We start from the raw sequence: 56,357 nt of genomic DNA, 5'->3' as shown, positions 1-56,357 counted from the left end.
CTGCACCACCGGCTCGGGCACGTCCTCCACCCGCATGTCGTAGGGGGCGTGGATGGTGGTGGCGCGCATGGCGAGGATCTTTCTCGTGCGATCATTCCAGATGGCGCTCAGGGGTGTCGAGCACACTTCACGGTACGCCGTCGGCCTCCGGTGGCGCGCCGAGGGTGCCTCGGCCGGGGGGCGCGCGGCGGCCGGCGGACGCGGTGCGGCGCGGGACCGTCCCTCACACCCCTGCCGCCCCCAGCAGCTTCCCCGCCGCGTATGTGATCCCCATCGCCAGCGCCCCGCCCGCCACGTTCCGCGCCACCGCGCGGCCCGGCTTCGCCGCGCCCAGGCCTGCGCTGGTCCAGCCGGTGACGACCAGGGCGGCCAGGACGGACACCACCGTCACGGGGAGCCGCCAGGCCGCGGGCGGCAGCACGATGGCCAGCAGCGGCAGCAGGGCGCCCACCGTGAAGGCGAGGAAGCTGGCCCCTGCCGCGTGCCACGGGTTGGCCAGTTGGTCGGGGTCGATGCCGAGCTCCACGCGCGCGTGGGCGCGCAGCGCGTCCCGGGCCGTCAGCTGGGTGGCCGCCTCGCGGGCCACCTCCCGTGACAGGCCCCGCCGCTCCAGCAGTTCCGTCAGCTCGTCGAGCTCCTCCTCCGGCTGCTCCTTCAGCTCCCGCCGCTCCAGGGCCAGCGCTGCCTTCTCCGAGTCCCGCTGCGTCGACACGGACACGTACTCGCCCACCGCCATCGACATGGACCCGGCCAGCAGACCCGCCAGTCCCGCCGTCAGCAGCGCGGTGCGGTCGGTCGTGGCGCCCGCGACGCCGACGACGAGACCCGCGGTGGAGACGATGCCGTCGTTCGCGCCCAGCACCGCGGCCCGCAGCCAGTTCAGCCGCGAGCCGAGCGCGCCGTCATGCGCCTCTTCGTGGGCCGGGCCGCCCGCGGGCGCTCCGCCGGGTACTGCATCGTTCACGCCGGGAGGGTCTCATTCCGAGCGGGGAAGGACGGCGGGCCACGCCGACGGAGGGCGACGGAGGGCTCCGCTCTCCTTGTCCCGGTCGTGCCGTTCCAGGGCGGAGCGCCGCTGACTCGGCGCCCCGCAGGCGGGCACTCCGAGCGCCGATGCGCGCACTTCCGCTCGTCTCTCGGCCAACTTGGCCACTCAGGACCGGAGTTGTGTCCGGCGCCGTGCCGCACCCCCGCGGTCCTGCGGACGGCCGAGGGCGCGCGTTCGCCCGGCCGGAGTGAACTCCGCTGGGGCGATGAGGGGTTGCGCGCGCCCCGCGATCGGGGTCCCGCGACGGGCTTCGACGGCCCGGGCGGGGACGGCGCTGTCAGTCGTGGCCCGTATCCTCGTTGACCATGCTCGAAGACCGGACGACCGCAGCGTCCTCCCCCACAGCGTGGCCGACCGCGTATCCGAAGGGATACGCGGTCGTTGACGTGGAGACCACCGGCCTGGCCCGGGACGACCGGGTCATCTCCGCGGCCGTCTACCGGCTGGACGCGCGCGGCGAGGTCGAGGACCGCTGGTACACGATGGTCAACCCGGAGCGCGATCCGGGCCCGGTGTGGATCCACGGCCTGACGAGCGAGATGCTGGAAGGCGCCCCGCTCTTCGGGGACATCGCCGAGGAGTTCGCCTCCCGGCTGGCGGACCGGGTGCTCGTCGCGCACAACGCGGTCTTCGACTGGCAGATGATCGCGCGGGAGTACGCGCGTGCGCGGCGCGAGGCGCCGGTGCGCCAGCGGCTGTGCACCATCGTGCTCTCCAAGGAACTGGGCCTCCCGCTGCCCAACCACAAGCTGGAGTCGCTGGCGGCGCACTTCGGCGTCGTCCAGCAGCGCGCACACCACGCGCTCGACGACGCGCGCGTGCTGGCGGAGGCCTTCCGACCCAGTCTGCGGGCCGCGGCGGCGGGAGGTCTGCGGCTGCCCCTGCACGAGTGCCGGCCGCTGACCGAATGGGCGGACCGGCCCGCACCGCGCATCGGACAGCAGGCGGGCGGTTACGGGGGCTATCGGCCCGGCAGCTGGCGCCCCTCCCGCAAAAGGCCTGCGTGCCCCTATCCCAACCCGGGACGGTATGAAGCGGGCAAACGACTCAAGCAGGGCATGCGGGTCGCCTTCTCCGGGGACACGTCGGTCGACCGGGAGCTGCTGGAGGACCGCGCGACGGAGGCCGGTCTGCATGTCGCGACGAGCCTGTCCCGGCTGACGAGCCTGCTCGTCACCAACGATCCGGACTCGGGCACCTCCAAGGTGGTCAAGGCCCGGCAGTACGGCACGCCGGTGGTGGACGAGGCCGCGTTCGGCCAGCTGCTGCGAGACGTCGAACCGGCGGTGGACAAGCCCGCCCCCGCGGCGGGCAAGGAGGCGCTCGCCGCGGAGCACGCGCTCGGCGGCCCCTGACTCTGATCTTCAAGACCCTCTCGGGACAGAACTTCGACCTCACCACATCGGACGGCCGGTTCTCGGCCCGCCTCTTCGTCAACACCGGCAACAAGAGCAGCGAGGACACCAGACGCCGCGTGATCCGGGCGAACGTGACCAAGGCCAAGAAGGGCCAGTCTCACGCGCGGGGTCTGATCTTCGGGTGGTTGGAGGATGATCCCAGCAAGCTGAACCCTGAGACTGCCCCGATACGTAAGAAGTAGAGAAGTACCTCGCCGGTGATCGTGTAGCCACGATCATGAAGTGGCTCGCCGAAGAAAACGTGGTCAACATTGCCACCGGCAAGCACTTCACTTGGGGTGGCACTAAGGCCCTGATCCTTGCTCCGCGGAACTGGGCTATCCGCACCTATAACGAGGAGATCATCTATGACGACGACAACGAGCTCGTCATGGGCGACCGGGAACCGATCTTCTCCACGCTCGACACCTGGTATTTGCTGCAAAAGCTGAAGGGCCGGGATGCCAAGAACCCCGATCAAACGTCAGCTACCTGCTGAGCGCCATTGCACGGTGCGGCCGGTGCGGCGCCACCCTCAAGGGGCACCCCAAGTGGAAAAAGGGTGAGCGTACGCCGGGCTACAACTACAACTGCAACAAGCAGCGTCCCGAGCACTGCGGCGGCCTGTCCATCGACGGCCCACAGCTTGACGAGCTGATCCAGGATCTCGTTTGGCATCAGGTGCTCAGGGCCAGCAGAAGCAGGTCCCGGAGGCCGCCGAGCCGTGGTCTGGTGGAGTGGTGCTTGCAGGGGTCGAGGGCGAGATCACCGAGCTTCAGGCGCTCTGGAAGGCCAAGAAGGTCCGGGCCGCCTCGTACGTCATGGCCTTGGACGACCTGAACGCTCGCAAGAACGAGCTGCTGGCAGACCGCGCGTACCACGCCGTCCCGGGTGGCACTCGTTCGGTGCTCCGGGCGGTGCTCATTCACCCGGCCAAGAGCCGGGGAGGCAGGTTCGATCCCGCGCGGGTCGAGCCGGTGTTCCACACCGCCTGAAACGAGAAAGCGACCCCTCCCGCGGGGGGAGGGCCACTTCCTATGCTGGCGATCCAACCTTGTCGACGATTCCCACCTTCCCCTCCGCACGGGAGCAGTGGGCTCCGCAGTAGAAGTGTCCGTCGACCTCGACGCCCTGACCGATGATCTGCACACGACAGTGCTCGCAGATGGGTGCCATGCGATGGATGGCGCAGGCGAACGAATCGAAGACGTGACGAGCACCGTCCTGGGTCTCCACGGTGAATGCTAGCTCGTAGTCATTCCCGCACACTTCGCAACGTGTCATAAGCGGCATGGTCAGCCACCCGGAAGGTGCTCGCAAGCTGACAGCGCCGCGCTAGCCAGGTATGACGCCTGGTCGGCGTAGGGGTCATTTCAAGTCCATCAGTTCAAGGATCTCGTCCGCCTGGTCCTCACCGAGGACCGGAGCATCAGACACCATCTGTCAAGCACTCTTCTTTTGCCACACACTCCCTACAGTGACTTACTATCCATTAATTATTTGAGACGGTATTTCGAATACATTTGGACGTACTGACGCACCAAACGCGTACGATGAATCCGCATCTGAAGCTGCACCCTTCAGGTGTGTAGCGCCCGGTTGCCCCCGGGCGCGTGCCCCCAGGGTTGCCCCCTGGGGGTTCTGCGCCCGCGCCGAAGGGAAGGCGGGGATCGTCGACCGGGTCTGAGACACCCCCGTGACGGCGCACCACGTCCCGAGATGTACCGTCGTGGGGTGTACCGCTTCCTGTTGTCCCGGCAATGGGTGATCCTCACCCTTGTCGCCGTCGCGCTCATCCCGACGATGATCGAGCTGGGCTTCTGGCAGCTGCACCGCCACGAGCACAAGGTCGCGCTGAACAAGGTGATCACCGACTCGCTGGCGGCGGCGCCGGTCCCGGCGGAGTCGCTGACCGCGCCCGGGTCGAAGGTCCAGCACGAGGACCTGTACCGCCGGGTGACGGCGAAGGGTGCCTTCGACCCGGCCCAGGAGGTCGTGGTGCGCCGCCGCACCAACTCCGACGGCGAGGTCGGTTACCACGTCCTGACCCCCTTCGTCCTCGACGACGGGAAGGTCCTCATGGTCAACCGGGGCTGGATCCCGGCGAACGGCGCGCAGACCGACTTCCCCAGGATCCCGGCACCCGCGCGGGGTGAGGTCACCGTCACGGGCCGTCTGATGCCGGACGAGACCACCGCGGAAAGCGGCATCAAGAACGTGCGGGGCCTGCCGGCCCGCCAGGTCATGCTGATCGGCAGCGAGCAGCAGGCGCAGCGCCTCGGCAAGCAGGTCCTCGGCGGCTACATCGAGCTGACCTCACCCGCCCCGAAGGGCGGCAGCCCCGAACTGCTGCCCGACCCGGAGCACAGTGACATCGGCCCGCACATGGCCTACGCCGTCCAGTGGTGGCTGTTCTCGGCGGGCGTTCCCTTCGGCTGGTTCGTCCTGGCCCGCCGGGAGGCCCGCGAACGCGCCGCGGCGGCGCGGCAGCCGGCGCAGGAACCGGCACCGGCCGCCGCCTGACCGCGGCAGAGTCCCACCCAGCCGGTCGCACCGTTCGACATGTGGGCCTTGTGGGACCACCCTCGCGCTCCAGGGGGACCGGACGGCAGGATAGGGACCATGGATCTTGGACTGAAGGACCGGGTGTACGTCGTCACGGGCGGCACCCGCGGGCTGGGCAACGCGGCCGCGCGGGAACTCGTCGCCGACGGGGCGAAGGTGGTCGTCACGGGTCGTGACGAGAAGGGGGCCGCCGAGGCCGCGGCCGGGCTGGGCCCGAACGCGGTGGGTCTGGCCGTCGACAACGCCGATCCGGAAGCGCCGGCCCGGCTGATCGCCGCGGCACGTGAGCACTTCGGCGGCTTCGACGGCATCCTCGTCAGCGTCGGCGGGCCGCCGCCCGGCTATCTCGCCGACAACACGGACGAGCAGTGGACGGCCGCCTTCGAGTCGGTGTTCCTGGGCGCGGTACGGCTGGCCCGCGCGGCCGCCGCGGAGCTGACCGAGGGCGGTGTCATCGGTTTCGTCCTGTCCGGTTCCGTGCACGAGCCGATCCCGGGCCTGACGATCTCCAACGGTCTGCGCCCCGGCCTCGCCGGCTTCGCCAAGTCACTCGCGGACGAGCTGGGCCCCCGCGGCATCCGTGTCGTCGCGCTGCTCCCGGCCCGTATCGACACCGACCGGGTGCGCGAACTGGACGCGCTCTCGGCGGACCCGGAGGCGACGCGCGCGGCCAACGAGTCCCGGATCCCGCTGCGCCGCTACGGCACCCCGGAGGAGTTCGGCCGCGCCGCCGCGTTCCTGCTGTCCCCGGCGGCCTCGTACCTGACGGGCATCATGCTCCCGGTCGACGGCGGCTTCCGGCACGGCTTCTAGCTAGACTAGCGACCCACCGCCCCTTCGCCGCCGGCCCGGGCACGTCCGCCCGGCCGACCCGCTCGGCGGTGCCCGGCCAGGCGGCGCCGTTCGGACAGCCGGGCCGGTTCACCGGGGCGGCCGGGCGGGTGAGGGGGCCCGCGTACCTCAGTCGCCGGTGCCGGCCAGGTCCCGCAGGCGTCGGGCCTGCGCGGCCCGTTCCGCGGCGCGCTGCTCCTCGTAGGACCTCTCCTGAGCCCCGCGCAGCAGTGTCTTGGTCTCGATGACCGCGTTCCGGTCCGCCGCGAGCAGCGCGGACGCCAGGTCGCCCACCGTGCCGTCGAGTTCCTCGCGCGGCACGGAGATGTTCGCGAGTCCGCTGGACACGGCCTCCTCGGCCAGGACGAAGCGGCCCGTCACACAGATCTCCAGCGCGCGAGCGTACCCGACCAGACTCACCAGCGGATGCGTGCCGGTGAGGTCCGGTACGAGGCCCAGGCCCGTCTCACGCATGGCGAACTGCACATCGTCCGCGACGACACGCAGGTCGCAGGCGAGGGCGAGCTGGAAGCCCGCCCCGATGGCGTGCCCCTGCACGGCGGCGATGGAGACGAGGTCATTGCGCCGCCACCAGGTGAACGCCTCCTGGTATCCGGCGATGGTCGCGTCCAGCTCGGCGTCGTCGCTGCGCGCGAGGTCGATGAACGTCGGTTCCCCGGCGATCCCCTCGGGCGTGAACATCTGACGGTCCAGCCCCGCCGAGAACGACTTGCCCTCGGCTCGCAGCACGACCACCCGGACGGAACCGGGCAGCGCGCGTCCGGCCTCCGCCAGCGCCCGCCACAGAGCGGGGCTCTGCACATTGCGCTTGTCGGGGTTGGTCAGCGTCACCGTGGCGATCGCGTCGTCGACGGTGAGCCGTACGCCGTCCTTGTCGAGGACCGGGCCGTCCTTGTCGAGTACCGGGTCGAGCGAAGCCATGCGGCGCCTCCGATGGGTGCGGTCAGACGAGGATGCCGTACGAGGACATCCACAAGTGACTGCACAGTAACCACCCGGCCGATCAACCGACCGACCGGGTGGCCACCACCGAAGCCGATGGGCCGCCCGGCGTCAGGCCGTCGTGGCCTTCTTGCCCCGCGTCGCCCCGCCACGCCCTCGTAGCGTGACACCCGACTCGCTGAGCATCCGGTGAACGAAGCCATACGAGCGGCCGGTCTCCTCGGCCAGTGCCCGGATGCTCGCACCGGAGTCGTACTTCTTCTTCAGGTCTGCCGCGAGCTTGTCGCGCGCGGCGCCGGTCACCCGGCTGCCCTTCTTCAGAGTCTCGGCCACCCGTGCCTCCTCATGGGAAGTGCGCTCTGGTCTCCTCATGATCACCCCTCGGGGGCGGGATGGCCACCCATTCGGCAAGGTCCGTGCCACAAGGTTGTGACGACAGGAGCGGATCCCCACGAGTGGAATCCGATATTCCGCCCGGTCGTGTCCATACACCCGAACGGGTTCATCCGGGAACCACCAGGTCAGCGACGCGCGACGGCCGAGCCCTTGGGAGAGAAGGGCTCGGCCGTCAATTGCGTGTAGGACACACCCCGGTACGAGGAGATCTCACACAGATGATGGATCACGGATCGGCCGAATGATCCATACGCAGTGGATCATCCGTGCGGTCAACCGGGGCTGACCGCACGGATGCGGGCGTCAGGCGAGGGTGACGAGGTCGGCGTAGCCGGCGCCCCACAGGTCCTCGACACCGTCGGGCAGCAGGATGATCCGCTCCGGCTGGAGCGCCTCGACCGCGCCCTCGTCGTGGGTGACCAGGACGACGGCGCCCTTGTAGGTGCGCAGCGCGCCGAGGATCTCCTCGCGGCTGGCCGGATCCAGGTTGTTGGTCGGCTCGTCGAGCAGCAGCACGTTCGCGGACGACACCACGAGGGTGGCGAGGGCGAGACGGGTCTTCTCGCCGCCGGAGAGCACACCGGCCGGCTTGTCGACGTCATCGCCCGAGAACAGGAAGGAACCGAGCACCTTGCGGACCTCGACCAGGTCCATGTCGGGCGCGGCCGAGCGCATGTTCTCCAGGACCGTGCGGTCCGCGTCGAGGGTCTCGTGCTCCTGGGCGTAGTAGCCGAGCTTGAGACCGTGACCGGGGACGACGGCTCCGGTGTCCGGCTGCTCGACACCCGCGAGCAGCCGCAGCAGGGTGGTCTTGCCGGCGCCGTTGAGTCCGAGGATGACGACCCGGGAGCCCTTGTCGATGGCGAGGTCGACGTCGGTGAAGATCTCCAGCGAGCCGTACGACTTCGACAGGCCCTCGGCCATCAGCGGGGTCTTGCCGCAGGGCGCGGGCTCCGGGAAGCGGAGCTTGGCCACCTTGTCGGACTGGCGGGCGGCCTCCAGGCCGGCCAGCAGCTTGTCCGCACGGCGGGCCATGTTCTGCGCGGCGACCGTCTTGGTGGCCTTGGCGCGCATCTTGTCCGCCTGCGCGTTCAGCGCGGCGGCCTTCTTCTCGGCGTTCTGCCGCTCGCGCTTGCGGCGCTTCTCGTCGGCCTCGCGCTGCTGCTGGTAGAGCTTCCAGCCCATGTTGTAGATGTCGATCGCGGCGCGGTTGGCGTCCAGGTAGAACACCTTGTTGACGACCGTGTCGACCAGGTCCACGTCGTGCGAGATCACGATGAAGCCGCCGCGGTAGCTCTTCAGGTAGTCGCGCAGCCAGACGATCGAGTCGGCGTCGAGGTGGTTGGTCGGCTCGTCGAGCAGCAGGGTGTCCGCGTCGGAGAACAGGATGCGGGCCAGCTCGATACGGCGGCGCTGACCTCCGGAGAGCGTGTGCAGGGGCTGGCTCAGCACGCGGTCGGGCAGGTTGAGCGCGGCGGCGATGGTGGCGGCCTCGGCCTCGGCGGCGTACCCGCCCTTGGTGAGGAACTCGGTCTCCTGGCGCTCGTACTGCTTCAGGGCCTTCTCGCGGGTGGAGCCCTTGCCGCTGGCGATGCGCTGTTCGTTCTCGCGCATCCTGCGGATCAGCACGTCGAGACCGCGCGCGGAGAGGATGCGGTCGCGGGCGAGCACGTCCAGGTCGCCGGTGCGGGGGTCCTGCGGCAGATAGCCGACCTCGCCGGAGCGGGTGACGGTGCCCGCGGCGGGGATGCCCTCGCCGGCGAGGACCTTGGTGAGGGTGGTCTTGCCGGCGCCGTTGCGGCCGACGAGGCCGATGCGGTCACCCTTGGCGACACGGAAGCTGGCGTTCTCGATGAGGATGCGGGCACCGGCGCGCAGCTCGATACCGGAGGCGGAGATCACGGACAGACTCCAGGGCTGGTGTTCCCTGCTCGATCGGGGTCGAGAGCTTGGGGGAGGGCGGCGGGATGGACGGCTGAGGACGTTCCCGCCGTCTAATGCGCGAGGAGAATGGCCATGGGCCCCAGTCTAACGGGGGCGTGCAAGCGCTTTTCCCGTACGCGGTCGTCCGGCACTGTGATGCTCATTGCTGTCCGGCGCCGGAGGGCGGGCGCGGGGCGGGCGCGCGGAGGCGCTGTCGGTACCCGGTGCGAGACTGGGAGAAGGCCGGGTTTCCGGCCGGGACTGCGGGAGCCGGGGTTCCGCCCGGGACCGCGGGAGGGGTGAGTCGGGATGGCGGGCATGGACGGCAGGCGGCCGAGCATCTACCCGACGCTGCTGTACGCGGACGCGAGGGCGGCCATCAGAGAGCTCACGGAGGCGTTCGGCTTCATGGAGCTGTCGGTGTACGAGGGCGAGGACGGGTCGGTGCTGCACGCCGAGCTGGTGCAGGGCAACGGCGCGGTGATGCTCGGCTCGAAGGGCCACGGCGGCCCCTTCGACGAGGCCATGAAGGGGGCGGGCCCGAGCGCGGTGTACGTCGTCGTGGACGACGTGGACGCCCACCACCAGCGGGCCGCGGAGCACGGCGCGGACATCCTGATGCCCCCGACGGACCAGGACTACGGCTCGCGGGAGTACATGGCCCGTGACGCCGAGGGCAACATCTGGAGCTTCGGGACCTACGCCCCCGAGACGGCCCTCTGAGCGGCGCTCAGCTGCCTCCGGTGTGCACCTGGAACGCGGCACGGCGCACGGCCTTGGCGAGCGCCGGGTCCGGGTGGGCGGCGGCGAGCGCCACCAGGACCTGCACGGTGCGGGGGTGCCCCACCGCACGGACCTCGTCGAGAAGCGCGGGCACGGTGGCCTGCACGGCGGATTCCAGGTGGCGCACCAGCAGCGGGGCCTCGCCGTGGTCGGCGACGGCCGCGGCCGTGTCGACCCACAGCCAGGTGGCCTCCTCCCTGGTGAGCACCTCGTGCGCGTCCTCCGGGTCGGCGCCCTCCTGCTCGGCGAGCCAGATCAGCGCGTAGGGGCGCAGCGTGGTCTCCTCGGCGGCGGCCCGCACATCGGGTTCGGCGGGCGCCCCGACCACGCGCAGCGCCTCGAAGGCCAGGCCCCGCAGGAGGGCGTCCTCGCCGCGCGCGGCGTCCAGGAGTTCGGTGACGGCACTGCCGACGGGGCGGGCGGCGAGCCAGGCGCGGTACTCGGCGCGGGCCGCGTTCGGGCGGAGCCCGGCGCAGCCGCGCAGCATGTCCTCCGCGTTCTGCTCGATGTTGCCGGCGGGGCTCTGCGCGGCGACGCAGATCTGCTCCAGCTTGACCCAGACCGCCCAGCTGCCGAGCGGTGTCAGGGTGGCATGCCCGTCGGCGCGGGTGAGGGCTCCGACGTTGGCGAGCGCGTCGAGGGCCCAGTCGAGCAGGGGGGCGAGCTCGGTGTCCTCGGCGGGGTCCTGGACCGGTGCCGGTGCCGTCCCGGGGCCGGCGGGGGTGGCGCGGAGCTTCTCGCCGTAGGGGTGCGGGGCGGCGGGCGGTACGTAGGCGATCTCGCACCGTTCGGTGCGCAGTTCGGTGACCCGCTGCTCGAGGAGGTCGAGGAGCTGCTCGACGGGGACGGGCCCGGCGGACAGCTGGAGGAAGGAGAGCACCTGGGGCATGGCCGAGACGACCTCGGCGACGGCGGCGTGCTCACGGTCGGCGGGCTCGGGGTAGGCGAGCGACCAGGCGTCGAAGAGGGCGACCCAGCCGCGCAGGACCGCGGAGTCGTCACGGTTCCAGGCGCGCAGCCGCCAGCCGGGGCGGGCGATGTCGCCGTGCACCTCGACGAGGCCGGCGAGGCGGGCGGTGTCCCAGTCGGCGCGCACCTGAGCGGCGGTCAGGCCCAGGTCGGCGGCGGCTCGTTCGGCGGTCGCGTCGTGGAGGGTGCCCGTGCCGTCGGAGGTCGCGCCGTCACGACGCGGTCCGAGCGAGGTGTCGGCCCAGCGGGCGACACGGGCCGCGTCGGCCAGGCGGGCACGGGCCATCCCGGCCAGCTCCGCGGGCGGGGGTGTGCCCTCGGGGGGCCGGGGTGCGGGGCGGCGCGAGCGTCCCTGGGCCACCGCTCGGGGAGCGGCGGCCAGGGGACGCGGGCGGACGAGTCGGAGCCTGAAGTCGCGCGGGGTACGGGACGTCACAGGTGCAGTCTTCCGGTTGACGGTCCGAAAACCCAAACGGAATGTCACCGCGGGCGACAGGGCTGGCCAAGGCACTGCTTCCGGAAACGGGGTGCGAAGGCGGTGGTGCCCCCTTGGCAGGAGCTAAGCGGAAGGGGTTGCGGCGGGCGGGGCGGGCCGTGGGTTCGCGTCGGTGAGGACCGTGGGGCGCGTCCGGGCCCCGTGCCCCGTGGGGCGCGTCCGGGCCCCGTGGGCCGCGTCCGCGGGGGCCTGTGGGTCACATGAGGGGGGTCAGGAAGCGGCGCAGGGCCTCTTCGTAGGCCTCGGGGTCGGCGTTCCACATCGCGCCGTGCGGGGCGTCCCGCACCGTGTGCAGGGTGACGAGGTCGCTGCGGCGTTCCGCGAGGCGGCGCGAGGGTGCCCAGGGCGCGACGGCGTCGTCGGGACCGTGGAAGATGAGGGCCGGCACCGTGAGCTGGTGCGGGTCGGCGGGCCCGTGGACGTGGTCGCCGTACAGACCGGTGCGGCCCTGGGCGGCGCGGACGGCCAGCGGCAGCAGCGCGCCGGGGGTGCGGCGGGCCGCTGCGAGGGAACGCAGCGTGGCCTCCCAGTTGAGCACGGGCGAATCGAGGACCAGTCCGGAGATCCGTGCGCGCAGCGTGGAGCGCGTGGCGGTGCGCAGGGCCATGGTGGCTCCGGTGGACCAGCCGTACAGGACGACGCGCTCGGCGCCGTGGCGCATGGCGTGACGGATGGCGGCCTCGACGTCGCGCCACTCGCTCTCGCCGAGGTGGTTCAGGCCGTCCAGGGGGCGCGGTGCCCCGGGGTCGCCGCGGTAGGCGAGGTCGAGCACCGGGAACTGGTGGCGGTGGAGGAACTCCATCACGTTCATCGGCTGTTCCCGGGTGGTGCCGAGCCCGTGCACGGTGATCACCCAGGTGTCGCGGACGCTGGGTACGAACCAGGCGGGCAGTGCTCCGAGTTCACCCGGCACGTCGACGTCGGTGTGGTCGAGGCCGAGGGCGGTGCCTGGGTCGCCGATGTACAGGTTCGGGGTGAGCCACGCCCTGTCGCCGGGTTCCAAGGTGCCGTGGCTGACGCGCTCCAGGCGGCGTACGACGGTGTCGGCGGAGTGGGGGGCGGAGTTCAGAACCGGGCCGACCACCGCGTGGGAGCCGTCCCCGGACAGGCCGTAGAAGCCGGGGCGCCGGGAGGCCAGGTCGCGGGTGAGCGCGATCCGACCGGCCGCCGTGGAGTGCACGGTGAGGCGGGGTTCGGTGGGCAGCGGGCGGCCCGGCGGGGCCTTGAGCGCGGCGTTGCTGGCGAAGCGGCCCACGGCGATCCCGGCCGCGCCCGCGGCGATGGCTACGGTGGCGGCTGCGGCCGCCGCTTTCACAGTGCGCACTTGTCCAGTCTCCCGTTGGAGGTCGCCCCCGGCCAGCGGGAGGACGGCACGGGCGCTGTGCGGGGGCGCACCGTGCGTTCCCGGTCGCCGTCCCCTTCCACTGCTGCTACTGCTGCCCGTACCCCCGCAGACGCTCCTCAGCCTTCGCCAGCTGTTCCCGGGTGAGGAGCGCCGGGGTGAGGCCCGGCACCGACGACGCCGTCAGCCACAGCCGGCACATCCACTCCAGCTGTGCCGTGCGGTCGTACGCCTGGGTGAGCGACGATCCGTAGGCGATCGTGCCGTGGTTCCCCAGGAGGCACGCGGTGCGGTCCCTCAGGGCGCCGAGCATGTTCTCGGCCAACTCCTCGGTGCCGTAGGTCGCGTAGGGGGCCACCCGGACCGCGCCACCGAGCGCTCCCGCCATGTAGTGGATCAGCGGCAGCTCCGGTACCAGGGTGGAGACGGCCGTCGCGTGCACGGCGTGCGTGTGGACGACCGCCCGCGCTCCGGTGGCGCGGTAGACGGCGAGGTGCATCGGCAGCTCGCTCGTCGGCCGCAGGGAGCCGAGCACCTGCCGGCCGTCGAGGTCGACCGCGACGACGTCGCCGGGCGCCAGCCGTTCGTACGGCACTCCGGTGGGAGTGACCAGCACGGTGTCGCCGACGCGTACGGAGACGTTGCCGGATGTGCCGACGACCAGTCCGTCGGCCACGGTCCGGCGTGCGGTCGCGACGAGCTCGACCCAGGCCCGTGTGACCTCGTCCTGCGGGCCGGGCGTCCCCGGCCCGGCTTGCTCACGCACGTCGTCCCGTGTGTCCCGTTTGTCCGTGTCCCGTGCGTCACGCCGCTGCTCAGCCATGCCGCGATCCTCCCAGGCGGGCGCCGGGTCCACCGCCGGCCGGGCGGACTGTGGGCCCGGCGCCGCAGCGGCGGCGGTCGCGGCGGCGGTCGCCCTGACGGGCCCCCACACGGCCGGGGGTCCGGCGTCGGGGACCGGCGCCCGGCGCGGGCGTCATCCGGCAGCCCGCCGGGTGACCGAAATCTCTTCAACGGTCGCCTGACCGGCTGAAGAGGTTCGCCAAGGCCGGCCGAGGGCCTCACCCGGGCCTCCGGAGGCCGAAGTTCCGCCTTCGTTCGAGAGCAAGGGTGTCGCTGCCCGCCGTAACCCGAGGGACGATAGCCCGTTTGATACACCCCCAGGTATACATCAGTTCATCTTCTGTTCATCCAGGTTGCCTACGGTCCACTTGCCACTGACCTCCCACAGAAGCCTGGGTAAATGGAACACATCACGCTCCTCCTCGGAATCGTGATCGTCACCGCTCTCGCGTTCGATTTCACGAACGGTTTCCACGACACTGCCAACGCGATGGCGACGACCATCTCGACCGGCGCCCTGAGGCCCAAGGCGGCGGTGGCGATGTCCGCCGTGCTGAACCTCGTCGGCGCCTTCCTCTCCGTCGAGGTCGCCAAGACCATCTCCGGCGGCATCATCAACGAACAGGGCATCCGCGTCGAAGTGATCTTCGCGGCCCTGGTGGGCGCCATTCTCTGGAATCTGCTGACCTGGCTTCTGGGCCTGCCCTCCAGCTCCTCCCACGCTCTCTTCGGAGGTCTGATCGGCGCCGCCGTCTCCTCGGCCGGCTGGTCCGCCGTCAACGGCTCGACGATCGTCACCAAGGTCCTGATCCCCGCGGTCGCCGCACCGATCGTGGCGGGACTCGCCGCCATGCTGGCGACGCGCCTGTCCTACGCCGTCGGCAGCCGCGCCGACGAGAAGGCGACCGCGAAGGGCTACCGCGCCGGGTCGATCGCGTCGGCAGGTCTGGTCTCCCTGGCGCACGGCACCAACGACGCCCAGAAGACGATGGGCATCATCACCCTCGCGCTCGTGACCGGCGGCGTCATCGCCCCCGGCTCGAACCCTCCCACCTGGGTCATCATCTCCGCCGGCCTGGCCATCGCGCTCGGCACCTACCTGGGCGGCTGGCGCATCATCCGCACCCTGGGCAAGGGTCTGACCGACCTGGCTCCGCAGCAGGGCTTCGCCGCCCAGACCAGCGCGGCGACCGCGATCCTCGCCTCCTCGCACATCGGCTTCTCGCTCTCCACCACCCAGGTGTGCTCCGGTGCCGTCATGGGCGCCGGCCTCGGCCGCAAGGGCGGTGTGGTCCGCTGGTCCACCGCGACCCGGATGTTCGCCGCCTGGGGCCTGACCCTCCCGGCCGCCGGCCTGGTCGGCGCGGGCGCCGAACTCCTCACCAAGCAGGGCACATGGGGCACCGCCGCCACCGGTGTGCTGCTGATCGCGGGTGCCGCCGTCATCTGGAGCCTGTCCCGCCGCAAGCCGGTCACGGTCGAGAACGTCAACGACGTCGAGGCGGAGCCCGCGGGCGTCGTCACGACGGCCATCGCCGCGGTGAGCCCGCCCCCGGCGGGTCCGCTCGCCACGGCCGACACCGCCACGGACCCGGCCACCGACCCGACCGGACCGAAGGCCACGATCCCGGCCCAGAGCACCGGTCCGAAGGCCACCATCCCGGCCCGGACCCCCGACTCCTCCGCGGAGCCGACCAGCCCCGCGACGGTTTAAGGAAGCACACCCCTCATGAAGATCGACTGGGCAGCACTCGGCTCCGTCTTCGGCGTCAGCCTCGTGGTCACCGTGGCCCTGGTGGGCCTGTTCACCCTGGGCGTCGTGGGCCTCGCGAAGAAGGGGTCGCCCCGGGGCGGCGCCGCCCTCGCGGTCACCGGCGCGTACGCCTGCTTCGCGGCGTGCGCGGCGGCGGTGGCGTACGGGATCTATCTGATCGTGTCCTGACCCCGCACGACGCGCGTCCGTCCGCCCGGACTCTCCACGTCAAGCTCCCGCAGTGATCCTCACTGCGGGAGCTTGGCTTTTTGGTTGGGCATATACCGGTTTGCTACGTTCTACACCGCATCGCGACCACGTCGAAAAGACAGGTGTCAGAACGCAGGTGTCTGGCCGCCCACGCCCAACTCACCTAGTCTAGTGGGTGAGTTGCTGCTCGACGTCGGCCGCCCGACCAGTCCAGGACGACGTGTGGCAAGGAGCGACATGGCCAGGGACATCGATCCGAGCCTGAACCGACGCAGGCTCCGCATCGAACTGCGCAAGGCACGCGAGGACGCCGGTCTGACCCAGCGGGAGGCCACCGACGCGCTGGAGTGGTCCCTGTCCAAGCTGATCCGCCTGGAGGCCGGGACGGTCAGCCTGAGCGTCACCGACCTGCGCGCACTGCTCCAGCTGTACCACGTCACCGACCCGCAGCTGGTGGCCGAGCTCGAAGAGGCCGCCCGCGGGTCGAAGGGACCGTCCTGGTGGGCGCCGTACAACGACATGGTGCGGCCGCAGTTCGCCCAGTACCTGGGCTACGAGAGCGCCGCGACCTCGATCCGCTTCTACCACCCGTCCGTCGTCTCCTCGCTGTTGCAGATCGAGGACTACACACTGGCCCAGCTCGCGCCGCGCGAGAACGGGGACCTGGCCCGCCGCTCGGCGGAACTGCGCGCGACCCGACAGGAACGGATCTTCGACGGGAACAACGGGCCGGACGTGCACATCGTCCTGGACGAGGCGGTCGTCCGACGGGTCATCGGCGGGCCCGGGGTGATGCGCCGTCAGCTGGAGCACCTCAAGACGATCTCCCGGCATCCCCGGGTCACCCTGCGCCTACTGCCGTTCACGGCCGGCGCGCACTACAGCATGGGCGCGTCCTTCACCCTGCTCGGCTTCACGGACGGCGACGACCTGCTCTACCTGGAAGGCGCCACCGGCAGCGTGGCCAACCGCGACGACCTCGGTCTCACGGCCCGCTATCAGGAGTGCTTCGAGGACATCAGCACCAAGGCGTACGAGGGCGACCGGATGATCGAACTGATCGACGCGGTCAAGGAGAGTCTCGGCAACAGCTGAAGCCCGGGAAGGACGGCCCGGGCGGACAACGGGGAGGAAGACCCATGGCGGTGCTCGGGTTCCTTGAATGGTGCAGGCAGCTGCGCGTGTTCCGCTTCCCGGCGGCGGGTGAACCGCCCGGCTCCCCCGCGGCAGCCGCCGCCCCGGACGAGGCGAGGCCCCTCCCCGACGAGGCGGGGCCCCTACCCCAGGAACGGGACTTCCGCGGCGAGGGCGGAATGCACCTGTCCCCCACCCGTCTGCTGCTGGGCACCACATGCGGCAGCGTGCTGCTGCTCGGCATCGCCGTGTCGGCCCGGGTGGCGCCCCACCTCGGGCCGGACGCCCTGACCCCCCTGACCGAGACGGTACTGGGAGCGCTCGGCGCGGCCGTCGTCACCGCCCTCGCCGCACAGGTCGGCCGGGCCCTGCGCGGCCGACCGGGAGCGGCGCGACTCCCGGAGGTCAGCGGGTCCCCGAGCCCCGTGGACGAACCGTCGCCGCAGCCCGGTCGAGAACACGGAGACGTTCCGTGACCGGGGTGAGGCCCCACCACAGGCCGGCGCAGGCCGCCGCGACGATCGTCACCACCAACCACACCAGGGCCCGTGCCGTGGATCCCGGCACGAGCAGGGCGGCGAGCGCTCCGATGCCCACGGCGAACACCCCCGTGGTCAAGGAGAAGAGCGCCAGCGGGGCCGCGGCCGACAGCGCGGTTCGCGGGCTGTAGGGACCTCCCGCCCGCGCCGGCACTTCCTTGGCACTGTCCCCCATGCGAGCCCCTCCCGCCCTCTGGACGGACCTTCAGAAACCGTCCACCGCCGGGTCCTCGAGTCCAGCCAGCAAACCACACCACGCGGTACGGCGAAAGACGAGCACCGGGCCGGTGCGCCGTTTCGAGTCACGCACCAGTATGTGCGCCCCCTCCACGGCCACTTCGACACAGTCGGTGTTGTCACCTCCCGAATGACTGCTCTTCCGCCACACACGCACCGACCCCACCCTGCCGACCACACCGACCTCCGCTCATCAGTCAGCGCCCCGACCCGGCGTCCTCACCGCGACGCTCCCGAGCGCCGTGTTCCCCCGCTGCCCGGGGCAGCGAAGGCCGGCCACACCAGGGTCGTCTCCCCGCAACGAAACACCCAATGCCGCTCGTCGGCGCTCTCCGCGTTCGTCCCGCCGCTCCCCTAAGTGTTCCCAGGTTGCCCGTCAGGAATGAGCACGAAAGGCGCCGATTCGGGTGGCTGACGATATTTCGGCGGTGTGGGGCTCAGCACACCGCTGCATCGCAGGTCAAGAGCAAGTTGACGGGTGTTCGGGGCGCGTGGTGGACTGCCGGGGCCAATACGGCGGCAGGAGAGGAAGCCGGTGCGAGTCCGGCGCGGTCCCGCCACTGTCACCGGGGCACCACACGCCCCGGGAGCCAGGAACTCTCACCGCCGGTCTCGTCGAGCCAGGGCGTGGACACCCTGAGTGAGGACATATCGCCATGCGCGGCTGCCGATTGAGGTCCCGTACCCGGATCCTGCCCGACCCCACGCTCGGCTGAGCCGATGGGTGCCGATCGCGTCTTCGCGTACGGCGCCGCCGCCGGCCTCCTCGGCGACCTCCTGCTCGGCGATCCGCGCCGCGGGCATCCGGTCGCCGCGTTCGGACGGGCGGCGGGCGCCGTGGAGCGGGTGCTGTGGCGGGACCACCGCGGGTGGGGCGCGCTGCACACCGCCGTGTGCGTGGGGGGTGCTGTGTCGTCCGCGGCACTCGCCGCGTCGGCCGCACGCCCGTCCCGTACCGCCTCCGTGGCCCTGACCGCCACCGCCACCTGGGCCGTCGTCGGGGGGACGTCACTGGTGCGCGAGGCCCGGCTGATCGGGCGCGCCCTCGCGGCGGGTGACGTCGAGGGTGCCCGTGCCCGGCTGCCGCACCTGTGCGGGCGGGATCCGCAGGCGCTCGACGCCGACGGGATCGCTCGGGCCGTGGTCGAGTCCGTCGCCGAGAACACCTCGGACGCCGTGGTGGGCGCGCTGGTGTGGGGAGCCGTGGGCGGGGTGCCCGGGTTCGTCGGCTTCCGGGCCGTCAACACCCTCGACGCCATGGTCGGGCACAAGTCGCCCCGTTACCGCCGCTACGGCTGGGCCTCGGCGCGCCTCGACGACCTCGTGGGCTGGCCGGGGGCCCGGCTCACCGCGCTCCTCGCGGTGGCGACGGGCCCGGACCGGCGCGGAGCCGTGCGCGCCTGGCGCGCGGACGCCGGAGGGCACCCGAGCCCCAACGCCGGCCCCGTCGAGGCCTCGTTCGCGGGGGCGCTCGGGGTGCGGCTGGGCGGGACGCTGTCGTACGCGGGGCGGGTGGAGCACCGCCCCCTGCTCAACACCCGGGGACGCGCCGTCCGGGTCGACGACATCGAACGGGCGGTGCGGCTCTCGCGTCGGGTGACCGCGCTCGCGCTCGGCGTCACCGTCGCCGGGCGCCTCCTGGCCCGAAGGTTTCTCGCGAAGGGACGTACGTCATGAGCGGCGGTCTCCTCGTCGCCGGCACCACCTCCGACGCGGGCAAGAGCGTCGTGACCGCCGGGATCTGCCGGTGGCTGGTGCGGCAGGGAGTCAAGGTCGCGCCTTTCAAGGCGCAGAACATGTCCCTCAACTCGTTCGTCACCCGCGGGGGCGCCGAGATCGGGCGGGCCCAGGCGATGCAGGCGCAGGCCTGCCGGATCGAGCCGACCGCGCTGATGAACCCCGTCCTGCTCAAGCCGGGTGGCGAGCAGAGCAGCCAGGTCGTGCTGCTCGGCAAGCCGGTCGGTGAGCTGAGCGCGCGGGGCTATCACGGCGGGCGGCAGCAGCGGCTCCTCGGTACCGTCCTCGACTGCCTCGCCGAGTTGCGGGGCACCTATGACGCGGTGATCTGTGAGGGGGCCGGCAGTCCCGCCGAGATCAATCTGCGGCGGACGGACATCGTGAACATGGGCATCGCGCGGGGCGCGCGGCTGCCCGTGCTGATCGTCGGCGACATCGACCGCGGCGGCGTGTTCGCCTCGTTCTTCGGGACCGTCGCCCTGCTCTCACGAGAGGACCAGGAGCTGATCGCCGGGTTCCTGGTGAACAAGTTCCGCGGGGACGTCTCCCTGCTGGAGCCGGGCCTCGACATGCTGCGGGGACTCACCGGGCGGCGGACGTACGGGGTCCTGCCCTTCCGGCACGGCCTCGGGATCGACGAGGAGGACGGGCTGCGGGTGTCGTTGCGGGGCACCGTGCGGGAGTCGGCCGTCGCCCCGCCCGTCGGCGAGGACGTCCTGCGCGTCGCCGTCTGCGCGATCCCGCTCATGTCCAACTTCACGGACGTGGACGCACTGGCCGCCGAACAGGGTGTCGTGGTGCGGTTCGTGGACCGGCCGGAGGAGTTGGCGGACGCCGACCTCGTGGTGGTCCCCGGAACCCGGGGGACGGTCCGGGCCCTGGACTGGCTGCGGGAGCGCGGGCTCGCGGAGGCGATCGTCAGGAGGGCCGCCGAGGGACGGCCCGTGCTCGGCGTGTGCGGCGGTTTCCAGATCCTCGGCGAACGCATCGAGGACGACGTCGAGAGCCGCCGGGGCCGGGTGGACGCGCTCGGGGTACTCCCCGTACGGGTGCGGTTCGCCCGCGAGAAGACCCTCGCCCGGCCGGTCGGTGAGGCGCTCGGCGAGCGGGTCGAGGGATACGAGATCCACCACGGCGTCGCCGAAGTGACGGGCGGTGAGCCGTTCTTGGACGGCTGCCGGGTCGGCCACAGCTGGGGCACGCACTGGCACGGGGCCCTGGAGTCGGACGGTTTCCGGCGGGCGTTCCTGCGGGAGGTGGCGGCCGCCGCGGGCCGCCGCTTCGTGCCGGCCGCCGGCACGTCGTTCGCCGCGCTGCGCGAGGAGCAGCTCGACCGGCTCGGCGACCTCATCGAACAGCACGCGGACACGGACGCGCTGTGGCGGCTCATCGAGTCGGGCGCGCCGCAAGGACTGCCTTTCATTCCACCGGGAGCGCCCGCATGAGCACAGTGTTGTTGTTGTCGACCGCCGACACCGATCTGCTGGCGGCCCGTGCCTCCGGCGCGCCCTACCGGATCGGCAACCCGGCCCGGGTGGACGTCGCGGAGGAACTGCCGGGGCTGATCGAGGGCGCGGACATCGCCGTCGTACGGCTGCTGGGCGGAAAGCGCGCCTGGGAGGACGGGCTCGCCGCCCTCAGGTCCGCCGGCATCCCGACCGTGCTGCTCGGCGGGGAGGCCGTGCCCGACGCCGAGTTGATGGCCGAGTCCTCCGTGCCCGCGGGCGTCGTGGCGGAGGCGCTGCGGTACCTGGTCGAGGGCGGTCCCGCCAACCTCACCGAACTGGCCCGCTTTCTGTCCGACACCGTGCTGCTGACCGGCGAGGGCTTCGTCGAGCCGCAGAAGATGCCCGAGTACGGCGTCCACGGGGCGCGTGCGTGGGTGGAGGGCCGCCCCACCGTGGGCGTGCTCTTCTACCGCGCCCATGAACTCGGCGGCAACACCGCGTTCGTGGACACGCTGTGCGACGCCATCGAGGAGCGGGGCGCCAACGCCCTTCCGGTGTACTGCGGTTCCCTGCGCGGCGCCGACGCCGGTCTCTACGAGATCCTCGGCCGGACCGACGCGCTCGTCGCCACCGTCCTCGCCGCCGGAGGCACCCACGCCTCGCAGGCGTCGGCGGGCGGGGACGAGGAGTCCTGGGACGTCGGGGCGCTCGCCGATCTCGACGTTCCCGTGCTTCAGGGCCTGTGCCTGACCTCCTCACGCGCCGCATGGGACGAGTCGGACGCGGCCCTGTCCCCCATGGACGCGGCGATGCAGGTGGCGATCCCGGAGTTCGACGGCCGCCTGGTCACCGTGCCGTTCTCCTTCAAGGAGCAGGGCCCGGAGGGTGTGCCGGTGTACGTCGCGGACCCGGAGCGGGCCGCCCGGGTCGCCGGGATCGCCGTGCGGCACGCCCGGCTCAGGCACAAGCCCAACGCGGAGAAGAGGCTGGCGCTCGTCTTCACCGCCTACCCGACCAAGCACTCCCGGGTCGGCAACGCGGTCGGCCTGGACACGCCCGCGTCGGCGGTACGGGTCCTGGACGCCCTCCGGGACGCCGGGTACGGCCTGACCGAGTACCCGGCGGGCGGCGACGAGCTGATCCACCGGCTGATCGAGGCCGGCGGCCACGACGTCGAGTGGCTCACCGAGGAGCAGCTGGCCGCCGCGCCCGCGCGGGTGCCGCTCGCCGACTACCGCGCGTGGTTCGGCACGCTGGATCCCGACCTCAAGGACGCGATGGTGCAGGCGTGGGGCGAGCCGCCGGGCGGCCTGTACGTCGACGGCGACGACATCGTGCTGGCCTCCCTGCGGTTCGGGAACGTGGTGGTGATGATCCAGCCGCCGCGCGGGTTCGGGGAGAACCCGATCGCGATCTACCACGACCCGGACATGCCGCCGTCGCACCACTACATGGCGGCCTACCGCTGGCTGGAGAACACCTTCCGGGCCGACGCGATCGTGCACATGGGCAAGCACGGCACGATGGAGTGGCTGCCGGGCAAGGGCCTCGGGCTCAGCAGGGGCTGCGCGCCGGACGCCGTCCTCGGGGAGCTTCCCCTGATCTACCCGTTCATCGTCAACGACCCCGGCGAGGGCACCCAGGCCAAGCGGCGCGGGCACGCCACCGTCGTCGACCACCTGGTCCCGCCGATGGCCCGTGCCGACACCTACGGCGACCTGGCGAAGCTGGAGCAGCTCCTCGACGAGTACGCGCTCGTCTCCGACCTGGACCCGGCCAAGGCGCCCGCCGTACGGGCCCAGATCTGGACGCTGGTCAAGGCCGCGGAGCTGCACCACGACCTGCATGTGGACGAGCAGCCGGACGAGGACGAGTTCGACGAGTTCGTCATGCACATCGACGGCTATCTGTGCGAGATCAAGGACGTGCAGATCCGTGACGGTCTGCACATCCTCGGCGGCGGCCCGGTCGGCGAGCCCCGGGTGAACCTGGTCCTCGCGGTGCTGCGTGCCTCCCAGGTGTGGGGCGGGCGGGCGAACGCCCTGCCGGGGCTGCGGGCCTGCCTCGCCGCTCATTTCGGTCTGGTGGAGAAGGAGCTGCTGGCCGAGCCCGGTGCTCCCGTGAAGGTGCCGACCGAGCTGACGGACCTGGTGGACGGCCCCTCCCGTACCGCCTCGGACGCGATCGACCTGCTGGAGGTCCTGTGCCGCCGTGTCGCGCAGGGCATGGAGGAGCGCGCCTGGGACGTGTCGGCGGCGCCCGGGCTGGTGCGCGCGGTGCTCGGCGCGGACCTGGCGGACGGCGTCGCCGTCCTCGAGTTCGCGTGCACGGAGGTCGTGCCCCGGCTCGCGCGCACCACCGACGAGATCGGGCACATCCTCAAGGCGCTCGACGGCGGTTACGTCCCGGCCGGACCGTCGGGCTCCCCGACCCGGGGGCTGGTCAACGTCCTGCCGACCGGCCGCAACTTCTACTCCGTCGACCCCAAGGCCATTCCCTCCCGGCTGAGCTGGGAGGTCGGGCAGTCGCTCGCCGACTCGCTGGTCGCGCGGTACCTGGAGGACACCGGCGAGTACCCCAGGTCGGTGGGCCTGACCGTCTGGGGCACCTCCGCCATGCGCACCCAGGGCGACGACATCGCCGAGATCCTCGCGTTGCTGGGCTGCCGTCCGGTCTGGGACGACGCCTCCCGCCGGGTGACCGGCTTCGAGGTGATCCCCCTCGCGGAGCTCGGCCGCCCCCGTATCGACGTCACGGTCCGTATCTCGGGCTTCTTCCGTGACGCTTTCCCGCACGTCGTCGGGCTCCTCGACGACGCGGTGCGCACCGTGGCCGAGCTGGACGAGCCCACCGAGCGGAACTTCGTGCGCGCCCACGCCGACGAGGACACCGCCGCGCACGGCGACCGGCGGCGCGCCACGGCCCGTATCTTCGGCTCCAAGCCGGGCGCGTACGGCGCCGGGCTGCTGCCGCTGATCGACGCCCGCAACTGGCGCAGCGACGCCGACCTCGCCGAGGTCTACGCGGTGTGGGGCGGCTACGCGTACGGGCGCGGGCTCGACGGGAGGGCGGCGCGCGGGGACATGGAGACGGCGTTCAAGCGGATCGCCGTCGCCGCGAAGAACGTCGACACCCGTGAGCACGACCTCGTGGACGCCGACGACTACTTCCAGTACCACGGCGGGATGGTCGCCATGGTGCGGCATCTGACGGGAGCCAGCCCCGAGGCGTACGTCGGTGACTCTGCCGTGCCCGACCAGGTGAAGACCCGCACCCTGGGCGAGGAGACGCACCGTGTCTTCCGCGCCCGGGTGGTCAACCCGCGCTGGATGGCGGCCATGCGCCGCCACGGTTACAAGGGCGCCTTCGAGATGGCGGCGACCGTGGACTACCTGTTCGGCTACGACGCCACGGCGGGCGTGGTCGACGACTGGATGTACGAGAAGCTCAGCGCTGAGTACGTCTTCGACGCCGAGAACCGGGACTTCATGAAGAAGTCCAACCCCTGGGCGCTGCGCGGCATCACCGAGCGCCTGCTGGAGGCCGCGGACAGGGGTCTTTGGGCGGAGCCGGACGCGGACACGCTCGAGCGGCTGCGCGCCACCTACCTGGAGCTGGAAGGCGACTTGGAGGGCGACGAGAAGTGAGTACTCCCTTTCCGTTCACGGCCGTCGTCGGCCAGGACGACCTGCGGCTCGCGCTGCTGCTGAACGCCGTTTCGCCGGCGGTCGGCGGGGTGCTGGTGCGGGGCGAGAAGGGCACCGCCAAGTCCACTGCGGTGCGCGCCCTTTCTGCGCTGTTGCCGGAGGTGGACGTGGTGCCCGGGTGCCGCTTCTCCTGCGACCCCGCGGCGCCGGACCCGCGCTGCCCGGACGGGCCGCACGAGGCGGGCGCCGGGACGCGGAGGCCCGCCCGCATGGTGGAGCTGCCCGTCGGCGCCTCCGAGGACCGGCTCGTGGGTGCCCTGGACATCGAACGGGCGCTGGCCGAGGGCGTGAAGGCGTTCGAGCCGGGTCTGCTGGCCGACGCTCACCGCGGGATCCTGTACGTCGACGAGGTCAACCTTCTCCACGACCACCTTGTGGACCTGCTGCTGGACGCGGCCGCGATGGGCGCCTCCTATGTCGAACGCGAGGGCGTGTCCGTACGGCACGCCGCCCGCTTCCTGCTCGTCGGCACCATGAACCCGGAGGAGGGCGAGCTGCGGCCGCAGCTGCTCGACCGGTTCGGGCTGACGGTCGAGGTGTCCGCCTCCCGGGAGCCCGACCAGCGTGTGGAGGTGGTACGGCGGCGGCTCGCCTACGACGACGACCCCGAGGGCTTCGCGGCGCGCTGGGCCGAGGAGGAGGCCGCGGTACGGGCACGGATCGCGGCCGCGCGGGAGCTGTTGCCGTCCGTGCGGCTCGGGGACGGGGCGCTGCGGCAGATCGCGGCGACGTGCGCCGCGTTCGAGGTGGACGGCATGCGCGCGGACATCGTGATGGCGCGCACGGCCACCGCGCTGGCCGCCTGGGCCGGGCGGACCGATGTGCTCGCCGAGGACGTGCGGCAGGCCGCCCTGCTCGCGCTGCCGCACCGGCGGCGGCGCAACCCCTTCGACGCGCCGGGGCTCGACGAGGACAAGCTCGACGAGACGCTGGAGCAGTCCGGGGGCACCGGCGAGGACGACGACCCGGGTCCGGACGGCCCGGGCGGTGGGGGCGGCGGGCCGGCGCCGGACGACGGCCCACAGGCCGGCGGCGACACCGCCGCGCGGCCGGAGGCCGGGGAGAGCGGGCAGCCTCGGTCCTCCGGGTCCGGGGAGCAGCAGGCCGTCGGGGCCGGCGAGCCCTTCCGTACCAAGGTGCTGACCGTGCCGGGGCTCGGCGACGGCGCCGCGGGGCGGCGCTCGCGGGCACGGACCGAGCACGGGCGGACCACCGGGGCGCACCGGCCCCGGGGGGGCCTCACCAAGCTGCATCTGGCGGCGACCGTGCGGGCGGCGGCGCCGCACCAGCGGGCCCGCGGACGGTCGGGGCCCGGGCTCGTGGTGCGCCGGGACGATCTGCGGCAGGCGACGCGGGAGGGACGCGAGGGCAATCTCGTGCTGTTCGTGGTCGACGCCTCCGGGTCGATGGCGGCCCGGCAGCGGATGGGCGCCGTGAAGGGCGCGGTGCTGTCGCTGCTGCTCGACGCCTATCAGCGGCGGGACAAGGTGGGTCTGGTCACCTTCCGGGGGGCGTCCGCCGAGGTGGCGCTGCCGCCGACCTCGTCGGTGGACGCGGCGGCGGTCCGGCTCCGGTCGCTTCCCACGGGCGGCAGGACGCCGCTGGCCGCCGGGCTGCTGAAGGCCCATGACGTGCTGCGGGTCGAGCGGCTTCGGGATCCCGCACGGCGCGCCCTGGTCGTGGTGGTGACCGACGGGCGGGCCACCGGGGGCGCCGAACCGCTGGCGCTCGCGGGGCGGGCGGCCGGGCTGCTGGCCGCCGAGAGTGTCGCGTCCGTGGTCGTGGACTGCGAGTCGGGGCCGGTGCGGCTGGGGCTGGCCGGGCGGCTCGCCGAGGAGCTGGGCGGTACGGCGGTGACGCTGGACGAGCTGCGCGCGGACAGCATCGCCGGTCTCGTACGGGATGTGCAGGGGACGCAGAGGACCGCGAGGAGGGCCGCGTAATGCCGCAGGGACAGCCGAGTGTCGTGCCGGACGACGGACTGACGACCCGTCAGCGTCGTAACCGTCCGCTCGTCGTCGTGCACACGGGTGTCGGCAAGGGCAAGTCGACGGCCGCCTTCGGGCTCGCGCTGCGCGCCTGGAACCAGGGCTGGCCGATCGGGGTGTTCCAGTTCGTCAAGTCCGCCAAGTGGAAGGTCGGCGAGGAGAACGCGCTGCGGGTGCTGGGGGCGTCCGGGCAGGGCGGGACCGTCGACTGGCACAAGATGGGCGAGGGCTGGTCGTGGGTGCAGCGCGACCTCCAGGGGGACAACGCGACGAACGAGGAGAAGGCCCGGGAGGGCTGGGAGCAGGTCAAGCGTGACCTGGCCGCCGAGACGTACCGGCTGTACGTCCTGGACGAGTTCGCGTACCCGATGCACTGGGGCTGGGTCGACACCGACGAGGTCGTCGAGGTGCTGCGTGCCCGCCCCGGCACCCAGCATGTGGTGATCACCGGGCGGAACGCGCCCGAGGCGCTTGTGGAGTTCGCCGACCTGGTGACCGACATGTCCAAGGTGAAACACCCCATGGATGTGGGCCAGAAGGGCCAGAAGGGCATCGAGTGGTGATGTCCTCCCCGTCCGCCGTCCCGCGGCTGGTCGTCGCCGCGCCCTCCTCGGGCAGCGGCAAGACCACCGTGGCCACGGGGCTGATGGCGGCCCTCGCCGGGCGGGGGCTGGCCGTGTCCCCGCACAAGGTGGGGCCCGACTACATCGACCCCGGGTACCACGCGCTCGCGACCGGGCGGGCGGGACGGAACCTCGACGCGTACCTGTGCGGGCCGGAGCTGATCGCGCCGCTGTTCCTGCACGGCGCGCGCGGCTGCGACCTGGCCGTGGTCGAGGGGGTGATGGGGCTGTACGACGGGGCCGCCGGCGAGGGGGAGCTGGCCTCCACGGCGCAGGTGGCGAAGCTGCTGCGGGCTCCGGTGGTGCTGGTCGTCGACGCGTCCTCGCAGTCGCGGTCGGTGGCGGCGCTGGTGCACGGGTTCGCGTCCTGGGATCCGCAGGTGCGGATCGGGGGCGTGATCCTGAACAAGGTCGCGTCGGACCGGCACGAGGAACTCCTGCGGGACGCGCTGGAGGCGTCCGGGGTGCCGGTGCTGGGGGTGCTGCGCCGGGTGGCCGGGGTGGACACGCCGTCGCGGCACCTCGGGCTGGTGCCGGTGGCCGAGCGGCGGGCGGAGGCGGTCCAGGCGGTCGCCGCCATGGCCGAGCAGGTGCGTGAGGGCTGCGATCTGGACACGCTGTGCGCGCTGGCCCGGAGTGCGGGTGCGCTGCCGGACGCGGCCTGGGAACCGCCGGTCCGGGAAACCGGCGCACGGGACGTGGTCGCCGTCGCCGGTGGGCCCGCCTTCACGTTCTCCTACGCCGAGCACACCGAACTGCTCACCGCCGCCGGCGCCGACGTCGTCGTCTTCGACCCCCTGCGGGACGAGCGACTGCCGGACGGCACGGCGGGCTTGGTCATCGGCGGCGGCTTCCCGGAGGTGTACGCCGCCGAGCTGTCCGCCAACGAGCCCCTGCGCAAGGCCGTCGCCGAGCTGGCGCTCGGCGGTGCCCCGGTCGCCGCCGAGTGCGCCGGACTGCTGTACCTGTGCCGGGAGCTGGACGGGCAGCCCATGTGCGGGGTGCTCGACGCGAGTGCCCGGATGAGCGAACGGCTGAGCCTCGGCTACCGGGACGCGGTGGCCGTGAGCGACAGTGTCCTCGCCGTGGCGGGGACACGGATGCGGGGCCACGAGTTCCACCGGACCGTGGTCGAGCCCATGGCGGGGGCGGCTCCCGCATGGGGGGTGCGCGCCCCCGGGCGGCGCCTCGAAGGTTTCGTACAGCAAGGTGTGCACGCCAGTTATCTGCACACGCACTGGGCCGCGGCGCCCGGTGCAGCCCGTCGGTTCGTGGAGAGGTGCCGGACGTCATGAGCAGCAGGCTGATCGGAGTCGGGGTGGGCCCCGGCGACCCCGAGCTGGTGACCGTCAAGGGCGTCAACGCTCTGCGGACGGCCGATGTCGTCGTCGTACCCGTGATGGGTGCCCCCGACGGTGAGGACGGCGGGGAGCGCGGGCGTGCCGAGGCGACCGTGCTGCACTACGTGCCCGAGGAGAAGGTGGTCCGCGTCGTGTTCGCGCTCAACGAGCGCAGCGACCGGGCGCGGCGGGAAGCGGCCTGGGACGCGGCCGGGGAGCGTGTGGCCCGGCTCCTCGAACGGCACTCCGCCGTCGCCTTCGCCACCATCGGCGACCCCAACGTGTACTCCACCTTCACCTACCTCGCGCACACCGTCCAGGAGTCGGTGCCCGGCACGCGCATCGAGACGGTGCCCGGCATCACCGCCATGCAGGACCTTGCCGCACGGTCGGGGGCCGTGCTGGCCGAGGGCACCGAGCCGCTCACGCTCGTGCCCGTCACGGCCGGTTCCGCGGTGCTGAAGGACGCCCTGAGCGGCCCGGGTACGGTCGTCGCCTACAAGTTCGGCCGGCAGGCGCACGAGGTGGCCGAGGCGCTGCGCGAGACCGGGCGTGTCGACGACGCCGTGTGGGGCGCCTCGCTCGGGCTGCCGGAGGAGTCCATCCGGCCGGCCGCCGACCTCGACGGCGGCCCGCTGCCCTACCTGTCCACCCTCATCTCGCCGGCCCGGCGCGACGGCACCCGCGGCGGCAAGCTGTGACCGTCGGCGGATCAGTTCGCGAGGCCCACCAGCAACCAGACGAAGGCCGTGCCCGCGACCGTGCACAGCAGGGTCGAGCGGGAGGGGTGGACGTGGTGCGCCTCCGGGAGGATCTCGGCGGCGGCGAGATACAGCAGGATGCCGCCGAACAGCCCGAGATAGCAGCCGAGCAGCCGCTCCGGGACGGTGCACACCAGGGTGGAGGCGGCGCCCAGGACGGGCGCCGCCGCGTCGGCGAACAGCATCGCCAGCGCCTTGCGGCGGGCGTTGCCGTACAGCCTGGTGACCGTGTAGGCAGTGAAGCCGTCCGCGAAGTCGTGCGCCACGACCGCGCACGCGACCGTCACGCCCATGCCGTGGCCCACCTGGAACGCGGCGCCGACCGCGACGCCGTCCATGGCGCTGTGCCCGACCATCGCCGCGGCCGCCGTGAGGCCGACCTCGGGCGTCCGGTGCGGCGAAGTCACGGCCAGGCGTTCGTCCGCGCCGTGGGCGGCCTGCCGTGCGGCCAGCAGATGCTCCCCCAGATGGGCGAGGAGGAAGCCGGCCACGAACAGCAGCAGCGCGGCCGGTACGCCGAACACCGCGCCGCCCGCCGCACTCAGCGCCTCCGGCAGCAGGTCCAGGCCGACCACGCCGAGCATCAGACCACCGGCCAGGCCCAGCACCAGATGACGGCCGTCGGTCACGCGCTGTGCCGTCCAGCCGCCGGCCAGCGTCATCAGGAACGCGCCGAGCGCGACGAAGACCGCCATGAGCTCTTGCTATCCGATCGATCCCCGTGCGCGCAGGAACGGCGGCCGTGTGCGCACCCGTGTTTCGCACCACCCGAGTTTCCGTAGGAGAGGACCGATTCCCATGGCCGATGCCCCCACCGGCAAGGTGACCTTCGTCGGTGCCGGCCCCGGCGCCGCCGACCTGCTGACGTTCCGTGCCGCGCGCGCCATCGCCGAGGCCGACGTCGTGATCTGGGCGGCCAGCCTGGTGCAGGCGGAGGTCCTCGAGCACGCGCGCGAGGGGGCCGAGATCCTTGACTCGGCGACCATGTCCCTGGAGGACGTCGTCGCCGTGTACGAGCGGGCCCACGCGCAGGGCCTGCGCGTGGCCCGTATCCACTCCGGCGACCCGGCCCTGTGGGGCGGCACGCAGGAGCAGCTCGACCGGTGCGCCGGGATCGGCGTCGAGACCGAGGTCGTGCCGGGTGTCTCCGCGTTCTCCGCTGTCGCGGCGCTCGCGCGGCGGGAGCTGACAATCCCCGAGGTCGCCCAGTCGGTCGTGCTGACCCGGCTCGGCGGCGGCAAGACGCCGATGCCGCCCGGGGAAGAGGTACGCGAGTTCGCCCGGCACGGCACCACGATGGCGATCTTCCTGTCGGCGGCCCGCAGCGGCCAGCTGGTGCGGGAGCTGCTGGAGGGCGGCTATCCGACGACCACGCCGGTCGTGGTGGCCTACCAGGCGACCTGGCCGGAGGAGCTGGTGGTGAAGTGCACCATCGGCACGCTGGAGGACACCGTCAAGGAACACAAGCTGTGGAAGCACACCCTGTTCCTGGTCGGCCCGGCGCTCGACGCGCACGGCACCCGCTCGCACCTGTACCACCCCGGTCACTTCCACGGTTACCGCAGGGCCGACCCGGAGGCCCGCAAGGCCCTGCGCGCACGGGGCGCGAGCACATGATCACGGTCGTCGGCACGGGCACGGGGGCGCCCCTCCCCGCGGACGCGGTCGCCGGGGCGGAGCTGGTGGTGGGCGCCCGGCGGCATCTGACGGCCGCCCGGCTGCCCGAGGAGGCGGAGCGGCTCGTCCTCGGGCCGCTCGCACCCGCGCTCAACGCGATCGAGCGGTGTCTCGACAAGGGGCGCCGGGTGACCGTGCTCGCCTCCGGGGACCCCGCCTTCTTCGGGATCGTCCGCGCGCTGGCGGCACGGTTCGGGCCGGAGCGGCTGGACGTACGGCCGGGAGTCTCCTCCGTGGCCGCCGCCTTCGCGCGGCTCGGACTGCCGTGGGACGACGCGGTGGTGGTGAGCGCGCACGGCCGTGACCTGCGGACGGCGGTGCAGGTGTGCCGGGCGCGTCCCAAGGTCGCCGTGCTGACCGGCCCGGGTGCCGGCCCCGCCGAGCTGGGGGCGGCGCTCGTGGACGGCCCCGGCGAGCGGGTTCTCGTCGTGGCGAGCGCGCTCGGCGATCCGGAGGACGAGCGGGTGGAGCGCCTGTCGCCCGCCGAGGCCGCGGAGCGCGACTGGGGTGCGGCGGTCAGCGTGGTGCTGTGCCTGGACCCGGCGACGACGCTCGGGCCGGTGCGCACGGTGGCGGGGCCGGGGCCCGGTCCGGCCGCCTGGGCCCTGGAGGAGAGCGCCTTCGCGCACCGCGACTCGATGATCACCAAGTTCGAGGTCCGTGCCCTGGCGCTGGCCCGGCTGGGGCCGCGCCTCGGCGACCTGGTGTGGGACATCGGCGCTGGCTCCGGGTCGGTGGCGGTGGAGTGCGCCCGGCTGGGCGCGGCCGTCACGGCGGTCGAGAAGACGGCGGACGGTGTCGCGCGCATCGGCGCCAACGCCGCGGCGCACGGCGTCGACGTGCACGTGGTGCAGGGCGCCGCGCCCGGCGCGCTGGCCGGTCTGGACGAGCCCGACGCCGTGTTCATCGGGGGCGGCGGACGCGAGCTGCCCGCGATCGTGACCGCGTGCGCGCGGCGGGCCCGGCGGGCGGTGGTGATCGCCATGGCCGCGCTGGACCGTGTACCCGCCGCGCGCGAGGCGCTCGTCGCGGCCGGGTTCACCTGCGACGGCGTGCTGTTGCAGTCGTCGCGGCTCGCGCCGCTGCCGGGGGACGTGACCCGGCTCGCGGCGACCAACCCTGTTTTCCTGCTGTGGGGCACGCGGCCTCCGGCGCGTACCGAAGGAGTTGCTCAGTGATCGGCCTCATTTCCGCCACCGCGGCGGGGGCGGCTGCGCGGGACCGGCTGGCGGCTGCCTGGCCCGACCGGACCAGGGTGTACGACGGCCCGGTCGGGGACGCCGTGCGGGCGGCGTTCGCGCAGTGCGAGCAGCTTGTGTGCTTCCTGGCGACCGGGGCGGTCGTCCGGCTGGTGGCCCCGCTGCTCGGGGACAAGGTGTCCGACCCGGGCGTGGTGTGCGTCGACGAGGGCGGCCGGTTCGCGGTGTCCCTGGTCGGCGGGCACGCGGGTGGGGCCAATGAACTCGCCCGTGCGGTGGGTGAGGTGCTGGGGGCCGACCCCGTGGTGACGACCGCGACCGACGCGGTGGGGCTGCCGGGCCTCGACACGCTCGGGTTGCCGGTGGAGGGGGATGTCGCCGGAGTCTCGCGGGCGCTGCTCGACGGGGAGCCGGTGGCCCTGGCCGCGGAGGTGGACTGGCCGCTGCCACCACTGCCCCTCGCCCCGGACGGCCCGTACACGATCCGGGTCACGGACCGGGCCGTCGAGCCCGCCGCACAGGAGGTCGTGCTGCGGCCGCCGTCCCTGGTCGTCGGCGTCGGCGCGTCCAAGGGCGCTCCCGTCGACGAGGTCCTCGCACTGGTGGAGGGGGCGCTGCGGGACGCCGGGCTCTGCGCCGCCTCGCTCGCCGAACTCGCCACCGTCGACGCCAAGGCCGAGGAGCCCGGCATCCTCGGCGCGGCCGAGCGGCTCGGAGTGCCCGTGGTGACGTATCCCGCGGAGGAGCTGGCGGGGATCGAGGTCCCCAACCCCTCCGACGCGCCGCTCACCGCGGTCGGCACGCCGTCCGTCGCGGAGGCCGCCGCGCTGGTGAGGGGCGGTGAACTCCTCGTCCCCAAGCGCAAGTCGGCCGGGACTCCGGCGATGGCGACCTGTGCCGTCGTCCGCAGGCCGGGGCGCGGACGGCTCGCCGTCGTCGGGTTGGGTCCCGGCGCCCGGGACCTGCTGACGCCGCGTGCGCAGGCGGAGTTGCGGCGCGCGTCGGTGCTGGTCGGGCTCGACCAGTACGTCGACCAGATCCGCGATCTGCTGCGACCGGGCACCCGGATCCTCGAGTCGGGGCTCGGCGCCGAGGAGGAGCGGGCGCGCACGGCGGTCGCCGAGGCCCGCAAGGGGCACGCGGTGGCGCTGATCGGCAGCGGGGACGCGGGGGTTTACGCGATGGCGTCGCCGGCCCTGGCCGAGGCGTCCGACGACATCGACGTGGTCGGGGTGCCCGGGGTCACGGCGGCGCTCGCGGCCGGGGCGATCCTCGGCGCGCCCCTGGGCCACGACCATGTGTCGATCAGCCTCTCCGACCTGCATACCCCCTGGGAGGTCATCGAGCGGCGGGTGCGGGCCGCGGCGGAGGCCGACCTCGTCGTGACCTTCTACAACCCGCGCAGCCGTGGCCGGGACTGGCAGCTGCCGAAGGCGCTCGCGATCCTCGCCGGGCACCGGGAGCCGACGACGCCGGTCGGTGTCGTACGGAACGCGTCACGGCCGGACGAGTCCGGGCGGGTGACCACCCTGGCCGGTCTCGACCCGGCGACGGTCGACATGATGACGGTGGTTACCGTGGGCAACACGGCGACCCGTGAGATCGCGGGACGCATGGTGACGCCGCGCGGCTACCGTTGGCAGGAGGAGCCCAAGTGAACCGTGTGGTCCACCCGATCGAGCAGGAGTCCTTCCGGCGGCTGCGCGCGCGCCTGGACACCTCGCACTTCCCGCCGCTGACGCGGGCGGTGGTGGAGCGGGTCGTCCACTCAGCCGCCGACCTCGAGTACGCGACCGATCTCGTGCTGGACGAGGCGGAGTTGGTCAGGGCCCACGCCGCGCTGCACGACGGGGCACCCGTGGTCGTGGACGTCGAGATGGTGGCCGCCGGGATCACCCGGCGCGAGACGGTCTGCCGTCTGAAGGACGCCAGGTCCGGCCCCGGGCTGACGCGTTCGGCGCATGCGATCCGGCTGGCGTACGAGGACGTGGGCCCCGGAGCGCTCTGGGTGATCGGCTGCGCGCCGACCGCCCTGGAGGAACTGCTGACACTGGATGCCTCCCCCGCGCTCGTCATCGGTCTGCCGGTCGGTTTCGTCGGCGCGGCCGAGTCCAAGGCCGCGCTGCGCCAGAGCGGGCTGCCCGCCGTGAGCAACGTGTCCGAGAAGGGCGGTTCGGCGGTCGCCGCCGCCGCGCTCAACGCCCTGCTGTATCACCCCACTTCGAAGGAGAACCTGTGACCACCGCGCCGCCCGCCCTGCTCATCGCCGGCCACGGCACCCGGGACGAGGCCGGAGCCGAGGCGTTCCGCGACTTCGTGAGGGAACTGGGGCGCCGCCACCCGGAACTGCCCGTCGCGGGCGGCTTCATCGAGCTGTCGCCGCCGCCGCTGGGCGAGGCGGTGGCCGAGCTGGTGCAGCGGGGGGTGCGCCGGTTCGCCGCCGTGCCGCTGATGCTGGTGTCCGCCGGGCACGCCAAGGGGGACATCCCGGCGGCGCTGGCCCGCGAGAAGGAGCGGCACCCGGGGATCTCGTACACGTACGGGCGTCCGCTCGGCCCGCACCCGGCGTTGCTGTCGGTACTGGAGCGGCGGCTGGACGAGGCGCTGGGCGGCTCGGTCCGCACGCCCCAGGATCGGGCCGATGTGACCGTGCTGCTGGTGGGCCGGGGCTCCACCGACCCCGACGCGAACGCCGAGGTGTACAAGGCGGCGCGGTTGCTGTGGGAGGGGCGCGGGTACGCGGGTGTGGAGACGGCGTTCGTGTCCCTGGCGGCGCCGGACGTGCCGAGCGGCCTGGACCGGTGCGCGAGGCTGGGCGCCAGACGGATCGTGGTCCTGCCGTACTTCCTCTTCACCGGCATCCTGCCGGACCGGGTGCGCCTGCAGGCCGAGGGCTGGGCGGAGGCGCATCCGGACGTCGAGGTGCGCGCGGCGGACGTCATCGGGCCGGAGCCGGAGCTGCTCGGCCTGGTGATGGAGCGGTACGAGGAGGCGGTGAAGGGGGATCTGCGGATGAACTGCGACACGTGCGTGTACCGGATCGCGCTGCCGGGCTTCGAGGAGAAGGTGGGGCTGCCGCAGCAGCCGCACTTCCACCCGGACGACGACGGCCACCACCACGGTCACGGGCATCACCACCACGGTGGGCACACCCACTCCCATGCGCACTGAACACGAGGGCGGCCCGCACGACCTGCGGCACCACGGGGACGCCGAGGTCCGGGACGACGGGGCGGCGCTGTGCGACCTCGCGGTCAACGTGCGGGCGGGCACGCCCCCCGGGTGGCTGCGCGAGGTGATCGCCGGGTCGCTGGACGGGCTCGCGGCGTACCCCGACGGGCGGGCCGCCCGGGCGGCGGTGGCGGCGCGGCACGGGCTGCCCGCCGAGCGGGTCCTGCTCACGGCGGGCGCGGCGGAGGCCTTCGTTCTGCTGGCGCGCGCCCTGAAGGCGCGTCAACCGGTCGTCGTGCACCCGCAGTTCACGGAACCGGAGGCGGCGCTGCGGGACGCCGGGTATGCGGTGGACCGGGTCCTGCTGCGGCAGTCGGACGGCTTCCGCCTGGATCCGGTGCTCGTTCCGGAAGACGCGGACCTGGTGCTGATAGGCAACCCGACGAACCCGACGTCTGTGCTGCACCCGGCGGCCTCGATCACCGAACTCGCCCGCCCGGGGCGCACGCTGGTGGTCGACGAGGCGTTCATGGACGCGGTGCCCGGGGAGCGGGAGACGCTGGCGGGCCGCACGGACGTGCCCGGTCTCGTGGTCCTGCGCAGCCTGACCAAGACCTGGGGGCTGGCGGGTCTGCGCATCGGCTATGTCCTGGCCGCCCCCGGGACGATCGCCGCACTGGAACGGGCGCAGCCCCTGTGGCCGGTGTCCACGCCCGCGCTCGTGGCGGCCGAAGCGTGTGTGTCGCCCCGGGCGCGGGCGGAGGCGGCGCACGCGGCACACCGGATGGCGGCGGACCGCGCTCATCTGGTGGCGGGGCTGCGGGAGTTCGGGCCCGACGGGCTGCACGTGGTGGAGCCGGCCGAGGGCCCGTTCGTCCTGATCCGCCTGGCGCGTGCGGCAGCCGTGCGCCGCCATCTGCGGGACCTCGGCTTCGCGGTGCGGCGCGGGGACACGTTCCCGGGCCTGAACGAGGAGTGGCTGCGGCTGGCGGTACGGGACCGGGCGACGGTGAACCGCTTCGTGCAGGCCCTGGACCGTGCGGTGACGCTGGCCGGCCGGTGAAGGGGGAACGCCCCGCCGGCTGAGGCCGGCCCGGGTCAGCCGCGCCGTCGGCGCGCCAGGCCCACCGCCGATCCGCCCGCCACGATCAGCACGACCGCCCCGCCCACGACGTACGGCGTCAGTGCGCTCCCTCCGGTCTCCGCGAGGCCGGCCTTCTTCGCGGGCGCTCCCTGCGGCCTGAGGTCCTCGGCGGGGCGCGTGCCTGGGGCGGTGGAGGCCGCCGGTGCCTCGCAGGAGACACCGCCCAGCGTCAGCGCCCCCTGCACCTCCGCCACGTTCAGCTTCAGCGGATTCACGGAGACCGTCAGCCGCAGTGCGGAGGCCGCCGCCGTCCGCGAGGTCGTCCGGGTCGGGGACACCTCCAGCCGCACCTCCCCGACCCCCGGCACCTTCACCTGCGAGGGGCCGCCCGCAGTGACCCTCACCTTCCTGCCGAGGACCGTCACCGTACCCAGCAGGTTCGCCGTGGCGACCGGCTTCTTCCCGGCCTCGCACACGGCCTTGGAGGTGACGCCGTCGACCTCGATAAGGGACAGCAGGGGCAGCCCGGGCACATGGACCCGGGCGTGCGCGAGGCGGGTGGAGGCCTCCGCTCTGGTCGCGGACACCGTAGCCCTCGCCGTGGCGGCGTCCGCGGCGAGCACGGTGAACGGCCGCCCGCCGTCGACGCCGTCGAGGCGGGCGGACAGCGCGGTCCGGTCCGCGCTGTGCGGTGCCTCGACGGCGTTGAGGGACACGGTGAGCGGGACGTTCACGGTCTTGTCGAGCAGGGACACATCGAGTCCGGTGCGCAGCACGACGGCGCTCGCGCGCCCCTGGTTCTCGGTGGCGCCGGCGGAACCGGCGCCCGCGAGCACCGCGGGACCTGCGGCCAGGGCGGTGGCCACCGCGACAGTGGCCAGACGACGTGCGGGCATACGGAAAGTGGTGCCGTTCACGGGTTGGACCCCCAGAGAAGACAGGCTTGGGACCCGGAAAGAATCGCCGCCCCGGGAACGCACCGTCAGCGATACGGCACGGCTTCACCCCATCGGGGATCTTTCGCCCGTCTTTTCGAAACCCGCGGCACGTCTGTTCCCGTTCGCCTCCGGGACATCCCCCACACCGGGGGCGCGAGCGGGGCGCGGTCGTCGCACCTACCCCACGATCCGCCCGTTCAGCACCACCCGCCGCGGCGCCGCCAGCACCCGGACGTCCGCGCGTGGATCCGTCTCGTACACCACGAGGTCCGCGGGCGCACCCTCCTGCAGGCCGGGCCGCCCGAGCCACTGCCGGGCGCCCCACGTGGTCGCGGACAGGGCCCGGACCGGCGGGATGCCCGCGGTGACCAGCTCGGCCACCTCGCCCGCCACCAGCCCGTGCGCCAGGGAACCGCCCGCGTCGGTGCCGACGTACACCGGGATTCCGGCGTCGTACGCGGCGCGCACGGTGTCGTACCGCCGCTCGTGCAGCCGTCGCATGTGCGCCGACCACCGCGGGTACTTCGACTCCCCGCCGCGTGCGAGCGTGGGGAAGGTCGCGATGTTCACGAGGGTCGGGACGATCGCCACGCCCCGCTCCGCGAACAGCGGGATCGTCTCCTGCGTGAGGCCCGTCGCGTGCTCGATGCAGTCGATGCCCGCCTCGACGAGGTCGCGCAGCGAGTCCTCGGCGAAACAGTGCGCGGTGACCCGCGCCCCCAGCCGGTGGGCCTCCGCGATCGCCGCCTGGACCGCCTCGCGCGGCCAGCAGGCGGACAGGTCCCCGGCCTCCCGGTCGATCCAGTCGCCGACGAGCTTGACCCAGCCGTCGCCGCGCCGGGCCTCCTGGGCGACGTACGCGACCAGATCCTCGGGTTCGATCTCCCAGGCGTAGTTGCGGATGTAGCGGCGGGTGCGCGCGATGTGCCGGCCGGCCCGGATGATCCTGGGCAGGTCGTCGCGGTCGTCGATCCAGCGGGTGTCGGAGGGGGAGCCCGCGTCCCGGATCAGCAGGGTGCCGGCGTCCCGGTCGGTCAGCGCCTGTTTCTCGGCGACGTCCTCGGAGACCGGTCCGTGGGTGTCGAGGCCGACATGACAGTGCGCGTCGACGAGGCCGGGCAGGGCCCAGCCCTCGACGGTACGGACGTCCCGGGCCCCGGCCGGCCGGTCGTAGGAGATCCGGCCGTCGACCACCCACAGCCCGTCCCGGACCTCCTCCGGTCCGACGAGCACCCGTCCCTTCACGTGCAGCACCGCGTGATCGCTCATGTACCGCACCCTAGTCCGCCGGCTACTCGCTCTTGCCCGCCCGGTCGGATACCTCCTCCACCTCGGCCATCGCGGGGTCGAGGAGCCGGGAGAGGAAGTGCCGGGTGCGCTCGTGGCGGGGATTGCCGATGACCTGGCCGGGGGTGCCGTCCTCGACGACCACGCCGCCGTCCATGAAGACGACCCGGTCGGCGACCTCCCGCGCGAAGCTCATCTCGTGGGTGACGACCATCATCGTCATGCCCTCGTCGGCGAGCATCCGCATCACGGCGAGGACGTCGCCCACCAGCTCGGGGTCGAGCGCGGAGGTCGGCTCGTCGAAGAGCATCACCTCGGGGCCCATGGCGAGCGCGCGGGCGATCGCCACGCGCTGCTGCTGGCCGCCGGAGAGGGAGGAGGGGTAGGCGTCCGCCTTCTCGGCCAGGCCCACGCGCCGCAGGTTCTCGGCGGCGGTCCGGGCGGCCTGTGCCTTGTCCCGCTTGAGGACACGGCGCTGCGGCAGGGTGAGGTTCTCGGTCACCGTGAGGTGCGGGAAGAGGTTGAACTGCTGGAAGACCATGCCGATACGGCGGCGTGCGGCGTCGATGTCCACGTCGGGGTCGGTCAGCTCGGTGCCGCCGACGAAGACCTGCCCCCCGGTGGGCTCCTCCAGGAGGTTCACACAGCGCAGCAGGGTGGACTTGCCGGAGCCCGACGGGCCGATGACACAGACCACCTCGCCCTGGCCGATCTCCAGGTCGATGCCCCGCAGCACCTCGTTGTCGCCGAAGGACTTGTGCAGGTCCTGGATCCGGATCTCTGGGGTACGGCTCACTTGACGGCCTCCTGGGCCTTGGCCTCCATACGGCGCACGACGAAGCCGAGCGGGATCGTGACCAGCAGGTAGCACAGGCCGGCGACCAGGATCGGCGTGGAGTTCGCGGTCTGGCTGGCCAGGTCGCGACCGAACTTGGACAGTTCGCGCTCCTCCAGGGTGACGCCGAGGAACAGCACCAGCGAGGAGTCCTTGAAGAGCAGGACCAGCTCGTTGGTGAGCGGCGGGAGGATGATCCGGAACGCCTGCGGAACGATGATCGAGACCATGGCCCGGGCGGGCGAGAAGCCCAGCGAACGGGCCGCCTCCATCTGGCCCTTGGGCACGGCCTGGATGCCCGCGCGGATGGTCTCCGCCATGTACGCGGCCGACACCAGGCCGAGCGCGAGGGCCACCTTGCCGTAGGTGCCGCCGACGATCTCCGTCCCGGGGAAGGCCAGCGGTACGGCGACCCCGACGAAGATGAAGATCAGCAGGGCGGGCAGGCCGCGGAAGATCTCGATGTAGATGCCGGCGACCCAGCGGTAGGGGCCCACGGACGACAGCCGCATCAGCGCGACGACCATGCCGAGAACCAGGCCGACGACAAAGCCGGACAGGGTGTACAGCACGGTGTTCTTGAGCGCCAGGGTGATGACGTCCGGGAACATCTGCCGGGCGATGTCCGTCTGCGCGAACTGGTTGCCCAGGCGCCCCCAGTCCGCCGAGACCGCCAGGGCGATCACGGCGGCCACGAAGACGGTGTACTGGGCGCCGCGCGAGAGCCGGCGCCGGCGGCGCCGGGTCAGGCCCTTCCTGCGCGGTGCGACGGCGGGACCGGCCACGTCCGTGGGGTCGCTCATGAGGCCGAGGGCGAGGCGACGGAGGCGTCGTACGGGCCGATCCACTGCTCGTACAGCTTCTTGTACGTGCCGTCGGCCTTGGCGTCCGCGATCGCCTTGTTGACGGCGGCGAGGAGCTTGGTGTTGCCCTTCTTCACCGTGAAGCCGTACTGCTCGCCGGTGCTGAGGTTGTCGACCACCTTGAAGGCGTTCGCGTTGGCCTTGTCCTTGAGCCAGCCCTGGACGACCGGGAAGTCGATGATGACCGCCTGCACCTGGCCGGTGCGCAGGCCGTTGAGGACGGCGTCGGAGGACTCGAAGGAGATCGGGTCGAAGCCCTGCTTCTTGGCGTAGTCCTCGCCGGTGGTCTGGGCCTGGGCGCCGAGCTTCTTGCCCTTGGCCTTCAGACCGGCCAGCGAGTCGACGCCGCTCTTCTTGTCGACCAGGACGGCCTGGGTGGCGTCGAAGTACGGGTCGGAGAAGTCGACGTTCTTCTTGCGCTCGGGGGTGATGGTCATGCCGGCCGCGGCCAGGTCGCACTCGCCGGAGTTGAGGAACGCCCCGGTCTTGAAGTTCTCGAAGGGGGTGTCGAGGATCTGCTGCTTCACCCCGAGGTCCTTGGCGACCAGGTCGACCAGCGAGACGTCGAAGCCCTGCACCTTGCCGTGGATCTCCGACTGGAAGGGCGGATAGGGCAGGTGCGTGCAGGTGGTGAGCTGGCCCGCCTTGACGAGGTCGACCCCGCCGGCTGCCGTCTTGCCGGCGCTGCCGCCGCTGCCGCTCGAGGTGCAGCCGGCCACGAACACGGCACCGGCCGTCGCGGTGATGGCGGCCAGGGTGCGGGCCCGGCGCCCGAGGAGCGTCTTCACGGGGGACCTCTCTGTGGGGGTGGGGAGATGTGCGGGATCCGATTATAAGGAGAAGTTTGAGTCCCTCAAATTAATCCGATGGCTCGACGGCCATCCAACCTAAGAACCAAGCGGTCGAAAGGGTGAAACACCCGGCGGTTACCCTCGACTTCGTCGATCCCGTGACCGAAGAGAGCACCGCCGTGACGCACCCCTTCCTCGACCTCCCCCCGCTGAGTGCCGCCCGCTTCGCCTCGATCGAGGACCGCGTGGCACGGCTGCTGTCCACCGAGCAGGACGTTGTGATCATGCAGGGTGAGGCACTGCTGCCGCTGGAGGGCGCGATCCGCGGGTGCGCCGGGCCCGGCACGACGGCACTGAACGTGATCACCGGACCCTATGGGCAGACCTTCGGCAACTGGCTGCGGGAGTGCGGGGCGAGCGTGTACGACCTGGCCGTGCCGTTCCACACGGCGGTCACGGCGGCGCAGATCCGCGAGGCCCTCGCCGAGCACCCGGAGATCGACTTCGTGTCGCTGGTGCACGCCGAGGCGGCGACCGGCAACACCAACCCGGTCCCGGAGATCGGCGCGGTGGTGCGGGAGCACGGCGCGCTGTTCTATCTGGACGCCGTCGCGTCCATCGGCGCGGAACCGGTGCTGCCGGACGCATGGGGCGTGGACCTGTGCGTGATCGGGGCGCAGAAGGCCCTGGGCGGGCCGGCGGGTGTGTCGGCGGTGTCGGTGAGCGAGCGGGCGTGGGCGCGGATGGCGGCGAACCCGAGGGCGCCACGCCGCTCCTATCTGTCGCTCCTCGACTGGAAGGAGCGCTGGATCGACGGCGGCCGCACGGCCCTGCTGCACGCACCGGCCCAGCTGGAGATGCTGGCCCTGGAGGCGTGCGTGCAGCGGATCGAGGCTGAGCGCCTGGACGCCGTGACGGCCCGGCACCGGTCCGCCGCCGCGGCGACGCGGGCGGGGGCGCTGGCCCTGGGCGGCGGCCTGGAGCCGTATGTGCACAAGGCCGCGGAGGCGGCTCCGGTCGCCACGACCCTGCGGACCCCGTCGGGTGTCAACGCGGCGGAGCTGGTCGCCGCGGCGCTGAAGACGGGTACCGCCCTGCCGCTGGCCGCGGGCGGGGGTGCGCTGGCGCGGGAGATGGTCCGGGTCAACCACTACGGCCCCGACGCCACGCTCGAGGTCGTGCAGGCGAGCCTGACGGCACTCGGGACCGCGCTGCGCGAGTGCGGGGCCCAGGTGGACCCGGCGGCGGCCCGGCAGGCGGCCGCCGCGGCGTGGCCGCGGGGCTGACGGCACGCCGTGACGGGCCGTGGGCCCCGCCTCCCGGCGCGGCCCTCGGGTGCGCCACGATGCGGCACGCCGTGATCACCCCCGCCCACATTGAATACCGGCATTGCATCCGGAACTTTTACACGGCATTATCGAATTAACTCAAGGATAGAATCCCACATTCTTCTGCCCGATCTTCCGCAGGCTAAACGCAAAGATTCTGCGAACGTCGGGCGGTGTAATTCGAGCAGATCTCGTGTGGATCACGAGGGTGTGACCGACTCCACACTCTGCCCTTTTTGCCCGGTATTTTCCGGGCATTTTCGGCGTTACCGCACCCGATGTCGCGTGCACGCTCGCGCCCGCGCGATAACACACGCATCGTCCACCCGTAACCCCGCACGGCGATGCAATTTTCAATTCTGCTGGGTAAGTTCCAACGACATGACCGCCGCACAAGCAGACCTGCAAGCGGAATTCCTGGAAATGCCGGAAGGGCTGCGGATCGACCGTCCGGAGGTGGCGGACGGGGCCGCGCTCTGGCGCATCGCCAAGGACTCCGGAAAGCTCGACCTGAACTCCTCCTACAGCTATCTGCTGTGGTGCCGTGACTTCGCCGGCACCTCGGCCGTGGCACGCAGCGGACCCGACGGTCGGCCCGTCGGTTTCGTCACCGCCTATCTCCGGCCCGACCGCCCGCGCACTCTCCTGGTGTGGCAGGTGGCCGTGGACGCCGACCAGCGCGGGCGCGGTCTCGCGGCGCGGCTGCTCGACGGACTGACGGCACGGGTCGCGGACGAGCACGGGGTCACCGCGATCGAGACGACCATCACCCCGGGCAACACCGCCTCCGAGCGCCTGTTCATGTCGTACGCCCGGCGCCACGGCGCGGCCGTCGAGAGGGAGATCCTCTTCGAGACGGGCCAGTTCCCCGACGGACCGCACGACCCCGAGGTCCTCTACCGCATCGGCCCTCTTTCCGTCTGACTCCCCCACGACATCCCCCTCCCCCCACGAGGCCCTTCCGCCCCGCCTGTACTCCCCGGACCCACTCCCCACACGCACGAGGAGCGATTTCGCCGTGACCATCACCCAGCCGGACCTCAGCGTCTTCGAGACCCTGGAGTCGGAGGTGCGCAGCTACTGCCGCGGCTGGCCCACCGTCTTCGACCGCGCCCAGGGCAGCCGCATGTACGACGAGGACGGCCACGAGTACCTGGACTTCTTCGCCGGCGCGGGTTCCCTCAACTACGGCCACAACAACCCCGTGCTGAAACGGGCGTTGATCGACTATCTGGAGCGGGACGGCGTCACCCACGGCCTCGACATGTCGACCGGCGCCAAACGGTCGTTCCTCCAGACGTTCCAGGATCTGGTGCTGCGGCCCCGCGACCTGCCGTACAAGGTCATGTTCCCGGGGCCGACGGGCACCAACGCCGTCGAGTCCGCCCTCAAGCTGGCCCGCAAGGTGAAGGGGCGCGAGGCCATCGTGTCCTTCACCAACGCCTTCCACGGGATGTCCCTGGGCTCGCTCGCCGTCACCGGCAACGCCTTCAAGCGCGCCGGGGCCGGGATCCCGCTCGTGCACGGGACGCCCATGCCGTTCGACCACTACCTGGACGGCCGGGTCCCCGACTTCCTGTGGTTCGAGCGGCTGCTCGAGGACCAGGGGTCGGGGCTCAACCAGCCCGCCGCCGTGATCGTGGAGACCGTGCAGGGTGAGGGCGGCATCAACGTCGCCCGCGCCGAGTGGCTGCGGGGACTCGCCGACCTGTGCGCGCGCCGTGACATGCTGCTGATCGTCGACGACATCCAGATGGGCTGCGGCCGTACCGGCGCCTTCTTCTCCTTCGAGGAGGCCGGGATCGTGCCGGACATCGTCACCGTGTCCAAGTCCATCAGCGGCTACGGGCTGCCGATGTCGCTGTGCCTGCTCAAGCCCGAACTGGACGTCTGGGAGCCGGGCGAGCACAACGGCACGTTCCGCGGGAACAACCCCGCGTTCGTCACGGCCACCGCCGCTCTGGAGACGTACTGGGCCGACGGGTCCGCCATGGAGAAGCAGACCCGGGCCCGCGGCGAGCAGGTCGAGCAGGGACTGATCTCCATCACCGAGGAGAACCTCGCCGACGTCAAGGAATACCGCGGGCGCGGACTGGTGTGGGGCCTGGAGTTCCACGACAAGGAGCGTGCCGGGCGGGTCGCCCGCCGCGCCTTCGATCTCGGGCTCCTCGTGGAGACCTCGGGCCCCGAGAGTGAGGTCGTCAAGCTGCTGCCCGCCCTCACCGTCACTCCGGACGAACTGGACGAGGGCCTGCGCACCCTCGCCCGAGCCGTCCGGGAAACCGTCTGACAAGGAGGAGGAACACCACCGTGATCGTTCGCTCGTTCAAGGACATCGAAGGCACCGACCGGCACGTGAAGGCGGCGTCCGGGACCTGGGAGAGCAAACGGATCGTCCTCGCCAAGGAGCGGGTCGGCTTCTCGCTCCACGAGACGGTCCTGTACGCCGGGACCGAGACGTCGATGTGGTACGCCAACCACATCGAGGCCGTCGTCTGTGTCGAGGGTGAGGCCGAGCTCACCGACCAGGAGACCGGGAAGACGTACTCGATCACCCCCGGCACCATGTACCTCCTCGACGGGCACGAGCGGCACACGCTGCGCGTCAAGGAGGACTTCCGCTGCATCTGCGTGTTCAATCCGCCGGTGACCGGACGGGAGGACCACGACGAGAACGGCGTCTACCCGCTGCTGACCGAGGAGGTGTGAAGTGACCGTGACGACCACCGTCACCGACCTGTACCCCAGCCGCGGCACCACCGAGGTGTCCGTCCCCCGTCAGGACCCGGTCGTCTGGGGCTCCCCCGACACGCCCGGACCGATCGCGACCGCCGATCTCCAGGCGTACGAGCGTGACGGCTTCCTCGCCGTCGACCAGCTGATCACCCCTGACGAGGTAGAGGTCTACCGCCGTGAGCTGGACCGGCTCGTCGCCGACCCGGCGATCCGCGCCGACGAACGGTCGATCGTGGAGCCGAAGTCGAAGGAGATCCGGTCCGTCTTCGAGGTCCACAAGATCAGTGAGGTGTTCGCGAGGCTGGTCCGCGACGAGCGCGTCGTCGGCCGGGCGCGGCAGATCCTCGGCTCGGACGTGTATGTGCACCAGTCGCGGATCAACGTCAAGCCGGGCTTCGGGGCCAGCGGCTTCTACTGGCACTCCGACTTCGAGACCTGGCACGCCGAGGACGGCCTGCCGAACATGCGGACGGTGTCCGTCTCGATCGCGCTGACCGAGAATCACGACACCAACGGCGGGCTCATGATCATGCCGGGTTCGCACAGGACGTTCCTGGGGTGCGCCGGGGCCACGCCGAAGGACAACTACAAGAAGTCGCTCCAGATGCAGGACGCGGGCACGCCGTCCGACGAGGCGCTGACCGAGATGGCGAGCCTGTACGGCGTCAAGCTGTTCACGGGGAAGGCCGGTTCGGCGACCTGGTTCGACTGCAACTGCATGCACGGCTCGGGGGACAACATCACCCCGTTCCCGCGGAGCAACGTCTTCATCGTGTTCAACAGCGTGGAGAACGCGGCGGTGGAGCCGTTCGCGGCACCGGTGCGGCGGCCGGAGTTCATCGGGGCGAGGGACTTCACGCCGGTGCGCTGAGCCGGCGTGACCCCGTAGGACCGCGGGCCGGGGCCTTCTCGTGTGGGACGAAAGGCCCCGGCCCGTTCGTCATCCGGCCAGCGCCTCCAGCAGCCGGTCCACGTCCTCGGGCGTGTTGTACAGGTGGAAGGCGGCCCGCAGATTGCCCGCGCGGTCGGAGACCTCGATGCCCGACCCGCTCAACTCGCCCTGCCGTGGGCCGAGTCCGGGCACGGAGACGATCGGGGAGTCCGGCGCCGGGAGAGGCTCGTGGCCCAGCGATCGCAGTCCGGCGCGGAACCGCCCGGCGAGAGCCAGGTCATGGGCCCGTACGGTGTCCACGCCGAGTTCCTCGAGGAGTTCGAGGGAACAGCGGGCGCCGGCGTAGGAGAAGAGGGCGGGGCTCTCGTCGAAACGCCGGGCCGAGTGGGCGAGTTCCTCGACCGGGCCGTAGCAGCTGTCCCAGGGCCGCTCTCCGGCGACCCAGCCGGCGAACACCGGGCTGAGTCCGCCGAGGTCCTCCGGGACGGTCAGGAAGGCCACGCCCCGCGGGCACAGCAGCCACTTGAAGGCGACGGCGGCGACGTAGTCGTACGCGTCCGCGTCGAGGTCCAGCCAGCCGGCGGCCTGCGACGCGTCGATGTACGTACGCGCTCCGTGCTCGTGCGCCGCGGCGCGGATCGCGGGCAGGTCGGCGATCCGGCCGTCCGCCGACTGCGCCGCGCTGACGGCGACCAGCGCCGTTCCGGGCCGCACCGCCTCGGCGACCTGCTCCAGAGGGACGCTGCGCACCTTCAGATCGCGACGGACGTGGAAGGGGTTCACCACGGAGCTGAAGTCGCCCTCGGCGGTGACCACCTCGGCCCCCTCGGGCAGCGAGGCGGCGATCAGCCCGGTGTAGACGGCGACCGAGGCCCCTGCCGCCACCCGGGGGACGGGGATCCCGGCGAGCCGGGCGAAGGAGGCCCGGGCGGCCTCGACGTCCGCGAACATGTCGGTCGGCTGCCCGGCGGCCGCCGACTCCAGGGCGGTCCGCATGGCCTGCACGGTGCGGGCCGGCAGCAGCCCGGTGCTCGCGGTGTTCAGATAGGTGTTCTTCGGGGCGAACTCGGCACGGACGAGGGTCTCGAAGGTCTCCATGGGACCACTGTGCGGCCCCATGAGGTCACAGTCCATTGCGGATTCTTGCGCGGTACCGCTAAGGAACCCTTATACAACCGCGGTGACCTGCGTCTTTGCTCAGTTCTGCGGAACCGCGCAGCCGTCCGGTCCGCAGGCCTCCGCTCCGCCGTCGTCGACCAGCCGCAGCGGGGAGCGCTCGCCCCACGCCTGCGTCAGCGCCTGGGTGAAGACCTCGGCGGGCTGGGCACCGGAGACGCCGTACGTGCGGTCCAGGACGAAGAACGGCACGCCGTTCGCGCCCAGCTCGGCGGCCTCGCGCTCGTCGGCGCGCACGGCGTCGGCGTACGCGGTGGGGTCGGCGAGCACCTCACGGGCTTCCTCGGCGTCGAGTCCGGCCTCCACGGCCAGCTCCACCAGCCGCTCGTCGCCCTCCGAGAAGACGGAACGCTCCTCGGCGAAGTTCGCCCGGTAGAGGATCTGGATCAGCTCGTCCTGCCTGCCCCGCTCCTTGGCGAGGTGCAGCAGGCGGTGCATGTCGAAGGTGTTGCCGTGGTCGCGGCCGGTGGTGCGGTAGTCCAGGCCCTCGGCGGCGGCCTGCGCCCCCAGGTTGTTCTCGCCGGCCTGCGCCTGCGCCTCGCTCATCCCGTACTTCTTGGACAGCATCGTCAGAACCGGCTGGACGTCGCCCTTGGCGCGGTGCGGGTCCAGCTCGAAGGAGCGGTGCACCACCTCGACCTCGTCCCGGTGCGGGAAGGCCCCGAGCGCCTTCTCGAAGCGGGCCTTGCCGACGTAGCACCAGGGGCAGGCGATGTCGCTCCAGATCTCGACGCGCATGTGTTCGGCTTCTCTCCAGTCCGTACGGGCGCGGAGCCTCCCTCCGCGCCGTACGTGAACATTCAAGCGGCCGGTTTCATTCCCCGGGGGCCGGCCGCTCGATGCCGACTGCTTTCCGGTTCCACTCCCGCCCGGGCGACGTCCCTGTCAGCTGCCGTCGCGCAGCTCGGCGGGCCAGCTCGGCCTGAACTCGATGTGGTCGTACGTGACCACGCACCCCTCCCCCAGCGGCGACTGCGTCATGAAGCCCACCAGGGCCGCATCCGTCTCCTTCTCGTCGGCCAGGGTGAACAGACGGACGAACGTCCACAGCTTCCCGTCCCGGGACGCGTGGAAGGCGAACGCCCGGCCGGTTCGGCTGACCCGAAGCCAGACCGAACTGCCGTCCACCGTGAAGGAGTTCGCGTCGTCGGAGTGGCCCCGGGTGACCACGGTGCAGACGGTCGGCACGTCCGGCGAGTACTCAAGGCACAGCTTCGCCCAGGACCGCTCCCCCACGTGCACATACAGCACACCCGCGTCGAAGGACGCCCCGAAGCCGACCGTGACCCGGGCGACGAGCTGGAAGTCGCCTTCGGGCGCGCCGAGGAGCCGGGGCGCGTCGGAGGCCGGGTCCAGCCCCTCACCGGTGGGCGGCACGAAACGGTCCTGCCGGGCGCCCGCCCAGCCGGTGAGCACCCCGTCCTCGTAGGACCAGTGGCCGTCGGGCCCGTACGTGCGGAGCGGGAAAGGGAGTTCGGGAAGTTCGAGGTCCATGCGGTCAGTCTCCCAGGCCCGGCCCCGCCGGAGGGGCGCCTCAGCGTTCCAGGCGCCCGTTGAACCGTCGCGGCAGCCCCAGCGGGTTGTCGTCCCGCAGCTCAGGCGGAAGCAGGGCTTCGGGGGCGCCCTGGTAGACGACGGGCCGCATCCACCGCTCGATGGCCGTGCCGCCGACCGATGTGGAGGTGGAGGTCGTCGCCGGGTAGGGACCGCCGTGGTGCTGGGCGGGTGCCACCGCCACCCCCGTGGGCCAGCCGTTCACGAGGACGCGGCCCGCGAGCGGGGTCAGCTCCGCGAGGATCTCCGCGCCGCGGCCCTCGCCGGCGGCCTCCTCGGTGGACAGGTGCACGGTGGCCGTGAGGTTGCCGGGAAGCCGGGACAGCACGGCGTTCGCCTGGGTCTCGTCCTCGTACCGGGCCACCACCGTGACCGGACCGAAGCACTCCTCGAGCAGCAGGTCGTACGCACCCTCGGCGGTCAGCTTCCCGGCCGGGACGGTCAGGAAGCCCGGGCTCACCGTGTGCTCGCCGTCCGCGCCCGGCGTCACCGGGGACTCCACGTCCGGGAGTACGGCACGCTCGGCGACCCCGGCGAGGAAGTTGTCGCGCATGCGGTGGTCCAGCAGGACCCCTCCCTCGACGTCGCCGACGGCGTCCGTCAGGGACTTCACGAGCCGGTCGCCCGCCGCGCCCGCGGGGGCGAGGACCAGGCCGGGCTTCACACAGAACTGCCCGACGCCGAGCGTCATGGAGCCCGCGAGCCCCGTCCCGATCGCCTCGGCGCGCTCGGCGGCCGCCGCCTCGGTGACCACGACCGGGTTGAGCGAGCCCAGCTCGCCGTGGAAGGGGATCGGCACGGGGCGCACGGCCGCCGCGTCGAAGAGCGCACGGCCGCCGCGTACGGAACCGGTGAACCCGGCCGCCGCGACCAGCGGGTGCCTGACCAGCTCGACGCCCGCCTCGAAGCCGTGGACGAGCCCGATGACGCCCTCGGGGATGCCGTGTTCGTCGGCGGCCTCGCGCAGCGTCCTCGCGACCTGCTCGGACAGGGCGGGGTGGTCCGGGTGGGCCTTGACGACCACCGGGCAGCCGGCCGCCAGCGCGCTCGCGGTGTCCCCGCCGGCGACCGAGAAGGCGAAGGGGAAGTTGGAGGCGGAGTAGACGGCGACGACGCCGAGGGGGACCTTGTAGCGGCGCAGGTCGGGGATCGGCGGGGTCGCCGTGTCGTCGGGGTGGTTGATGATCACGTCGAGGAAGCCGCCCTCGTCGACGATGTCCGCGAAGGCCCGCAACTGGTAGCAGGTACGGGCGAGTTCGCCGGTGAGGCGGACCGGGCCCAGCGCGGTCTCGGCGTCGGCGGTCTCGACGAGCCGGTCCCCCGCGGCCTGGAGCCGGTCGGCGGCGGTGCGCAGGAAGGCGGAGCGGACCGTGCGGTCCGCGAGGGCTCCCCGTGCGGCGTGGGCCGCCCGGACGGTGGCGTCCACCGCCTGGGCCGAGGCCTCCACCGCAACCTGTTCACGCTGCTTCCCGGTACGGGGGTCGACACTCCAGACTGGTGCTGCTGCTGCCACCGCGGGTCCCTCCAGACGTCGTACCGCGTTCGTCCGTCACTCATCAGCGGCGTTCGATATACTGAACGCCGTCTCTGATGATGAATAGCTGCGCGGAGACTATATCTCCGGCTTCCCGTCGAACGAAGGGGTCAAGGCGATGTCGGCAGGCGAGACAGGCGGCGGGGCACAGGTCAAGTCCGCGGTGCGGACGGTGGAGTTGCTCGAATACTTCGCCGGCCGCCCCGGTATGCACTCCCTGGCCGCGGTGCAGGAGGCGGTGGGCTACCCGAAGTCCAGCCTGTACATGCTGCTGCGCACGCTCGTGGAGCTGGGCTGGGTGGAGACGGACGCGACCGGCACACGCTACGGCATCGGGGTGCGTGCGCTGCTGGTCGGCACGTCCTACATCGACGGCGACGAGGTGGTGGCGGCGGCCCGCCCCACCCTGGACCGGCTGTCGGACGACACGACGGAGACGATCCACCTGGCGCGGCTGGACGGCACGAACGTGGTGTACCTCGCGACCCGCCAGTCACAGCACTATCTGCGGCCGTTCACCCGGGTCGGCCGCCGGCTGCCCGCCCACTCGACCTCCCTGGGCAAGGCGCTGCTGAGCACCTACACCGACGAGCAGGTCCGCAAGATGCTCCCCGAGACGCTCCCCGCCCTGACCGAACACACCATCACGGACCGGGAGAAGCTCATCGAGGAGCTGCACCAGGTCCGCGAGCAGGGCTTCGCCGTCGACCGCGAGGAGAACACGCTCGGGCTGCGCTGCTTCGGAGTCGCCATCCCCTACCGCACCCCGGCCCGCGACGCGATCAGCTGCTCCGTCCCGGTGGCACGGCTGACGCCGGCCCACGAACAGATGATCAAGGACGCGCTGTTCGACGCCCGGGATCGGCTGACGCTGGCGACGCGGAGGCTGTGACGTGGAGATCGCGCTGCGCGAGGTCCAGGACAGCGACCTGCCCGTCTTCCACCGCCAGATGAACGACCCCGTGGCGCTCCGGATGGCCGCGTTCGTCCCCGAGGACCTGGCCGACCGGGCGGGTTTCGACGCCCGCTGGGCACGGCTGCGGGGCTCCCCGGACGTCGACGTGCGGACGGTACTGGCGGACGGCGATGTCGTGGGTCACGCGGCGGTGTACGGCGAGCCGGGCGAACGCGAGGTGACGTATTGGATCGACCGTGCCCACTGGGGCCGGGGCATCGCCACCGCGGCCCTGCGGATGCTGCTTGAGCAGGTCCCGGAGCGCCCGCTGTACGCCCGGGCGGCCGCCGACAACGCGGCCTCCGGCCGGGTCCTTCGCAAGTGCGGCTTCGAGGAGACGGCCCGTGCCAGGGGATACGCCCACGCCCGCGGCGGGGAGATCGAGGAGGTCGTCCTCGTCCTGAAGGGCTGAGTGGCGGCCCGCCGCCGCCCAGGGGCGCGGGCGGGCCCGTTCATGAAGGCCCGATGAGAAAACGGGGCGGAAGGGAACGATCGACGCGTTCCCGTTCGTCTTCCGACCGGGATGAACAAGACGATCAGACGCGCATCGGTCTTCGTGCTGCTCCTCGTGTTCGCTCTGCTGGTCAGGGCGACCTGGGTGCAGTTCTACGACGGCAAGGCGCTAGCGGACGACAAGGACAACCGGCGGAAGGCGATCGCCACGTATGCGGCGCCGCTCGGGAACATCATCGTGGCCGGCCGGTCGATCACCGGCTCGGCGCGGACGAACGGCAGCGACCTCGCGTACAAACGCACGTACACGGACGGCAAGCTGTACGCGGCGGTGACGGGCTACGCCTCGCAGAGTTACGCGCCGACCCAGCTGGAGGGCATCTACCAGGACCTGCTCAACGGCACGGACACCGGCCTGAAGACCGCCATGGACACGGTCACCGGCAAGCGGGCCGACCCGGGCAACGTGGTGACGACCATCGACCCGGACGTCCAGAAGGCGGCCTACCAGGCACTGGGGGACAAGAAGGGCGCGGCCGTCGCGATCGATCCCAGCACCGGCCGGATCCTCGCGGTCGTGTCGACCCCGTCCTACGACCCGTCGTCGCTGACCCACGCCGACACCGCCGGGGCGGCCTGGAAGCGGCTCAACGCCGACCCGGACAAACCGCTCACGAACCGTGCGCTGCGCCAGCCGCTCCCGCCGGGCTCGACGTTCAAGCTGGTCGTCGCGGCGGCCGCGCTGGAGGACGGGCTGTACTCCTCGGTGGACCAGAGGACGGACAGCCCGGACCCCTACACACTGCCGGGCACGACCCGCGGCCTGTCCAACGAGAACCCGAACGCCCCCTGCAAGAACGCCTCGATCCGCGTGGCCCTGCGCTACTCCTGCAACAACGTCTTCGGCAAGATGGCCGTCGACCTCGGCCAGGACAAGGTCAGGGCGATGGCCGAGAAGTTCGGCTTCGACGACGACCGGCAGGAGGTGCCGGTGCGCGCGTACCCGAGTGTGTACCCGAAGGGCATGGACCAGGCGCAGACGGCCCTGTCGGGCATCGGGCAGTTCGACGTCACGGCCACCCCGCTTCAGATGGCCATGGTGTCGGCGGCGCTGGCCGACGACGGGAAGCTGGTGTCGCCGCACATGGTCGCGCAGATCACCGACAGCGGCGGCGATGTGCTGAAGAACTACGACGACAGCGCGGGGACCCGGCGGATCGTCAGCTCGTCGACCGCCGAGCAGTTGCAGTCCGCGATGCGGACGGTGGTCGAGCAGGGCACCGGCACGAACGCGCGGATCCCCGGCGCGACGGTGGGCGGAAAGACGGGTACGGCCCAGCACGGCGAGAACAACAGCAAGACGCCGTACGCCTGGTTCACGTCGTACGCGAAGTCCGACACCGGTGGCAAGGCGGTCGCCGTCGCGGTGATGGTCGAGCAGTCGGACGCGGCACGGTCGGAGGTCAGCGGCAACGGACTGGCGGCGCCGGTCGCCAGGGCCATGATGCGGGCGGCGTTGCAGCGATAGGCCCGGTGGGGGCGGCCCCGGAGGGCGGGCTCGTCCCCTCCGGGGCCCCGGCTCACTTGACGCCGAGGATCTGCTCCACCGGATCGATCGCGAAGTAGACGAGGAACAGCGCCGACACGCTCCACAGCAGCCAGTTGACCTCCTTGGCCTTGCCGAGGACCGCCTTGATGAGGACGTACGACAGGAACCCGGCGCCGATGCCGTCGGTGATCGAGTACGTGAACGGCATGGCGGCGATGGTCAGGAAGGCCGGGATGGCGATCTCGTACCGGTCCCAGTCGATGTGCTTGACGTGCGTCATCATCAGGAAACCCACGGCGATCAGGGCGGGTGCCGCCGCCTGGAGCGGCACGATCGTCAGCAGCGGGGTGAGGAAGAGCGCGAGGCCGAAGAGGCCGCCGGTGACCAGGTTGGCGAAGCCTGTTCGGGCACCCTCGCCGACGCCGGCCGCGGACTCGATGTAGGCGGTGTTGGACGAGCCGGAGGCGACACCGCCGGCCACCGCGGCGGCGCCGTCGATGAACAGCACCCGGCCGATGCCCGGCACCTTGCCGTTCTCGTCGAGCAGCCCCGCCTCGGCACTGATGCCGACGATGGTGCCCATCGCGTCGAAGAAGTCCGACAGGATCAGCGTGAAGACCAGCAGGACGACGGTGAGCGCGCCGGCCTTCCCGAAGGCGCCGAACAGACTGAAGTGACCGACCAGTCCGAAGTCGGGGGTGGCCACGATCGTGTCGGGCACCTTCGGAGTGGTCAGGCCCCAGCTCTTGACATCGGCCACGGAGTCGATGGCGATGGCGACGACCGTCATGGTCACGATGCTGATCAGGATCGCGCCTTTGACCCTGCGCGCGAGCAGGGCGATCGTCAGCAGCACACCGAGGCAGAACACCAGCACGGGCCAGCCGGTCAGCCGTCCGACGGCCCCCAGCTGCACCGGCACCGTGCTGTGGGCGGCGTCCGGGATGCGGCTGACGAACCCGGCGTCGACGAAGCCGATGAACGCGATGAAGAGGCCGATGCCGACGCCGATGGCCTGCTTGAGCTGCTGGGGAATCGCGTTCATGATCGCTTCCCGGAGTCCGGTGACGACCAGCACACAGATCACCACACCCTCGATGACGACCAGACCCATGGCGTCGGCCCAGCTCATCAGCGGGGCGAGCTGGAAGGCGACGACGGCGTTGAGGCCGAGGCCCGCGGCGATGGCGAGCGGCAGATTGCCTCCGACGCCCATGACCACGGTCATCACACACGCGACCAGGGCGGTCGCGGTGACCAGCTGGCCCGCGTCCAGGTGATGGCCGAACTTGTCCTTTCCGCTGCCCAGGATGATCGGATTCAGGACAAGGATGTAGGCCATGGTGAAGAACGTGGCGAAGCCGCCGCGTATCTCCCGGCCGAGGGTGGAGCCCCTCTGCGAGATCTTGAAGAACCGGTCGACACCGTTCACCTCGAGCGGTGCGGTGTTCGGCCGTTCGGCCACCTGCTGTCTGTCGGGCATGGCGACACTCCTCGTTGCCTGGTAACCGATGCGGGATGCTGGCTGGATTGTTCCCTCGGCGCATCCGTTTCAGGTTTTCTCCGTGTTACGGAATCAGGGAGCGGTCGACGGCGACATCGGGGAACACCGTCCGCGGGGGCAACCCCGGCCGCGTCCCCACCGTCCTACTGGGCGAGGCTGCCGGCCTGAGCCCCCCTCGGCCGGTCAGAAGGAACGCCCCCGCCGGTGACGACCGGCGGGGGCGTTCGCCCGGGTGAGCCCTAGCTCACGAAGTACGTCGGGTTCGGCAGCTTGTACGCCTTGTCGGCGTAGCCCCCGTCGAGGTCCGAGTACTGGTCGCCGAAGTTGGCGATGATGTCGTACCCGAGGTCCTCGATGTGCTTGCGCGTGCCGGACTTGTACTGGACGGTCGTGCAGTTCCAGGTGCCCGGGGTGGCGCAGTCCTTGAGGTAGGACGGCGGATTGGCCGCGTCCTTGAGGAACATGTGGCCGGCGTCGAGGTTGATGTCGGCGCCGGTCTTCTTCAGGTTCTCGACGGCGGCGGAGCGCTGCGACTCCTTGAGGCCGGAGTTGTAGAAGACCTCCACGCCCCTGGACTCGGCGTACCGGACGAGCGCCGGGGTGCCGGGGACGGCCGGGCGGTCGGCCCGGGCCACGTAGTCGCCCCACGTGGTCGAGTTGTACGTGTAGTTGGTCTTCTTCTCGTAGTCGAGGCTGAGCAGCAGCGTGTCGTCGATGTCGAAGACGACCGCGGGCTTCTCGCCGTGGTGGTGTGCCTTGCGGGCCGCCTTGTCGATGTAGCGCTCGGCGGCCGACTCGATGTGCGCCAGGTCCTTGGCGTACGGGCTGTCCGGGGACGCCTGGTAGACGCCGTTGCTGTCGAGCGTGGCGCCGTAGTAGGTGTCGATGTCCTTGACCAGGAGCCCGATGTTGTAGGGCTCGTGGGTGGAGTTCGCCGTCGACTGACCGGCTGTGGCCGCGCCGGCGCCGTACAGGGCCCCGCCGGCGACGGCACAGGCGGCGACGAGGGCCGCGATGCGAAGTGGCTTATGCATGACAGGTTTTCTACGCGCGTCACCCCTCCGAGCGCGAGGTCCGTTGCCCGATCGATACTTTCGCCGGGTGGGGTACTCACCCCGCGTACGGGTCCGGCACCTTCCCGGGCCGCGCGAGGAACTCGAAGTCACAACCGGTGTCGGCCTGGGTGATCTGGTCGGTGTAGAGGGCGCCGTAGCCCCGCTCGTACCGCACGGGCGGCGGCGCCCACCGCGCCCGACGGCGCTCCAGTTCCTCGTCGTCCACGTTGAGCCGCAGCATCCGCGCCTCGACGTCGAGGGTGATCGAGTCACCCGTGCGCACCAGCGCCAGCGGTCCCCCGACGTACGACTCGGGTGCGACGTGCAGCACGCACGCACCGTAACTGGTGCCGCTCATACGGGCGTCGGAGATCCGCACCATGTCCCGCACGCCTTGCTTGAGCAGGTGGCCGGGCAGGGGCAGCATGCCGTACTCGGGCATCCCGGGACCGCCCTTGGGCCCGGCGTTGCGCAGCACCAGCACACTGTCGGCGGTGATGCCGAGGGACGGGTCGTCGATGGTGCGCTGCATGGTCCGGTAGTCGTCGAAGACGACCGCGGGGCCGGTGTGCCGTAGCAGGCGCGGCTCGGCGGCGATGTGCTTGATGACGGCACCGTCCGGGCAGAGGTTGCCGCGCAGCACGGCCACTCCGCCCTCGCCGGCCACCGGGTTGTCCCGGGGACGGATGACGTCGTCGTCGTGCACCCGCGCGGTGGCGATCTGTTCGCGCAGGGTGTCGTAC

At 72.0% G+C, this 56,357-nt stretch carries 55 protein-coding genes, 1 pseudogene and 1 riboswitch (2 of these 57 running past the window's edge); of the genes and pseudogenes, 33 read left to right on the top strand and 23 right to left on the bottom strand.

The features are described 5' to 3' along the window. Positions 1–69 carry the 5' portion of a zinc-dependent alcohol dehydrogenase family protein gene (locus tag ABZ823_RS13235; RefSeq protein WP_361658089.1) on the bottom strand. Its footprint begins 978 nt before the window's first position, so the window shows 69 of its 1,047 coding nt (coding positions 1–69); the start codon lies at positions 67–69; its stop codon lies beyond the left edge, outside the window. A gap of 154 nt (positions 70–223) precedes the next feature. After that, positions 224–964 (bottom strand): VIT family protein, encoded by a 741-nt coding sequence (locus tag ABZ823_RS13230; protein ID WP_361658086.1) that lies wholly within the window; start codon positions 962–964, stop codon positions 224–226. Between the two features lie 389 nt (positions 965–1,353). Between ABZ823_RS13230 and ABZ823_RS13225 the strand changes: the two genes are divergently transcribed. The 4 genes and pseudogenes from ABZ823_RS13225 to ABZ823_RS13210 all read left to right on the top strand — a co-directional run bounded on the left by ABZ823_RS13225 (position 1,354) and on the right by ABZ823_RS13210 (position 3,440). Next, the gene (locus ABZ823_RS13225) at positions 1,354–2,403 is read left to right on the top strand and encodes a DEDDh family exonuclease (protein ID WP_361658083.1); all 1,050 of its coding nucleotides are present in this window, start codon (positions 1,354–1,356) and stop codon (positions 2,401–2,403) included. 280 nt (positions 2,404–2,683) lie between these two features. Further along, the gene (locus ABZ823_RS13220; protein WP_361658080.1) at positions 2,684–2,944 is read left to right on the top strand and encodes a hypothetical protein; all 261 of its coding nucleotides are present in this window, start codon (positions 2,684–2,686) and stop codon (positions 2,942–2,944) included. Continuing rightward, a pseudogene (locus tag ABZ823_RS13215) lies at positions 2,875–3,051 on the top strand (recombinase zinc beta ribbon domain-containing protein); the annotation flags it as partial. The gene ABZ823_RS13220 and the pseudogene ABZ823_RS13215, both read left to right, overlap by 70 nt. A 65-nt stretch (positions 3,052–3,116) precedes the next feature. Then, positions 3,117–3,440 (top strand): hypothetical protein, encoded by a 324-nt coding sequence (locus ABZ823_RS13210; RefSeq protein WP_361658077.1) that lies wholly within the window; start codon positions 3,117–3,119, stop codon positions 3,438–3,440. A gap of 40 nt (positions 3,441–3,480) precedes the next feature. Here the strand turns inward: ABZ823_RS13210 and ABZ823_RS13205 are convergent, their stop codons facing one another. Further along, positions 3,481–3,729 carry a hypothetical protein gene (locus ABZ823_RS13205; RefSeq protein ID WP_361658075.1) on the bottom strand — a complete coding sequence of 83 codons (249 nt, stop codon included), beginning with the start codon at positions 3,727–3,729 and terminating at the stop codon, positions 3,481–3,483. Positions 3,730–4,179: 450 nt separating this feature from the next. On the opposite strand from ABZ823_RS13205, the gene ABZ823_RS13200 reads away from it, so the two are divergent. Both ABZ823_RS13200 and ABZ823_RS13195 read left to right on the top strand, forming a co-directional pair. Then, positions 4,180–4,968: an SURF1 family protein gene (locus ABZ823_RS13200; RefSeq protein ID WP_361658072.1), complete on the top strand. Its 789-nt coding sequence runs from the start codon at positions 4,180–4,182 to the stop codon at positions 4,966–4,968. Between the two features lie 99 nt (positions 4,969–5,067). Then, entirely contained in the window at positions 5,068–5,823 is a 756-nt protein-coding gene (locus ABZ823_RS13195) for an SDR family oxidoreductase (protein WP_361658069.1), read from the top strand. Positions 5,824–5,970: 147 nt separating this feature from the next. On the opposite strand, the gene ABZ823_RS13190 is transcribed toward ABZ823_RS13195, so the two are convergent. The 3 genes from ABZ823_RS13190 to ABZ823_RS13180 form a co-directional block, all read right to left on the bottom strand. Continuing rightward, entirely contained in the window at positions 5,971–6,783 is an 813-nt protein-coding gene (locus ABZ823_RS13190) for an enoyl-CoA hydratase/isomerase family protein (protein ID WP_361658067.1), read from the bottom strand. A 132-nt stretch (positions 6,784–6,915) separates the two neighbouring features. Beyond that, positions 6,916–7,137 (bottom strand): helix-turn-helix domain-containing protein, encoded by a 222-nt coding sequence (locus ABZ823_RS13185; protein ID WP_010987827.1) that lies wholly within the window; start codon positions 7,135–7,137, stop codon positions 6,916–6,918. A 366-nt stretch (positions 7,138–7,503) separates the two neighbouring features. Further along, positions 7,504–9,102, bottom strand: coding sequence for an ABC-F family ATP-binding cassette domain-containing protein (locus ABZ823_RS13180; protein ID WP_361658064.1), 1,599 nt, complete (start codon positions 9,100–9,102; stop codon positions 7,504–7,506). 330 nt (positions 9,103–9,432) lie between these two features. Here ABZ823_RS13180 and ABZ823_RS13175 point away from each other — a divergent pair, with 330 nt between their 5' ends. Next, positions 9,433–9,846, top strand: coding sequence for a VOC family protein (locus tag ABZ823_RS13175; RefSeq protein WP_361658062.1), 414 nt, complete (start codon positions 9,433–9,435; stop codon positions 9,844–9,846). A gap of 7 nt (positions 9,847–9,853) precedes the next feature. Here the strand turns inward: ABZ823_RS13175 and ABZ823_RS13170 are convergent, their stop codons facing one another. From ABZ823_RS13170 to ABZ823_RS13160, 3 genes are all read right to left on the bottom strand, one after another. Further along, positions 9,854–11,311 (bottom strand): hypothetical protein, encoded by a 1,458-nt coding sequence (locus ABZ823_RS13170; protein WP_361658059.1) that lies wholly within the window; start codon positions 11,309–11,311, stop codon positions 9,854–9,856. A gap of 256 nt (positions 11,312–11,567) precedes the next feature. After that, positions 11,568–12,695 carry an alpha/beta fold hydrolase gene (locus ABZ823_RS13165; protein WP_361658056.1) on the bottom strand — a complete coding sequence of 376 codons (1,128 nt, stop codon included), beginning with the start codon at positions 12,693–12,695 and terminating at the stop codon, positions 11,568–11,570. 106 nt (positions 12,696–12,801) lie between these two features. Beyond that, a complete protein-coding gene (locus ABZ823_RS13160; RefSeq protein ID WP_361658053.1) occupies positions 12,802–13,536 on the bottom strand; it encodes a class II aldolase/adducin family protein in 735 nt (244 codons plus the stop codon). Positions 13,537–13,956: 420 nt separating this feature from the next. Between ABZ823_RS13160 and ABZ823_RS13155 the strand changes: the two genes are divergently transcribed. The 5 genes from ABZ823_RS13155 (at position 13,957) to ABZ823_RS13135 (ending at position 17,323) form a co-directional block, all read left to right on the top strand. Then, on the top strand, positions 13,957–15,270 hold the full coding sequence (locus tag ABZ823_RS13155; protein ID WP_361658050.1) for an inorganic phosphate transporter: 1,314 nt from the start codon (positions 13,957–13,959) through the stop codon (positions 15,268–15,270). Positions 15,271–15,285: 15 nt separating this feature from the next. Further along, entirely contained in the window at positions 15,286–15,498 is a 213-nt protein-coding gene (locus ABZ823_RS13150; RefSeq protein WP_361658047.1) for a hypothetical protein, read from the top strand. A 258-nt stretch (positions 15,499–15,756) separates the two neighbouring features. After that, positions 15,757–16,614 carry a helix-turn-helix transcriptional regulator gene (locus ABZ823_RS13145; protein ID WP_361658045.1) on the top strand — a complete coding sequence of 286 codons (858 nt, stop codon included), beginning with the start codon at positions 15,757–15,759 and terminating at the stop codon, positions 16,612–16,614. A 44-nt stretch (positions 16,615–16,658) separates the two neighbouring features. Next, a complete protein-coding gene (locus tag ABZ823_RS13140) occupies positions 16,659–17,129 on the top strand; it encodes a hypothetical protein (protein ID WP_361658043.1) in 471 nt (156 codons plus the stop codon). Then, a complete protein-coding gene (locus ABZ823_RS13135) occupies positions 17,126–17,323 on the top strand; it encodes a hypothetical protein (RefSeq protein ID WP_361658041.1) in 198 nt (65 codons plus the stop codon). The genes ABZ823_RS13140 and ABZ823_RS13135 overlap by 4 nt, the downstream gene beginning before the upstream one ends. 74 nt (positions 17,324–17,397) lie before the next feature. On the opposite strand, the gene ABZ823_RS13130 is transcribed toward ABZ823_RS13135, so the two are convergent. Continuing rightward, positions 17,398–17,523, bottom strand: coding sequence for a DUF397 domain-containing protein (locus ABZ823_RS13130; RefSeq protein WP_361658215.1), 126 nt, complete (start codon positions 17,521–17,523; stop codon positions 17,398–17,400). A 430-nt stretch (positions 17,524–17,953) separates the two neighbouring features. Continuing rightward, a riboswitch (cobalamin riboswitch) is annotated at positions 17,954–18,029 on the top strand. 120 nt (positions 18,030–18,149) lie between these two features. Between ABZ823_RS13130 and ABZ823_RS13125 the strand changes: the two genes are divergently transcribed. From ABZ823_RS13125 to cobI, 7 genes are read left to right on the top strand one after another with little or no spacing between them, the layout of a single operon-like run. Then, complete coding sequence (locus ABZ823_RS13125) at positions 18,150–19,106, top strand: cobalamin biosynthesis protein (protein ID WP_361658038.1); 957 nt, start codon at positions 18,150–18,152, stop codon at positions 19,104–19,106. Beyond that, positions 19,103–20,611 (top strand): cobyric acid synthase, encoded by a 1,509-nt coding sequence (locus ABZ823_RS13120; protein WP_361658035.1) that lies wholly within the window; start codon positions 19,103–19,105, stop codon positions 20,609–20,611. Before ABZ823_RS13125 ends, ABZ823_RS13120 begins: the two co-directional genes overlap by 4 nt. After that, on the top strand, positions 20,608–24,261 hold the full coding sequence (gene cobN, locus ABZ823_RS13115; protein WP_361658032.1) for a cobaltochelatase subunit CobN: 3,654 nt from the start codon (positions 20,608–20,610) through the stop codon (positions 24,259–24,261). The genes ABZ823_RS13120 and cobN overlap by 4 nt, the downstream gene beginning before the upstream one ends. Next, positions 24,258–26,264: a putative cobaltochelatase gene (locus ABZ823_RS13110; protein ID WP_361658029.1), complete on the top strand. Its 2,007-nt coding sequence runs from the start codon at positions 24,258–24,260 to the stop codon at positions 26,262–26,264. The genes cobN and ABZ823_RS13110 overlap by 4 nt, the downstream gene beginning before the upstream one ends. Further along, positions 26,264–26,872 (top strand): cob(I)yrinic acid a,c-diamide adenosyltransferase, encoded by a 609-nt coding sequence (gene cobO / locus ABZ823_RS13105; RefSeq protein ID WP_361658025.1) that lies wholly within the window; start codon positions 26,264–26,266, stop codon positions 26,870–26,872. The genes ABZ823_RS13110 and cobO overlap by 1 nt, the downstream gene beginning before the upstream one ends. Beyond that, on the top strand, positions 26,872–28,227 hold the full coding sequence (locus ABZ823_RS13100) for a cobyrinate a,c-diamide synthase (protein WP_361658022.1): 1,356 nt from the start codon (positions 26,872–26,874) through the stop codon (positions 28,225–28,227). The genes cobO and ABZ823_RS13100 overlap by 1 nt, the downstream gene beginning before the upstream one ends. Further along, positions 28,224–28,973 carry a precorrin-2 C(20)-methyltransferase gene (gene cobI, locus ABZ823_RS13095; RefSeq protein WP_361658019.1) on the top strand — a complete coding sequence of 250 codons (750 nt, stop codon included), beginning with the start codon at positions 28,224–28,226 and terminating at the stop codon, positions 28,971–28,973. Before ABZ823_RS13100 ends, cobI begins: the two co-directional genes overlap by 4 nt. Positions 28,974–28,984: 11 nt before the next feature. Here cobI and ABZ823_RS13090 read toward each other — a convergent pair whose 3' ends face one another. Further along, on the bottom strand, positions 28,985–29,728 hold the full coding sequence (locus ABZ823_RS13090; protein WP_361658016.1) for a ZIP family metal transporter: 744 nt from the start codon (positions 29,726–29,728) through the stop codon (positions 28,985–28,987). Between the two features lie 103 nt (positions 29,729–29,831). Between ABZ823_RS13090 and cobM the strand changes: the two genes are divergently transcribed. Genes cobM through cobC form a run of 6 tightly spaced genes read left to right on the top strand, consistent with a single transcriptional unit; the run spans position 29,832 to position 36,143 of the window. Further along, positions 29,832–30,650: a precorrin-4 C(11)-methyltransferase gene (gene cobM / locus ABZ823_RS13085; RefSeq protein ID WP_361658013.1), complete on the top strand. Its 819-nt coding sequence runs from the start codon at positions 29,832–29,834 to the stop codon at positions 30,648–30,650. Next, on the top strand, positions 30,647–31,888 hold the full coding sequence (gene cbiE / locus ABZ823_RS13080; protein WP_361658010.1) for a precorrin-6y C5,15-methyltransferase (decarboxylating) subunit CbiE: 1,242 nt from the start codon (positions 30,647–30,649) through the stop codon (positions 31,886–31,888). Before cobM ends, cbiE begins: the two co-directional genes overlap by 4 nt. Further along, positions 31,885–33,567, top strand: a complete 1,683-nt coding sequence (cobJ, locus tag ABZ823_RS13075) for a precorrin-3B C(17)-methyltransferase (protein WP_361658007.1) — start codon at positions 31,885–31,887, stop codon at positions 33,565–33,567. The genes cbiE and cobJ overlap by 4 nt, the downstream gene beginning before the upstream one ends. Next, positions 33,564–34,148: a precorrin-8X methylmutase gene (locus ABZ823_RS13070; RefSeq protein ID WP_361658004.1), complete on the top strand. Its 585-nt coding sequence runs from the start codon at positions 33,564–33,566 to the stop codon at positions 34,146–34,148. The genes cobJ and ABZ823_RS13070 overlap by 4 nt, the downstream gene beginning before the upstream one ends. Then, a complete protein-coding gene (locus tag ABZ823_RS13065) occupies positions 34,145–35,080 on the top strand; it encodes a sirohydrochlorin chelatase (RefSeq protein ID WP_361657997.1) in 936 nt (311 codons plus the stop codon). The genes ABZ823_RS13070 and ABZ823_RS13065 overlap by 4 nt, the downstream gene beginning before the upstream one ends. Beyond that, positions 35,070–36,143, top strand: a complete 1,074-nt coding sequence (cobC, locus tag ABZ823_RS13060; RefSeq protein WP_361657994.1) for an Rv2231c family pyridoxal phosphate-dependent protein CobC — start codon at positions 35,070–35,072, stop codon at positions 36,141–36,143. Before ABZ823_RS13065 ends, cobC begins: the two co-directional genes overlap by 11 nt. 35 nt (positions 36,144–36,178) lie before the next feature. Here cobC and ABZ823_RS13055 read toward each other — a convergent pair whose 3' ends face one another. From ABZ823_RS13055 to ABZ823_RS13035, 5 genes are all read right to left on the bottom strand, one after another. Next, entirely contained in the window at positions 36,179–37,081 is a 903-nt protein-coding gene (locus ABZ823_RS13055) for an SCO1860 family LAETG-anchored protein (RefSeq protein WP_361657991.1), read from the bottom strand. Between the two features lie 198 nt (positions 37,082–37,279). Continuing rightward, positions 37,280–38,371 (bottom strand): amidohydrolase family protein, encoded by a 1,092-nt coding sequence (locus ABZ823_RS13050; protein WP_361657988.1) that lies wholly within the window; start codon positions 38,369–38,371, stop codon positions 37,280–37,282. A 22-nt stretch (positions 38,372–38,393) separates the two neighbouring features. Then, positions 38,394–39,185, bottom strand: coding sequence for an amino acid ABC transporter ATP-binding protein (locus tag ABZ823_RS13045; protein ID WP_361657985.1), 792 nt, complete (start codon positions 39,183–39,185; stop codon positions 38,394–38,396). Continuing rightward, positions 39,182–40,027: an amino acid ABC transporter permease gene (locus ABZ823_RS13040; protein ID WP_361657982.1), complete on the bottom strand. Its 846-nt coding sequence runs from the start codon at positions 40,025–40,027 to the stop codon at positions 39,182–39,184. The genes ABZ823_RS13045 and ABZ823_RS13040 overlap by 4 nt, the downstream gene beginning before the upstream one ends. Next, positions 40,024–40,875: a transporter substrate-binding domain-containing protein gene (locus ABZ823_RS13035; protein ID WP_361657979.1), complete on the bottom strand. Its 852-nt coding sequence runs from the start codon at positions 40,873–40,875 to the stop codon at positions 40,024–40,026. The genes ABZ823_RS13040 and ABZ823_RS13035 overlap by 4 nt, the downstream gene beginning before the upstream one ends. A 161-nt stretch (positions 40,876–41,036) precedes the next feature. Here ABZ823_RS13035 and ABZ823_RS13030 point away from each other — a divergent pair, with 161 nt between their 5' ends. From ABZ823_RS13030 to thpD, 5 genes are all read left to right on the top strand, one after another. After that, positions 41,037–42,164, top strand: coding sequence for an aminotransferase class V-fold PLP-dependent enzyme (locus ABZ823_RS13030; protein ID WP_361657976.1), 1,128 nt, complete (start codon positions 41,037–41,039; stop codon positions 42,162–42,164). Between the two features lie 423 nt (positions 42,165–42,587). After that, positions 42,588–43,130: a diaminobutyrate acetyltransferase gene (gene ectA / locus ABZ823_RS13025; protein ID WP_361657973.1), complete on the top strand. Its 543-nt coding sequence runs from the start codon at positions 42,588–42,590 to the stop codon at positions 43,128–43,130. A 94-nt stretch (positions 43,131–43,224) separates the two neighbouring features. After that, positions 43,225–44,496 (top strand): diaminobutyrate--2-oxoglutarate transaminase, encoded by a 1,272-nt coding sequence (gene ectB, locus ABZ823_RS13020; protein WP_361657970.1) that lies wholly within the window; start codon positions 43,225–43,227, stop codon positions 44,494–44,496. A gap of 20 nt (positions 44,497–44,516) precedes the next feature. Further along, positions 44,517–44,915, top strand: coding sequence for an ectoine synthase (locus ABZ823_RS13015; RefSeq protein WP_361657968.1), 399 nt, complete (start codon positions 44,517–44,519; stop codon positions 44,913–44,915). Position 44,916: 1 nt separating this feature from the next. Further along, positions 44,917–45,813: an ectoine hydroxylase gene (gene thpD, locus ABZ823_RS13010; RefSeq protein WP_361657965.1), complete on the top strand. Its 897-nt coding sequence runs from the start codon at positions 44,917–44,919 to the stop codon at positions 45,811–45,813. A gap of 69 nt (positions 45,814–45,882) precedes the next feature. On the opposite strand, the gene ABZ823_RS13005 is transcribed toward thpD, so the two are convergent. The 4 genes from ABZ823_RS13005 to ABZ823_RS12990 all read right to left on the bottom strand — a co-directional run bounded on the left by ABZ823_RS13005 (position 45,883) and on the right by ABZ823_RS12990 (position 50,077). Beyond that, on the bottom strand, positions 45,883–46,932 hold the full coding sequence (locus tag ABZ823_RS13005) for an aminotransferase class V-fold PLP-dependent enzyme (protein WP_361657962.1): 1,050 nt from the start codon (positions 46,930–46,932) through the stop codon (positions 45,883–45,885). A 99-nt stretch (positions 46,933–47,031) separates the two neighbouring features. Beyond that, complete coding sequence (locus ABZ823_RS13000) at positions 47,032–47,748, bottom strand: DsbA family oxidoreductase (RefSeq protein WP_361657959.1); 717 nt, start codon at positions 47,746–47,748, stop codon at positions 47,032–47,034. Between the two features lie 147 nt (positions 47,749–47,895). Then, positions 47,896–48,504, bottom strand: coding sequence for a DUF1349 domain-containing protein (locus ABZ823_RS12995; RefSeq protein ID WP_361657956.1), 609 nt, complete (start codon positions 48,502–48,504; stop codon positions 47,896–47,898). 40 nt (positions 48,505–48,544) lie between these two features. Continuing rightward, positions 48,545–50,077 carry an aldehyde dehydrogenase (NADP(+)) gene (locus tag ABZ823_RS12990; protein WP_361657954.1) on the bottom strand — a complete coding sequence of 511 codons (1,533 nt, stop codon included), beginning with the start codon at positions 50,075–50,077 and terminating at the stop codon, positions 48,545–48,547. Positions 50,078–50,216: 139 nt separating this feature from the next. On the opposite strand from ABZ823_RS12990, the gene ABZ823_RS12985 reads away from it, so the two are divergent. From ABZ823_RS12985 to ABZ823_RS12975, 3 genes are all read left to right on the top strand, one after another. Next, positions 50,217–50,990, top strand: a complete 774-nt coding sequence (locus ABZ823_RS12985; protein ID WP_361657952.1) for an IclR family transcriptional regulator — start codon at positions 50,217–50,219, stop codon at positions 50,988–50,990. 1 nt (position 50,991) lies between these two features. Beyond that, the gene (locus ABZ823_RS12980; protein WP_361657949.1) at positions 50,992–51,465 is read left to right on the top strand and encodes a GNAT family N-acetyltransferase; all 474 of its coding nucleotides are present in this window, start codon (positions 50,992–50,994) and stop codon (positions 51,463–51,465) included. 111 nt (positions 51,466–51,576) lie between these two features. Then, on the top strand, positions 51,577–53,034 hold the full coding sequence (locus ABZ823_RS12975; protein ID WP_361657947.1) for a penicillin-binding transpeptidase domain-containing protein: 1,458 nt from the start codon (positions 51,577–51,579) through the stop codon (positions 53,032–53,034). Positions 53,035–53,086: 52 nt separating this feature from the next. Here ABZ823_RS12975 and ABZ823_RS12970 read toward each other — a convergent pair whose 3' ends face one another. The 3 genes from ABZ823_RS12970 to araD all read right to left on the bottom strand — a co-directional run. After that, a complete protein-coding gene (locus ABZ823_RS12970; RefSeq protein WP_361657945.1) occupies positions 53,087–54,538 on the bottom strand; it encodes an NCS2 family permease in 1,452 nt (483 codons plus the stop codon). Positions 54,539–54,798: 260 nt separating this feature from the next. Continuing rightward, positions 54,799–55,593, bottom strand: a complete 795-nt coding sequence (locus ABZ823_RS12965; protein WP_361657943.1) for an HAD family acid phosphatase — start codon at positions 55,591–55,593, stop codon at positions 54,799–54,801. Between the two features lie 76 nt (positions 55,594–55,669). Continuing rightward, on the bottom strand, positions 55,670–56,357 hold the end of the coding sequence (araD, locus tag ABZ823_RS12960) for an L-arabinonate dehydratase (RefSeq protein ID WP_361657940.1). The gene runs 1,046 nt beyond the window's last position; only the last 688 of its 1,734 coding nucleotides appear in the window; the start codon falls outside the window, past its right edge; its stop codon occupies positions 55,670–55,672.

The sequence above is a fragment of the Streptomyces sp. NPDC047079 genome (assembly GCF_040643755.1).
Lineage (GTDB): Bacteria > Actinomycetota > Actinomycetes > Streptomycetales > Streptomycetaceae > Streptomyces.
The sequence above is the reverse complement of the archived record's forward strand: the minus strand, read 5'-3'. Positions and strand labels throughout refer to the sequence as shown.

Coding starts and splice junctions, on each gene's coding strand:
- ABZ823_RS13225 (WP_361658083.1), top strand. CDS start 1,354: ATGCTCGAAGACCGGACGACCGCAGCGTCCTCCCCCACAGCGTGGCCG.
- ABZ823_RS13220 (WP_361658080.1), top strand. CDS start 2,684: ATGAAGTGGCTCGCCGAAGAAAACGTGGTCAACATTGCCACCGGCAAG.
- ABZ823_RS13205 (WP_361658075.1), bottom strand. CDS start 3,729: ATGACACGTTGCGAAGTGTGCGGGAATGACTACGAGCTAGCATTCACC.
- ABZ823_RS13195 (WP_361658069.1), top strand. CDS start 5,068: ATGGATCTTGGACTGAAGGACCGGGTGTACGTCGTCACGGGCGGCACC.
- ABZ823_RS13190 (WP_361658067.1), bottom strand. CDS start 6,783: ATGGCTTCGCTCGACCCGGTACTCGACAAGGACGGCCCGGTCCTCGAC.
- ABZ823_RS13175 (WP_361658062.1), top strand. CDS start 9,433: ATGGCGGGCATGGACGGCAGGCGGCCGAGCATCTACCCGACGCTGCTG.
- ABZ823_RS13160 (WP_361658053.1), bottom strand. CDS start 13,536: ATGGCTGAGCAGCGGCGTGACGCACGGGACACGGACAAACGGGACACA.
- ABZ823_RS13155 (WP_361658050.1), top strand. CDS start 13,957: ATGGAACACATCACGCTCCTCCTCGGAATCGTGATCGTCACCGCTCTC.
- ABZ823_RS13150 (WP_361658047.1), top strand. CDS start 15,286: ATGAAGATCGACTGGGCAGCACTCGGCTCCGTCTTCGGCGTCAGCCTC.
- ABZ823_RS13145 (WP_361658045.1), top strand. CDS start 15,757: ATGGCCAGGGACATCGATCCGAGCCTGAACCGACGCAGGCTCCGCATC.
- ABZ823_RS13140 (WP_361658043.1), top strand. CDS start 16,659: ATGGCGGTGCTCGGGTTCCTTGAATGGTGCAGGCAGCTGCGCGTGTTC.
- ABZ823_RS13125 (WP_361658038.1), top strand. CDS start 18,150: ATGGGTGCCGATCGCGTCTTCGCGTACGGCGCCGCCGCCGGCCTCCTC.
- ABZ823_RS13120 (WP_361658035.1), top strand. CDS start 19,103: ATGAGCGGCGGTCTCCTCGTCGCCGGCACCACCTCCGACGCGGGCAAG.
- cobN (WP_361658032.1), top strand. CDS start 20,608: ATGAGCACAGTGTTGTTGTTGTCGACCGCCGACACCGATCTGCTGGCG.
- cobO (WP_361658025.1), top strand. CDS start 26,264: ATGCCGCAGGGACAGCCGAGTGTCGTGCCGGACGACGGACTGACGACC.
- ABZ823_RS13100 (WP_361658022.1), top strand. CDS start 26,872: ATGTCCTCCCCGTCCGCCGTCCCGCGGCTGGTCGTCGCCGCGCCCTCC.
- cobI (WP_361658019.1), top strand. CDS start 28,224: ATGAGCAGCAGGCTGATCGGAGTCGGGGTGGGCCCCGGCGACCCCGAG.
- ABZ823_RS13090 (WP_361658016.1), bottom strand. CDS start 29,728: ATGGCGGTCTTCGTCGCGCTCGGCGCGTTCCTGATGACGCTGGCCGGC.
- cobM (WP_361658013.1), top strand. CDS start 29,832: ATGGCCGATGCCCCCACCGGCAAGGTGACCTTCGTCGGTGCCGGCCCC.
- cbiE (WP_361658010.1), top strand. CDS start 30,647: ATGATCACGGTCGTCGGCACGGGCACGGGGGCGCCCCTCCCCGCGGAC.
- cobC (WP_361657994.1), top strand. CDS start 35,070: ATGCGCACTGAACACGAGGGCGGCCCGCACGACCTGCGGCACCACGGG.
- ABZ823_RS13050 (WP_361657988.1), bottom strand. CDS start 38,371: ATGAGCGATCACGCGGTGCTGCACGTGAAGGGACGGGTGCTCGTCGGA.
- ABZ823_RS13040 (WP_361657982.1), bottom strand. CDS start 40,027: ATGAGCGACCCCACGGACGTGGCCGGTCCCGCCGTCGCACCGCGCAGG.
- ectA (WP_361657973.1), top strand. CDS start 42,588: ATGACCGCCGCACAAGCAGACCTGCAAGCGGAATTCCTGGAAATGCCG.
- ABZ823_RS13005 (WP_361657962.1), bottom strand. CDS start 46,932: ATGGAGACCTTCGAGACCCTCGTCCGTGCCGAGTTCGCCCCGAAGAAC.
- ABZ823_RS13000 (WP_361657959.1), bottom strand. CDS start 47,748: ATGCGCGTCGAGATCTGGAGCGACATCGCCTGCCCCTGGTGCTACGTC.
- ABZ823_RS12995 (WP_361657956.1), bottom strand. CDS start 48,504: ATGGACCTCGAACTTCCCGAACTCCCTTTCCCGCTCCGCACGTACGGG.
- ABZ823_RS12985 (WP_361657952.1), top strand. CDS start 50,217: ATGTCGGCAGGCGAGACAGGCGGCGGGGCACAGGTCAAGTCCGCGGTG.
- ABZ823_RS12975 (WP_361657947.1), top strand. CDS start 51,577: ATGAACAAGACGATCAGACGCGCATCGGTCTTCGTGCTGCTCCTCGTG.
- ABZ823_RS12970 (WP_361657945.1), bottom strand. CDS start 54,538: ATGCCCGACAGACAGCAGGTGGCCGAACGGCCGAACACCGCACCGCTC.
- ABZ823_RS12965 (WP_361657943.1), bottom strand. CDS start 55,593: ATGCATAAGCCACTTCGCATCGCGGCCCTCGTCGCCGCCTGTGCCGTC.